This window comes from Campylobacter concisus, assembly GCF_002912425.1.
Lineage (GTDB): Bacteria > Campylobacterota > Campylobacteria > Campylobacterales > Campylobacteraceae > Campylobacter_A > Campylobacter_A concisus_AH.
The window spans coordinates 1-41,564 of the sequence record NZ_POYR01000124.1 but is presented as its reverse complement, the minus strand read 5'-3'; the positions used below and the strand labels follow the sequence as shown (position 1 = coordinate 41,564).

Genomic DNA, 41,564 nt, shown 5'->3' with positions numbered 1-41,564 from the left:
ACGGGTAAGTGGTGTATAAGAGACAGGACTTAAATTACGGTCTGCTTGCAGTTGCGAGCTCGCGAAGCAAAGAAGCTCCCCTCCCCCTTAACAATCCCCTGTCTGCTCGCAGTTACGAGACGAAGCCCGAGTAAAGCCCAGACGACGTTAGAGGTGCATGCTTCAGTGCTAAAGCACTGCATGCGCTTTATCATCAGGCAAGTGTCAGGTAAATTTTAAAATTTCATGAGCGAGTAATTTCGGCTCTAAAATTTGAGCTAAACTATAAGCGAAGCCAAATTTTAGTAGTCAATTCTTGCGAGTGAATGAAAGTTTAAAATTTGCAGAATAGATTTTTTATAAATTTAAAGTTTTGTTTCTTTGTTAAGGGGGAAGAGGCTTGAATTACGAAGTCGCTCCCTTCCCCCTTAACAATCCCCAAACCCCTCGCACGTTAGAGGTGCATGCAATTGTACTTCGCACTACATGCGATTTTGCTATGTTGAATTTAAAATTTATTTGGGCTCATTAAAGTTTAAATTTACACCCCAAAACAAAATTTAATTTCACCTCACCTTATAATGCACGCTACCGCCATATGCGATATCTTCGGCTTTTACGTCATCGCTTATTAAAATTTCACTTATCCTGCCGCTTGCTTCAAGCCTTTCTCTATTCTCTTGAGCGTCTTCTTGGTAGCTATAAACCATCGCAACGCTCACCACGCCGCTAATGCCCTCTATCATCTTAAAAACTCTGATCTCATCTTCGATGCTCTCTGAGCTAACGACCACCACGATCCTATCTTCTGCGTCAGTGATGATCTCGCACTCTTTTAGCTTGCTTATCTCGCCTTTTACGCTCTCATTTTTATTATCCGTATAGACTATCAGGCTTGAAATATTCATCTAACTCTCCAAAATAAAATTTTCTTCTCATAAGCAGAGGTTACTACCTCGTTGTCGCTTATGAAAACTATGCTATTTATCGTGCTTTGACCAGTTTTTAGCATCGCGATCTTATCCAAAGTGACGCTATCAACCAAATTTACATCGCTCATCTCATCGCTCATATAAGCTGCGATCTTGCCGTCACTACTAAGCCCCACGCCATAGACCAAAAAGCCAGTATTTATCTTTTTTAGCGTCCCAGCTGAGAAGATGCCAGCGATCCTGTCGGTGCCTCCGCTGATCATGACGCCATTTTTATAGGCGATGTCGTAGATATTATCAGTGTGGATATCTAAAATTTTGTCCATCTTTTTAGTGCGAACGTTGTAAAAATAGACCTTGCCACTCTCACAAGCGATCGCTAGCGTGCCTCTATCTTCGCTTATCTCCATGTCTGAGAGCATTGCGATAGAGATCTTAAAACTATCATAAATTTCGCCACTTTTTAGGTTTAAAAAGTAAATTTCATTGCTGATCGAGGCAAGAGCGACGTGCTCATCATCTAAAAATAGAGCCTTTTTTATCGCTTGATTAGCCATTTTTATGCTTTTTATCTGCCCATTTTCTCTTAGATAAAGCACCTTTGTAGCATAGTCGCCCTCGCTTAGGATGAGCATCTTGCCATTTAGCTCATCGACATTTAAAATTTTTGGCCTTTCATGGTCGCTAACGTAGGTTTTTATATCATCCATTTTGATGATCTCATTAAATTTAGACTCTTTTGGATCGTAAATTTCAACCGTGCCACCATCAGTTGCGATAAAAAGTTTGCCATTTATCAGCGTGGTATTAAGCACATTTGCACTAGCTTCTATCTCTTTAATAGGCGTCGTGATCTCATTTGCAAAGATAAAATTTAGCAAGCAAAAAAAGAAAAATAAAACTCTCATAAAGCCTCCATCTCAAGCGAATTTTTAAAACAAACATCAAAGCACTCGCCGCAGCTGACGCAATTTTGATTGATTATAGGGCGAAAAACACCAAGATACTCAACTGCTTTAAATTTACAAGCATCAAGGCAGTTATAGCAAATCGTGTCATTCCACGCTAGGCAGCTAGCGACATTGATGCTAACTTTAGCGTTTATGCTCTTTGGTGAGCTTAAATTTAGTGTCACATGAGCGCTATTTTGGCACGCTTTCGCGCACTCTTCGCAAAAGTCGCAGCCTAGCTTTTTAACTTTAAAAACAACTCTTTCATTTTCAAAGCTAAGAAGCTCTTTTTCACAGGCACTTACACAGCTAGCATCGCATCCTGCGCAGTCAAATTCACCACTAAAAAATGGTGGATTTATAAATTTGGGAGCAGGTTTTGCCCCCAAAATTTTACTAATTAGCTCGCGCCTGCTTTGCATTACTTAACGCCGTCATTTAAAACGTCTAGTAAATTTGACTTATGTGAGCCGTTTTTATCTCTAAAGTCAGGCTTAAATTTATTGCCAACAAGCTGAGTTACGCCATTTTGTTGCTCGACGTGGCAAGTTGTGCAGTTATATCTCTCATCATCAAGCTTGCCTGCAAGATCTTTTTTGTTTCTGATGTCATAAAGGTGAGAAGCTGGGATAGGAGTAGCTCCGCTATCTTTTGCAAACTCAGGCATGTGGCAGGTTACGCACATATTTGAATCTTTTGTGATAGGCACCAAACCCTCAGTGTCGTGTGGGATAAATGGAGGTGCATTTTCAAAAGATCTGTCAAATCTCTTTGCCATACCTGCTGGCTCTTTTGTATAGTTGATGTCTTTTAAAACAACGTCTTTATCATCTAACAAATCGACATTTCTAAGGCCGATTTGCGAATCGCTAATGCTTGGATTATTCAATGCACATGCCGCTAAAAAGGCAGCGCATAGTGCTCCAAGCGCCATTATTTTCATTTTCATTTTTCTCTCCTTAAATTTCTAATACTAAAATTTAACGCCCCATCACCGCAAACGTCGATACATCTACCGCAGCTTATGCACTCGCTTGAGCTAACCGCGCGGCTCTCTTTACCTATCATATCTAGCACTTGCACCTCTGGGCAGATGAGTTTGCACTTCATGCATTTTGTGCAGGCATTTGCGTCGTGTTTTACTCTAATGAGAGCAAATTTTGATATCACAGCGTAAAATGCACCAAGTGGGCAGACGTGTGAGCAAATTCCACGCTTTAGCACGAACATATCAAAGGCCACTATGCCAAGGGCGATGCCAATGGCGCTAACTGAGCCGTAGATGATGCCGCGCTGGATGATACCTATAAAGCTAATGCTCTCAAACGCTGGCACTGACAAAGCTAGGCTTAAGATAAGAGTGAGCGCTAGCAAGTAGTAGCGCAAATTTTTACTTACGTTTAAATTTTTTTCACCCTTAAAGCCAAATTTCTCTCTTAGCTTGTAAGCAATGTCGGTTAGTAAATTTACTGGGCAAACCCACGAGCAAAAAGCCCTTGGAGCGATAAGTGCGTAAAATGCAAAGACGATGATCGCACCTATTACCCCATTTATGCCTACGCTAAAGCTTGCTAGTAAAATTTGAAGCACCGCAAATGGATCGCTTAGTGGAATTTGTCCAAAAAGCGAAGATGAGCTTAAATTTCCGCTAAGTATCTTAACTCCATAAACATTTCCTAGGATAAATAGCACTAGGATAGAAATTTGAGTTATTCGTCTTAAGATTAAAAATTTCATAGCTCACCGCCATTTAGATAGTCAGTCGCCTTTTTGATGTCGAGCTTTATCTTGCTGTTGGCATCATCCACGCGCCTTTCATCCTCTTTTATCCAGCCTTTGACGTAGTTATCGCCAACTTTGCCAAGTACAACCTCGCGGTTTAGCACGGTAATGGCTGCTTTTTCGGTGATACAGGCTCGCTCGCACACGCCACAACCCGTGCAGATGTCGCTATCAACTACTGGTAGCAAAAATGCATGCTTTTGCGTCCTTTCGTTGCGGCGATACTCGAGATACAAGGCCTTATCTATGAGCGGACAAGATCTGTAACAAGCGTCGCACTGTATGCCCCAGTATGCCACGCAGTTTTTCATATCGACCACTGCAACGCCCATTTTGGCTTTGTTTATGTCTAGTTTGCCAGCTGTGCTAACTAAATTTGCGTCCAGTGCCCCAGTCGGACAGGCTGGTACGCAAGGGATATGCTCGCACATATGACAAGGAATTTTTCTAGGCTCAAAATAAGGCGTACCGACACTTATACCATCTTCAAGAGTTGCAAGCTTTAGCGTATCAAATGGACAGGCCTCTACACAAAGCCCGCATCTAATACAGCTTTTCAAAAACTGCTTCTCCGCTTTCGCACCAGGCGGTCTAAGAAGTACAAGCGGTGAGGCTTTGGCACTAAGTGACCATATAAAGCCTCCGCCAAGAGCTAAGATCGCTACCTTAGCTCCAAATTTCAAAGCTTCACGCCTACTTGAAAATTCCATATCAGCCACTTTTACGCCTTGTAAATTTTAACCGCGCACTTTTTATAGTCTGTCTCTTTTGAGATAGGGCAAGTAGCGTCAAGGCAGACTTTATTTATAAATACGTTTTCGTCAAAGAAAGGCACATAAACAAGACCTACTGGCGGCTTGTTTCTACCTTTTAGATCTACTCTTGCTTTTACCTTGCCACGGCGTGATTCGACCCAAACGATCTCGTTTTGAAGCACGCCAAGTTTTTTAGCGTCATCTTCGTGCATGTAGCAAAGCGCCTCTGGGACGGCTCTATAAAGCTCAGGAACACGCATAGTCATCGTACCTGTATGCCAGTGTTCTAGAACACGGCCAGTACATAGCCAGAATGGATAATCTTTGCTTGGCATCTCGCATGGATCCATGTAAGGGCGGAAGAAAATTTTTGCTTTGTTTGCAAGAGGAGTTTTCTCTTGATTTTTCACACCTTTTAGATCGCCTGTTGGAAGAGCTGCATTTTTGTTGCCGTAGAATGCAAATTTATCATTTGGAGCGGCTTTTTTAGCGTATGGGTCAAATTTGGTATTAAATCTCCACTGAGTCTCTTTGCCATCAACGACTGGCCATCTTAGACCTCTTACTCTGTGGTAAGTGTCAAAGTCAGCTAGGTCGTGACCGTGACCAACGCCAAATTTTCTATACTCTTCCCAAAGATATTTGTGGATGAAAAATCCATATCCTTTAAATTCTTTACCATCAGAGCCGATCACCTTTCTGCTGTCGCCAAAGACTTCCGTATTGTCATAGTTTTCCATGATCGGATCGTTTGCGCTAAATTTCTTAGCATCTTCATTTGCAAAAAGCACGTCAAATAGCGTATCTTCTTCGCTATATCCCATAGCTTTTGCAGCTTCAAGCACGCTTGGAAGTGTCACTTTGTCATTTAGTTTTTTCTCGCCCCAAACGTCTTTTAGCTTAAAGCGCTTACTAAACTCAAGCATCTGCCAGATATCAGGCATCGCTTCGCCAACAGGGAGTACTTGCTGTCTCCAGTGCTGCGTCCTTCTCTCGGCATTACCGTATGCGCCCCATTTTTCGTAAATCATCGCAGTTGGGAGGATAAGGTCAGCTACTTTTGCAGAAATTCCTGGATAAGGGTCACTTACGACGATGAAGTTGTCCATCTCACGAGCTGCTTTGATCCAGTGGTTTGCATTTGCAGTGTTTTGCCATGGGTTATTTACTTGAACCCAGATAAATTTAACCTTGCCATCTTCAAGATCACGCATCATCTTTACGTAGTGTGAACCAGGTACGGCATTTAGCGTGCCAGCAGGTAGTTTCCAAAGTTTTTCAGTGATCTCTCTGTGTTTTGGATTGGCGACGACCATATCAGCTGGCAAGCGGTGAACGAATGTTCCAACCTCTCTTGCAGTACCACACGCACTTGGCTGGCCAGTTAGAGAAAAGGCGCCTGAACCTGGGAGTGCTTGCTTGCCGAGCAAGAAATGCACCATATAAGCTTGTTCATTTACCCATGTGCCGCGTTGGTGTTGGTTAAAGCCCATAGTCCAGAAGCTAACGACTTTGCGGTTTTTCTCGATGTAAAGATCAGCAAGTGCTTTTAGTTTTTTCTTAAATTCATTGATATCTTCGTTTGGATCGCCTTTTGCTACCTTAGCTGTAAAGTCAAGTGTGTAAGGCGCAAGAGCTTTTTTAAACTCTTCAAATGTTATTTGCCAGTGATCGCCAGCTTTTGTAGCGTTTTTATTTTCAAGTGTATCACCAGCTTTTAGACCAAGATAAGAAAGTGTAACGCCCTCAGCCTCGCTAAGAACCTTTGACTTCTCAGTCGCAGCTGTGTCTAGCTCGCTTGGAGCATATTTTTTGTGATGGATGTCTGGGCGAAGACCATATCCGATATCAACTGGGCCAGCTGTGAAGACGCAGTGTTTTTTAACAAATTCTTCATCGATCATCTCAGGGTGGTTATAGACTATCTCACGAGCGATGTAGTTCCATATAGCAAGGTCAGATGACGGAGCAAAAATGATCTCGATATCGGCTAAATTTGATGTTCTAGTTGAGTAGGTGCTTAAATTTACGACTTTTACTCTATCAGGATCGCTAAGCTTTCTATCACTGACGCGTGCCCAAAGGATCGGGTGCATCTCAGCCATATTTGCGCCCCAAGCTATGACAGTATCTGTTAGCTCGATGTCATCAAAGCAGCCTGATGGCTCATCGATACCAAAAACTTGCATAAAGCCAAGAACCGCACTTGCCATACAGTGTCTTGCATTTGGATCGATGCTGTTGCTTCTAAAGCCACCTTTCATAAGCTTAACTGCTGCATAGCCCTCTGGGATAGTGTATTGACCAGAGCCAAGCACGCCAACGCCGTGAGGTCCAAGCTCGTCATAAGTCTTTCTAAACTGAGCTTCCATCACGTCAAATGCTTGTTTCCAGCTTACTTGCTTAAATTTACCTTTTTTGTCAAATTCACCCTTTTCATTTACACGTAAAAGTGGATGAGTGATCCTATCTTCGCCGTACATGATCTTAGCATTAAAGTAGCCTTTGATACAGTTTAGACCGCGGTTTACTGGTGCTTCTGGATCGCCTTTTACAGCTACTATCTTGCCATCTTTTGTAGCAACCATGATGCCACATCCAGTTCCACAAAATCTACAGGCAGCCTTATCCCAACGCCAGCCTTTTTCAGCTTCGTTTGCCGCACTTAGCGAGCTTGGCACAGCGATACCAGCACTAGCACAAGCAGCACTAGCTGCAGCACTTTTGATGAAATCTCGTCGATTCATTTTTTCTCCTTCAAAGATTTAAACAAATTTAAGAGATATTACTCTCATTAAACTTATTTACCCCTGATTTACATAGATAAAAATTTCAATAAACTTAAGATATAAAATTACATATTAGTTTAAGAAAATTTATATAAATAGCCCTTTATAAAAGAGGAGAGATGATAATTTAAAGCAATTCTTTTACATATCTATAGGTATTTTACAAGTAAATCTTAAAAAAATAAATTATAAATTTATTTAAATAGTTGAGTAGAAAAGTAACACACATAATAGGATAAAAATTATGTTTTATTTGGTAAATAGTGTAAATTTTATTAAATATCTTAATTATTTTTATAAATTAAATTAAAAGCCCTCCTCAAGTATAAACTTGATGGATATAAATGGGGATAAACGGACGGCTTTACTTCGCAAGCTCGCAACTGCAAGCAGACCGTAATTCAAGCCCCCTTGTCCCCCTTTTGATAAAAAAGCTAGAATTTCTTCTTCCTAACCTCTTCAACTATAGCTTTAGCCATCTCATCTACTTCTGATGTTACTTCGTTTGCTTGGTTAGCAATTACTACGTTTTCTTTTGTTAGGTGATCTATTTGAGCAACTGATTGATTTATCATGTTTATGCCTTCACTTTGCTCTTTTATAGATTCACTCATCTCATTTATTGATTGAGCTAATACATTTGTATTTGCTTCTATCTCACCTAGAGATTTTTGAGTTCTTTCAGCTAGCTTTCTAACTTCATCAGCAACAACAGCAAATCCTCTACCATGCTCTCCTGCTCTAGCTGCTTCTATTGCAGCATTAAGTGCTAGAAGGTTTGTTTGATCTGCTATATCTCTAATGATAGTTATGATGTTTTTAATTTCATCTGATTGTCTTATAACATCAGCTGTCTTTTGAGAGATGGCATTCATTGAGCTAGACATTTGCTCAACTGCAGCAGCACTTTCTTGTAAGCTATTTGCTTGAGTATTTGCTGAGCTTGCTACTTTAGATACTGATTCAGCTAGAAGTTTAGCTTTTTCTTCAAGTACTTGTGCTTGGTTTAGATTGTCATTTAGCATTTTAGATATCTCAATGCCAAGTGAGTTTATACCACTTGCTATCTTACCATCATCATCAAGTCTTTTTGTAAAGTCTTGGTTTTTATAAGTGTTTAGTAGATCAAGTACATCTTTGCCATTGCTTGAGATTGCATTTTTAAGAGCAAGTTGTAGATCTTTAAATGTGCTTTTTAGTTGATTTAGAGCTGGGTTATTAGTATCTGCTTCTAAGCTTGCTTCATAGTTGCCATCTTTTATCTCATTTACAAAGGTGTTGGCTTTTTGGATGAAGGTGTTCTCTTTTTCTTTAGATGTTTGGATCTTTTGGATGTTTTCGTTTATGAGAGAAGACATAACGCCAAATTCATCTTTAGAAACGATATTTGACTTAATTGGCTCTTTGATCTCGTAGTTTAGAAATTTAAAGAACGAAATAAGCGAATCAGATATCTTTGAAAGTGGCTTAAGTGATCTGCTAACGATAAATATAAGAAGCGCTACGATGACTACTATAAATATAACTGATGAGATGACTTGTGAGACAAGCGTTTTACTAAGGCTTCCGTCATAATCGCTCCAAGAGTTTGCAGAGCATACAAGCCAGTTTGCTTGATCGTAAAGCTCGCAAGCAAGAAGCCTCTCTGTGCCTCTAAGATTATAAGTAAATGTTTTATCTCCATTTTTCTTATACTCGTTTGAGTAGTCGTCAATTATCTTCATAGCTTCACTAGCATCAGATAAAACAAGATCCTTATGAACAAAATGAATTATCTTTTTATGCTCAAGATCCATCAAAGCTATTGCGCTACTTGGAGTTGGTTTTATCTTATTAAGCTCATTATCAAGCTTATCTATGCCCATATCCACGCCAAAGACACCAACAACCTTGCCATCAACAACTATCTTTTTAGCGATAGTTAAATTTAAGCCACCAGCCGAGCTTGTGTATGGAGCTGAAAAGATGATACCATCTTTTGCAATAGCGTCCTTGTACCAGCCTTTAACCCTCGCATCATAGTTTTTTCTCTGATCAAAAACCATAAATTTACGCTCTTTGCCATCAAGCACAGCGTTATAAACAGCACCATCAGTTGCATAGCCAAAGTAAAACTCAGAAAAATCAGTAACCTGCGCTGCGTTCATCAGCACTTTTTCTAAAGCCTCTTTGTCATCTAAAATTTGCGGATGCGCCTCGATGTAACTAGCAAAATTTTGAACGGCTGCAAGCTTGTCTTCAAAAAATGCATTCATATAAAACTGCAAAACTTTTGAAGCCGAAGTCTTAGACTCCTTTGCTAGATCATAAATCCTCTCCTTGGTATTTGTGTAATTCACCGTTGAAAACACGCCAAGCGAGACAACTAAAAGCACCACGATGATGAGTGCTATCTTGTTTGCTGCTTTTTTCATAAACAAAATCCCTTTGTGTAAATTTTACGTTTATATCGGCAAAAATTTTTTATGATTAATAGCTATTTACAACTATTTAGGTGTGAAATTTCAAGCTCAATTTCATATAAAACTTAGTTTCTAGCGTCTGCCAAAACAAGTGCAAAAAGTACTTTAGTGCCTGCTTTTTGAAGCGTATCTCTAGCTTCTAGTATCGTTGTGCCAGTGGTTACGATGTCATCTATCAAGATAACTGGCGCCGTGATCTTTTTTAAAATTTTAAAATTTCTTGGATTGTTTTGCCTAAATTTAAGATCCTTGCCGCTATAGCTGACACTGCTTGTCGCATGCAGGGCATGAAAGATAGGTTTAAGGTTTTTAGCACGAAGCTCATTTGCCAAAATGGCCGTGTGTGAGTAGCCATGATGCACTCTATCATCTATCGGCAGGGCATAAATTTGCTCTGGGAAGCTAAAGCTTTTAGCAAATTTCTTAAATGCAAATTTGGCTAAATTTTTATAGATAAAAAGTCCGTGCATGTGGTGCTTTGAGTGGATGAGCTCTTTGATCTCAGAGTAGCCGTAAAAGCTATAAATTTTAAAGCCCTCTAGCTCTCTTACCAAAGGGCTTGGCTCGCTTAAAATTTGCGAGCAGGTTTTACAAAATGTCTTTAGCGTAAAGCTCTTGCAAAACGCACAAAACATCAGCTATTTAAGATAGCGATAGCAGAGCGTTTAACAGCGTCATTTATGATGTCTGTTAAGAATGGCTTAAATGCTCCACCAGTGCGAACTAGCTCAAATTTGGTTTGGTTGTTTGAGATATTTTTGATGATGCTTTGATCGCCTTTTTGGATTTTAAGAGTGATCTTTATCTTGCCCTTTGTGTTGTCACTGCCATATCCGCTCATATTTGCTTCAAATTCGTTTATGAAAACTTCAACTACGACGCCACCCATGCCATTTACATTTGCGCCACGTGCCGCAAGCTCTCTTTTAAGGGAGTCGCTAAAGTAAGTCGCAAGATCGTTTTGAAGCACGACATACTCTTTTACAGTGCCTCTACCATCGGTTATAGTTGCGATAGTGCTTTTGTTTTTGCGACTATCATGCACCGCGCTTATATAGACTTCAAGGCCGTTAGCTTGCTGACTTGCAGCAGTTTTGTAAGGATCAAAGGCAACTACTGTCTGAGTAGGCGCGCAACCGCTCAAGAATAGGACAAAAAGTCCAAAGATAGCTAAAAATTTAAATTTACTCATATTTTTCCTTTCAAAGTTTAGTGATCTCATCAGCCACTTTTATGGCAGCTTGCTTGACTAAAAGCGCGATAAAGAAGTCAAACTGACCGCTTCTTGACGCCTCAAGCTCCTCCACATGGTGTCTAGTCGAGATAGGAATTCGTTTTTTGAAATTTATATCTGAAAGCACAAGCTCGCCATATAGATGTCCGTTTAAAATTTCAGAGCTTCTTGAGTAAGTGCCTCTAAGCTCGTCAAATCTAAAATCAAGTCTATATGTATAAGGCGATGTTTGCGTATCCACGACCACGATGCCACGCGAATTTAGCTCACGTTTTAAAAACATATAAAAGAGCACTTCAAGGCGTGGGTTTGAGTTAAAGACTACGCCGCTACCATCTTCTCTTGTGTAATAAATAGACCTTGCGCTGCTTCTAGCATCCACGATCCTATGAAAATAGACCTTCTTTAGCCCGACATTTATGTCGATCATATTTTTTTCTAAGCAGCAATTTATCGCCACGTCACTTCTATACTTGACGCCATTTATAAAGACGCCATCGCCCCTGCCCTTGCAAGCGCTGCAGTCAGCTGGGATCCTCATAACCTCTTCAAAATAGGTATTATCTTGGCTGCTTATGCTCGCACTTTGCACGCCGTCTATGCCCTCGCACGATAGACAAAGGCTAGCTTTTGCCACACAGCCAGTTAGAAAGATGGCTGCAAAAACTGCTAATAATGTCGCTCTTAGCATTTCACTTCCTTTTGCTCCTTTTGTTTTTTGCGGAGATTTTTCACGCTCTCGCCTGCGATGCCGTAGTTGTTCGTATCGATCTCATCGATAATGACAACAGTATTTTGAGCGCTTCTACCTAAAATTTCGCTTATTAGTTTTGTAACTCCGCTTATCATCTTCTCTTTTTGCTCCACACTTGGGCTATCACCCTCTTTTGTCACGCAAATTTTCACAAACGGCATAGCACTCCTTTTTGTAAATTTAGCACTTAAATTTTAATCAAAACCTATCCACCAAACGAGCTCCCAAATGCGGCGATATCGCAAAGTCAGACAAGGCGTAGATAAAATTTACGACGGGAGTTACCATAATAGGTAATGACCGAGTAAATTTTAACCACAACAAAGTATGACAAAGCGAGACTCCAAATGCGGACGTATCGCCACCTCGCAACAAGGCGAAATACTTTGTGATGATTTTGAAAGCTGTGACGTGAAATTTTGGTGCGGATAGAACACGTAGTTCATCAAGCCAAAATTTCACTAACTCTTTCAAAAGGACACAAAAGATAAGCCGCTAGTCTATTTTTAGGACCGATAAAAACGCCTCCTGCGGCAAATTCACCTTTCCTATCGCCTTCATCCGCTTCTTACCCTCTTTTTGCTTTTCAAGCAACTTCCTCTTACGCGTGATGTCGCCACCGTAGCACTTGGCGGTTACGTTTTTGCCCATTGATTTTACGGTTTCGCGGGCGATTATTTTATTACCGATGCTAGCTTGTATCGCCACCTCAAAGAGCTGACGCGGGACGATCTCTTTCATCGCCTTTACGAAGTCCCTACCCTTTGTCTGCGCCTTGCTCTCGGGCACGATGATAGAGAGCGCATCGACCGTCTCGCCAGCCACTTTGACATCAAGCTTCACTAGATCGCCCACGCGGTAGTCGCTCGGCTCGTAGTCAAAGCTCGCGTAGCCTTTGGTGCTTGACTTTAGCTTGTCGTAAAAGTCCATCACGATCTCGTTCATCGGTATGTCATACTCGAGTAAAACGCGGTCAGTCGTGATGTAGTCCATCTTTGTTTGTATGCCGCGGCGGTTGTTTAAAAGCGTGATGATGTTGCCCAAAAACTCGCTTGGAGTGATGATAGTAGCCTTCACGTACGGCTCAAGGATTGAGTCTATTTTATTGACTGGTGGCAGCTGGCTTGGGTTTTGGATCTTTAAATTTAACCCATCAGTTTGGATGACTTCATAAGTCACAGTTGGCGCTGTGGCGATGAGATCAAGGTCAAACTCACGCTCCAGCCTCTCTTTGACGACCTCCATATGAAGAAGACCTAAAAAGCCAACCCTAAAGCCAAATCCAAGTGCGACCGAGGTCTCTGGTTCGTAGCTAATGGAGCTGTCATTTAGCTTTAGCTTATCTAGCGCGTCACGCAGATCTTCAAATTTATCAGTTTCTATTGGATAAAGTCCCGCAAAAACAAACGGCTTAGCCCTCTCAAAGCCGCCAACTGGCTCTTTTAGCGGGTTTCTAGCCTGCGTCATCGTATCGCCCACCTGCACGTCACTAACGTTTTTAAGCCCCAAAACCACGATGCCAACCTCACCAGCGCTAAGCGTTTTGGTTTTGATCGGTGCTATAGGATTTGGATACATGAGGTCTAGCACGATATGTTTTTTGCCCGTGCCCATGACCAAAATTTCATCATTTTTTGAAATTTCACCATCATAAACACGCACAAGAGCAAGCGCACCAAGGTAGTTGTCAAACCAGCTATCGTAGATTAGCGCCTTTGTAGGCTTGCTTGCGTCGCCATTTGGCGCAGGGATCCTCGTGATGATCGCTTCTAGAAGCTCTTTTATGCCAACGCCTGTTTTTGCGCTCACTTCGATCGCTCCTGAGCAGTCAAGTCCGATGATGTGCTCGATCTCGTCTTTTACCCTAGCAGGGTCAGCCGCTGGCAGGTCGATCTTGTTGATGACTGGGATGATCTCTAGGTTGTTTTCAAGCGCGATATAGACGTTTGCGATGGTTTGCGCCTCCACGCCCTGGCTAGCATCCACGACAAGCAGCGCGCCCTCGCAACTAGCTAGGCTACGGCTTACCTCGTAGCTAAAATCAACGTGTCCTGGGGTGTCTATCAAATTTAGAACAAAATTTTGCCCATTTAGTGCGTAATTTAGGCGGACAGACTGGGCTTTGATCGTGATGCCACGCTCTTTTTCGATGTCCATCGTGTCCATGATTTGCGAGCTCATCTCACGGTCACTTACGGCGCCACACTCCTGAATGAGGCGATCAGCAAGCGTGCTTTTGCCGTGGTCGATGTGAGCGATGATGCTAAAGTTTCTAATGTTTTTCATGAAATCCCTAGTTAAATTTTAGGCGATTTTATAAAAAAAATCGTTAAAGTTGAGTAAAAATGAGTTTGCTAGGCTAGCAAGGCCTAAATTTAAAGCTCAAATTTAGCTCTTAAACTTTTACGCAGAGCGCAGAGCACAACGCAAAGTGAATATAAAAAATAAAGATAAGCAAGAAGTGGCAAAAAAGCAAGAAAAGCTGAAGCATAAACTAAAGCGCTAAGCCCGTATGTTGCATTTGCCAGTGCTGGCACGTGATAAGTCCAAAGCTCTTTTTGATCAAACGGAGCATCAATGACATTAAAATATAGAGCAAAATTTAACGCCAGCAACAAAATAAATATATAGCCCTTTTTCATACAAAATAGAGCGCAGATCAAGGCTACTACAAAATTTACTGCGATAAGATGGGTTATATCAATAAAATCACAAAGCAACCCCATAGCCACGACTACTAGATATTCATTTTTTATGCGAAACATTAAATTTAAACCTTTTGTATCAAATTTTAGTGATGATGTCCAAAGTGCTCGTCTTTATGCGCGCTTTTTAGCTCGCAGATGAGATCGTCTTTATGTCCGATGCTTTCACTCTCAAACTGAAGCGTGACGTGACCGATACCTGCGTGAGAAAGCTCGTGTTCGATGTGCTTTATCATCTTTGAAATTTCAGCCACGCTTAGCATATCATCCACCACCACATGGGCTATGAGTGCATTTGTGCCGGCATTTATCGCCCAGATATGCAGGTCATGCACGATTTTAACGCCATCTACGCCCTTTATAACGCCTAAAATTTCATCAGTATCAAGCTTAAGCGGCACAGCTTCGATTAGGATATTAAAGCTATCTTTTAGCAAGCTGGCGCCACTTTTTATGATGAGTAGCGATACAAAGATACTTGCTATGCTATCGGCCTGCGTGAAGTCAAATTTCATCACAAGAAGCGCCGCGACGATCGCTCCAACCGAGCCAAGCGTGTCGCCAAGCACGTGTAGATAAGCCCCTTTCATGTTTAAATTTTCTTTTGTATCAGCACTTTTGTGCATGTAAATAGCCACGACTAAATTTACCACAAGCCCCAAAATGCTAACCATAAGCATCGTATCAGCTTTGATCTCTGGCTCGTTAAAAAGCCTAATGATCGCTTCAACTATAACAAAGATAGCAAGTGCGATAAGAGCGATAGCGTTTATGAAAGCAGCGATGATCTCGACCCTTTTGTAGCCAAAGGTCTTTTGTAAATTTGCCCTTTTTTCTGCGATTTTAAAAGCAACCAGCGACAAAAAGAGAGCCGCGGCGTCAGAGAGCATGTGAAATGCGTCGCTAATAAGCGCTAGCGAGTTTGAAACGAAGCCAAAAACGGCCTCAACTATCATAAACGTGAAAATTAGAAAAAACGAATTTCTAAGAACGCTCTTGTTGTGCATCATTATCCTTCTTTTCGGCGTCGATCCTCTTGCCGATATCTTTTAAATTTGAAAATTCCTCGATGAGCTTTGGCGAGTCGTCAAGGCTGATGACGAAATTCCATATATAGGTCATCACAGAGTAGATGTGGCCGGCATTTGTCTGCTGCGAGCTTAGCACTATTATCGCCACCAAAAAGAGTAGCGAAGCGCTAATGCCGATGATAAAATAGCTCATCGCCTCCCTGTTTGAGATCGCTATACGAAATTTAGAAACGACGTCGTAGTGCCTATTTAGCGTGCTTTTGTTAAAAGCACCTATCACCTTTGCCTCTTTTTCTAAGCGGTCATTTAAGCGAAGATAAAGGTCGTCATTTTTCTTGATATATCTTGGTAAAAATATAAGAAAAAAGGTCATCACGGCAAAGCACGCCACAGCGACCTTTGGCTCAACAAATATAAGCATAAACGCTGAGCCGATGATCGAAATAACCGATGTAAAAAACATAGGAAAATGCGTCTCAAAGAAATTTACAAACTCTCGTGAGAGCGCTACTCTAGCGATGATGGCGGAGTCGTCTTTGGCATTTTGTTTTTCATTCATGATGACATTTACAGCAAGCTTTGCGTAGATATTTGCAAAAACTTGCGTATCCACGCGGCGCCTAATGGCTCCTACAAGCCACGCTATGAGCACAAAAAGTGCGTAAATGAGGGCATTTAACGTATTTCCCTGTATGATTGCGTTTATCGCAAAGCCCGCAAATATCGGGTATGCTAGAAAAAGTCCGTTCTCTGCTAGCACCAAAGCAAAGGTCAAAATGAGCTTTTTGTTATGCTCGTTCGCTATGCTCTTTAGCGTTTTAAAGGCGTTATTTTGCAAATTTACTCCTAAAAATTTTGCGAATTTTAGCTCAAATTTATAAATTTTGAAAAATTTTTATTGTAACTCTTGACATTACAACAAAAAATCACTATACTTCGCTCATCTGTTGTAAGTAAAAAGATTACAACAAAAAAACAAGGAGAATAAAATGAAAAATTATCAGGTTGCAAAGATCGCAAATGCGCCAAGAGTCGAGCTAAAAGAGGCTTTAAATTTAACTGGCTGTGAAGTATCTATAAACGAGCTTCCAGCAAATGTGAGCGTGCCATTTGTCCATGCGCACAAGCAAAACGAGGAGCTTTACATCATCACTGATGGCGATGGCGAGCTTTTCATCGATGGCAAAGTGATAAAAGTAGGCAAAGGCGACGCGGTGCGTATAGATCCAGATGGCAAAAGGTGCTTTAAAGCTGGCAAAAACGGCATCAAAATGATCTGTATCCAGACAAAACGCGGTAGCCTAGAGCAATACACAATGAGTGACGGCGTGATAGTTGATGACGTAAAGCCAAGCTGGCTGTAAATTTAAAAAGCAAAATTTAAATAGCAATCATAGATGCAAACGGCAAAAGCGGCGTAAATTTATCTAAAAATGGCTTCAAAACTCGGCGATCGTTAGAAACAAAGAGTATAAAAACGAAAGCGTAAAGGTCATTTATAAAGATATTTTCGAGCTTACAAAGGCCGATCTAGCTGGCTTTGACGCGGTTATCAGCGCATTTGCAGTATGGAGCGAAGAGACTTTCCCGCTTCACAAAAAAGTGGCCGCTCACCTTTTAAATTTACTAGAAGGCACTAACACAAGGCTCATCGTAGTTGGTGGCGCTGGTACGTTATTTGTTGATAGCAAAGGCACTATGCTCATGGACACCCCAGACTTTCCAGCAGCATATATGGGCGTGGCAAAGGCTACGGCGGAGTCATATTTTGAGCTAAAAGGTAGCACAAATGTGCTTTGGGCATATGTAAGTCCAGCAGGCGACTACGACGCAAATGGCGCTCGCACGGGCAAATACGTGCTTGGCGGGGATGATCTCATACTAAACTCAAAAAATGAGAGCTACATAAGCTACGCAGACCTTGCACTTGCGATCATCGATGAGCTAAAAAACAAGAAATTTATCCAAAAACGCTTCACTGCAGTCGGTGAGAGAGCGTGAGTTTTGTTTTAGCAGGCAAATTTAAACTTATGCCTGCTAAACTTAGAGGTTTAAATATGGAATTTAAGGGAGCTTATGCAAGTTGGCATTAAATTTTCAACCGCGATACACGCGCTTTTGTGTGCTAAATTTTTTGAAAATGAGAAGGTTACAAGCGAATTTATAGCTGGTAGCATAAACACAAACCCAGTTATCGTTAGAAAGCTACTTGGCACACTAAAGGCTGCAGGGCTCGTAAATGTCGCAGCTGGAGTTGGTGGAGTGAGCCTTGCAAAAGAGCCAAAAGATATAAATTTACTTGAAATTTTTAACGCAGTAAATGATAAAGAAAAACTTTTTAAAATTCACTCTGACTCGCCCAAAGCCTGCCCACTTGGTGGCAGGATAGAGGAGCTTTTAAGCGGGCACTTTTTAAGAGCGCAAACTGCCCTAGAAAACGAGCTAAAAAGCGTCACTTTGCAAGACTTGTTAGACGAACTTGCGAAATAAATTTAGGCTAGAAATTTGACCTTTCTAACCCAAAAATAAATTTAAAACTACTCCTGCATCGCGATCCATTTTTGTGCGATCCTTACGGCATTTGTCGCAGCTCCTACGCGAATCTGATCGGCACTACACCAAAGGTGAAGCACATTTGATCTAAAGTTATCAACCCTGATCCTGCCAACATAAGTCTCGTTTGTATCGCTTGAGATAGTAGGCATCGGATACTCTTTTTTAGCTGGATTATCGACTACGACGACGCTTGGAGCTTTGCTTAAAACCTCTCTTGCCGCACCTGCGCTCACGTCTTTGTCAAAGTGGATAGTGATCGCCTCAGAGTGGCTTCTAAGCACTGGCACACGCACGCAAGTAGCGCTCACTTCGATATCTTTGTGAAGAATTTTTTGCGTTTCATTGACCATTTTCATCTCTTCTTTTGTGTAGTCATTATCCAAAAAGACATCGATGTGTGGGATCACGTTTAGCGCTAGGCGGTGTGCAAAGACCTTTGGCTCGCACTCATCAAGCTTAAATTCAAAAAACTTTTGCATCTGCACAACAAGCTCCTCCATGCCCTCTTTGCCAGCGCCACTTGCTGCTTGATAGGTAGAAACATCGACCCTGTTGATGCCAAAAGCGTCATTTAGGGGCTTTAAAATTTGAACCATTTGGATGGTTGAGCAGTTTGGATTAGCGATGATGCCGCGGTTTTTCCACATAGCAATGTCACTTGGGTTACACTCAGGCACGACTAGCGGGATATCTTTATCCATCCTAAAATGGCTGGTGTTATCAATAACTACCGCGCCGCTGTCAGCTGCAAATTTGGCAAATTTCTCTGAAACTGAGCCACCTGCACTAAAAAATGCGATATCGATCTCGTGCTCGCTAAAAACTTTCTCGGTTAGCTCTTTTACTTTGTAGTGTTTGCCCTTAAATTCGATCTCCATGCCAATGCTCTTTGCACTTGCAAGTGGCAAAAGCTCACCAACTGGGAAATCAACCTCCTCCATAACTCTAAAAAGCTCTTCGCCGACCGCTCCAGTAGCACCAACGACCGCTACGTTAAATTTTCTCATCTGCTCTCCTTGGTTTCTTTTAATTTTCTTAATTTGCATAATTTTACTAGTCAAAAACTTAAATTTTTACCTATTTTTTACTTCTTGCTTGCAAAAATAGATCTTTTGGCAAAATTTCATCGCCCTCGCTTAGTATCGCTGCACGCTGCACGACTGAGATGAGCTCTCTTATGTTGCCTGGGTAGTCATAGCCCAAAAGCTCCTCTTTGGCTGCTTTTGAGAAATTTTTAGCCTCAAAGCCATACTCTTTGCAGCATTTATCCAAAGCATCCTGCGCGATAGGCAAAATTTCATCCTTTCGCTCGCGAAGTGGCGGGATGAAAAGTGGGATCGTGTTTAGGCGGTAGAAAAGATCCTCTCTAAACCTGCCCTCTTTCATCGCAAGCTCTAAATTTGCATTTGTAGCGCAGATGATGCGAACGTCTATCTTTTCGCTCTTTGTGGCACCAAGCCTTGTTATCTCGCGCTCCTGCAAGGCACGAAGCAATTTTGGCTGTAAATTTATAGGCATCTCGCCGATCTCATCTAAAAATAGCGTTCCGCCATTTGCCAGCTCAAACTGCCCTTTTTTGGTGGTCGCAGCGTCAGTAAATGCGCCCTTTTCAAAACCAAAAAGCTCACTTTCTATCAAATTTTCAGGGATTGCTGCCATATTTAAAGCGACAAACGCAGCGTCTTTTCTTGGTGAGTTTGCGTGGATAAATTTAGCAAAGACCTCCTTGCCAACGCCGCTTTCTCCACTAAGCATGACTGAGGCGTCTGTTCTTGCAGCTTTTAGCGCGATATTTAGCGTGGCTTCTAGCGCCTTTGAAGTGGCTAAAAAGCCGTTATTTTCGCTTTTAGTTTCAACTTTTTTTATGCTTTTTGGAGTTTTTTGTTTTAGCGTCTCTACCCTTTTTACCGCTTCATATAGCGTTGAGACGTCAAATGGCTTTGTTAAAAAGTCTTTCACACCAAGTCTAACGCTCTCGATCGCCTTATTAAGTGTGGCGTTACCAGTCATTATGATGACGTCAAATTTGCCGTTTAGCTCTTTAATGAACTCAAGTCCGTCCATCTTTGGCATGTTTATGTCGGTGATTATTAGATCAGTGTCGTCGCTTAGCTTTTTTAGAGCTTCAACTGCGCTCTTATAGCTCTTGATGTTTAGCTCTTCATACTCGCCAAGTGCAATTTCAAGCGACTTTCGCATATTGATGTCATCTTCTACTATGACGATATTCATTTGATCTCTTTTTATTGAAGTGTGCCGATGATAGCGGATTTTGGCTTAAATTCCACCATAAATCTAACTGGCAAAATTTTCAAATTTGAAGCATTTGTGACCTGCGCATTTTTGACATTAAGCTCATTTTTTATCATCACTTTTTTTAAGGCAAAGCAGTCAAAAATTTCATCTTTGTGTAAATTTAAAAAGCCAAGAGTTGTGGTGTTTTCATCTTTAAAAGCGTCTATCTGGCAAAGAAATTTTGGCTTTGGATTTGGCGAAAGGGTCATCGCCTTTGAAAATGAAATTTCCTCATGCGCGATGATATGATTTGTCGTATCGACCTTCGCCCAGAAGATAAACTCCTCCAGGCAAAAGGCGAAATTTAAAAGTATCGTTAGTAAGAAAAGACTTCTCGCCACTTATCTTCGTCTATCTTAAGCTCCATATTTACCTTATAAAGCCCGTCTTTGAAATTTTCATTCACGATCCTTGCGTTTTTGACAAGACCTTGAACCTTTGAAGTGATAGATGAGTCGTTTAGCATCGCGTCTCTTACGGTGTCTTCAGCATTGATCTTTACGCCGTAAAGCTTGCCAGCAAGCTGCGAATAAGCATCAGCCATCGCCGCTCTTTTTGCAAGAGTAACCGACTGAGCGTATGAGAGAGAATTTAACGGAGCTATACCCTCACCTGTGGCTCTAAATGTAGTCTCTCTTGGAGCGCTATCATATATCATCTTCTCTTTTTTCATCACCTCTCTAAGATCGTCTTTATCGACCTTTTGGATGACTACGTTGCGGTTTGATGTGCTAGTTGGCTCGCCCATAAAGCCGTTAAATGAGCAACCGCCAAAAATAGCAACCATCAAAGCAAAAGATAAAATTTTAACCTTCATAAACAACCTTTTTTATGCTTTTATTTAAAATTTAACAGCAAATTTTATTCCAAAAGCCCCATATCTTCGCTTGGTGCTTCATCCTCGTCCTCGCCATCATCTGCCTTAGGGCATCTTGCGATACTTACAACATCATCGCCATCAACATTTACGACGATCACGCCGCTTGTGTTACGTCCTGCTTTGCGGATGCTTTGCATATCAACTCTTATCATCTTGCCGCTTGATGTTAGAGCCATAAGGTCTTGCTCTTCATCAACCATCACAACGCCCACTAGATCGCCTGTTCTGTTTGTTAGCTTCATGCAGATGACGCCTTTGCCACCGCGATTTGTTAAGCGGTACTCATCAGCGGTTGTGCGCTTGCCGATACCTTTTTGAGATATGCTTAAAATTTCTTGATCATTGCTTTCGATGACTGCAGCACCCACGACCTCATCGCCTGGCTCTTTAAATTTGATACCAGTTACGCCGCGTGCCGTTCTTCCCATTTGGCGAACCTTGCTGATCTTAAATTTAAGACACATACCCTTTTTAGTAACTACAAATAGCATTGTCTCATCGCCTGAGTTTGCGTCCTCTTCAGCATTTGCACTATCTTCGTCGATCTCATTTTGAAGCTCTTCAACTTCAAGCACCTCTGTCTCAACACTTAGCTCATTTTCAGGGTCAGTTACTGGTATATCATCGTATGTTTGAGCGATGAGCGCAGTTACAAGCTCGTCGTTCTCATCAAGGCTTATAGCTCTTACGCCAACTGAGCGGATGTTTTTAAACTCACTTAAATTTGTGCGTTTTACGATGCCGTTTTTAGTGAAAAACGCTAGCGATTTGCTCTCGTCAAAGTCAGTCGTTGGGATGATCGCTTTGATCTTCTCATCAGGCTGCAACTGGATCAAATTTACAACTGCTTTGCCCTTTGCTGTGCGGCTTCCCTCTGGAATTTTATAGACTTTTAGCCAGTATAGCTGTCCGCGGTCTGTCACAAACATAAGCGTATCGTGAGTATTTGAAGTAAAGAAGCTCTCGATAAAGTCATCATCATATGTCGTGACCGCTACTTTGCCCTTGCCGCCACGTTTTTGCTTCTCATACTGCTTGCTTGGCACACGCTTGATGTAGCCGCGGTGAGTTATGGTTACGACCATATTTTCATTTGGTATGAGATCTTCGATATCGATATCATCGTAGTCATCAACGATCTCAGTTACTCTTGGCACTTTAAATTTATTTTTGATCTCAAGGAGCTCTTCTTTGATCAAATTTTCAAGCAATGTCTCGCTCTTTAAAATTTCATCAAGTCTTGCGATCTCAGCCATAAGCTCGGCTAGCTCGGCCTCTAGTTTTTCTCTCTCTAGGCCTGTAAGCTTGCTTAGACGCATATCAAGGATAGCGTTTGCTTGAAGCTCTGAGAGATTAAATTTACTCATCAAGCCCTCTCTAGCAACCGCTGTATCAGCACTATTTCTAATAAGCTCGATCACCTCGTCGATGTTATCAAGTGCGATCTTTAGACCCTCTAAGATGTGGGCTCTTGCGCGCGCTTTTTCAAGCTCAAATATCGTCCTTCTAATGATAACGGTTTTTCTGTGATTTAAAAATAGCTTAAGTAGCTCGATAAGGTTAAACACCTTTGGCTCTTTGTTATTAATAGCAAGCATAATAACGCCAAAAGTGCTCTCCATCGTGGTTGATTTAAAAAGATTATTTAGCACGATGTCGCTCATAGCGTCGCGTTTTAGCTCAATGACTACGCGGATGCCGTCTTTATCAGACTCATCTCTAACCTCACTGATGCCATCTATCTGCTTATCTTTTACAAGCTCAGCGATCTGCTCGATAAGCCTTGCTTTATTTGTTTGATAAGGCAGCTCGTCGATTACTATGACATCTTTGTTTGGCTTTTTTTCTATGTGAGTTTTGGCTCTTAGCTTGACCCTACCACGACCTGTGCGGTAGGCCTCTATGATGCCTTTTTTGCCAAAGATGATACCGCCAGTTGGGAAGTCTGGACCTTTGATAAATTCCATAACCTCTTCAAGTGTCGCCTCTTTGTTTTCAAGAAGGAGCAAAAGACCATCTATAAGCTCATCAAGGCTGTGTGGTGGGATATTTGTCGCCATACCGACCGCAATACCGCTTGAGCCGTTTAATAATAAATTTGGCACACGGCTAGGCAAAACATCTGGCTCAACCTCTCTATCGTCGTAGTTTGGTACAAAATCAACCGTATCTTTGTCGATATCTTTTAAAAGCTCTTCAGTAAGCATGGTCATTCTAGCTTCGGTATAACGCATCGCAGCTGCGCTGTCGCCGTCAATCGAACCAAAGTTTCCTTGTCCATCAACGACTGGATAACGCATAGAAAATTTCTGAGCCATACGAACAAGTGCATCATAAACCGCTGTGTCACCGTGTGGGTGGTACTTACCGATGACTTCACCGACGATACGAGCTGACTTCATATAGGCACTTCTGCTGCCAACGCCGAGGTTATCCATAGCGTATAAAATTCTTCTATGAACTGGCTTTAGGCCGTCTCTAGCATCAGGCAAGGCACGTCCGACGATGACGCTCATAGAGTAGTCAAGATAGCTATTTTTTATAGAATCTTCGATATCAACTGAAGCGATATCTTGAGTTAATTCAAGTAGATTGTCTTTCATTTTTATCCTTAAATTTAGCTTGTGGGATTTTAGCCAAAAATTGATAAAAACTTTCTAAGGGCAAAGCGGCCTGGGTTAAATTTAACCCCTAAGCGCGCTCGTAATATGTAGCTCCGTTTGAAAAACGCTTTGTGTAAAGTGGTGTGTATGGCACAAGATCAGCGTGTCCTGCGTAGAGCCTGCCCTCTGGCTTAAGCATCCTATGCAGTCTCTCAACGCATTTTAGTCTAAATTCGTCGTCAAAATATATCATCATATTTCTTGAAAGGACGATGTCAAATTTACCAAGATTAAACATCGCATCGTCAAAAACATTTAAAATTTTAAACTCACACCTTGGTAAAATTTCTTTTTTGATGAAAAATTTGTCATCTTTTTTTGTAAAAAATCTCTCCTTTTGAAACTCGCTTAGCCTATGTAAGCTCCTCTCGCCATAGCTTCCTACACTACAAGCTTGTATGGCTTCTGAGTTTATGTCGATGCCAGTTAGCTGGATATCACTTTGTTTAAGACCAAATTCATAAGCAAGCATAGCAAGCGAATAGACCTCATCGCCAGTTGAGCAAGGCGCGCATAAAATTCTAGCCTCCCCAAGCTCTTTTGCGTAGTAGATCACGTCTTTTAGCTGTGCTAGCTCTCTATAAAAATATGTCTCATTTACGGTGACTAAATTTAAAAGATCTTGCCTAAGCAACGTGTCAAATCTTATCATCGAAACTAGATCTTTAAAACTTTTTATCTGGCGATTTTTGGCAAATATACTAACTCTTTGCAGCGTGATATCCCTCTTTGGCTCTAGATCAACCCCGCAAAGCGTCTTTATAGTGCTCATAAATTCGTTAAATCCATCCATATCGCTTGGTGCTTTTGCCTCTAAAACTTCGCTTTGTTTATCCACTTTATTAAAAAGCATTTAAAAACTCCTCAAGCTCTTTTCTTATCATCATTAAATTTAACGATTTTAAATTTTGATTTAGCTCTTTAGCACGCTTTGGCATGCCATAAACTATCGCGCTCTCTTCGTTTTCAGCTATGCATTTTGCACCTGCTTTATAGAGCTTATCAAGCCCAGCTGCACCATCATCGCCGATGCCAGTTAGCAAGATCGCTAGTAAATTTACATTTTTGGCGATCTGCGTACCTGAGTTAAAAAGCACATCAACATTTGGCGTGTATATCGTTTTTATCTCAGGTTGTGGCTTTGCGCTAACTGGCAAAGTCGCTGAAATTTCAAAATTTTGATCACAGATATAGACGATATTTTCTCTTAAATTTGTCTTTTCGCTTAAAATTTCAACATTTATGTTGCACTCCCTGCCCATTTGCGTGACAAATGAGTTTATAAACATCTTGTTCATATGCTGAGCGATGACGACCATCGCACCATTTAAATTTATATCTTTTAATAGTTTTTTTATATGACCTGGGCCTCCTGTAGAAGCCCCTATTAAGACCAGTTTTTGAGCCACTAATTGCCTTTAAATTTAAAATTTACTACACAAATCAAGTTCTAAATTCGCCAAGTTTTGCATTTAGCGTATCTGTCATCTTGTTTAGATGCTCAGCAGCTGAAGCTATCTCTTCTACGCTTCTTGTGCTTTGAGATGAAATTTGACTTATGCCCTCCATGCTTTTTACTATATCGTCAATATCCTTGCCGGTCTTTATATAGTCCTCGATAGTTTTATCAGATAGTCCTATGGCTGATCTCATGATATCGCTCATATCTCTTATGGTGTTTTCCGCGTTGTTTGCTACGCCTGTTAGCTCGCTTATTTGCTTAGAGTTGATGCTCATTTGCTCGCTACTTTCATTTATCGCTTGAACGATGACATTGATAGTTGCGTTTATCTCAGTAAGGCTCTTTTGAGTGCGCTCAGCTAGCTTTCTAACCTCATCTGCAACGACTGCAAAGCCACGTCCATGCTCACCTGCACGTGCTGCTTCGATGGCTGCATTAAGGGCTAGTAAATTTGTCTGATCTGCTATGTCATTGATAACCACAAGCACTGATTTTACCTGCTCGGCATCACGGCTAAGCTGCTCGATCTTGCCAGCCATTTGATTTTCAATATCTGATGTCTGAGCGATCTCTGAAGATAAATTTGAGATAGTATTTAGCGTCTCATCAACGTAGCTTAGCGCCTTTTTAAGATCATCTTTGCCGCCTTTTGCAACTTCGATTGAATCTTTCATATATGATTGTATCTCAGCGCAATCCTTCCCAGCATCCTCAACTATCTTGCTTGAGTTTTCTACCCCGCGACCAGTTTGGACAGAGGTTGAGCTAAGCTCGTTTGCGATGGAGCTGTTTTCATTTGAGATATCTTTTGCCTCCGAGATTAAAACCCTTACTTTTTCTATAAATTTATTTATAGCCTCGCTGGCTTTTGCTATCTCATCCTTGCCAACGACTTCTAGTTTTCTTGTTAGATCGCCATCGCCGCTTGAGAGGTTTGTAGCTCGCAAGATTAGCTCATTTAGCGGTTTTGTGATAGAAAATTTAGAGTAGAGCATGGCAACTATTAGTGAGATGATTAAAACTACGACGGCTATGATGATGAAATTTGTAGTGTTTGCCTTAGCGTCATTTTGCATAGTGGCTGAAATTTTATCTATCTCTTTATACATACCCTCAAGATTAACAACAGACATCAGCACTACATCTTCATGAAAGAGGTTTAGTTTTAGCCCTTTTCCTATCTTTCTAGTCGTTGAGCCATCTTTTGCTTTAGCTACAAAATTTACAAAAGCACCCTCGCTATTTTCTGAGGCTTTTTGCATGAGATCTTTTATGTATTTATAGCCATCTGCGTCAGTTGCTTCAAGTCTATCAAGACCGTTATACTCAGGCACTCCAGGGCTAGAGATAACCACACCTTTTGTAGTGTAGATACTAAAATATCCCTTTTTATCATCGCCAAATCTAGCCTTTGAGAGATAGTCGATGATATCTTCTTTTTGATCTTCAATGGTCTCGTTTGCGTCGTCATAGACCTCTTGAATTTTAAGCAAAATGTTTGAAACGATATCCATCTCTTCACTTAAAGCTGCCCTTTTGTCGGCTAAGATCGTTTCAGTCAGCTGTTTGGTAGAAAATTCTATAGCTTTGTTTTGCTCGTAAATGTTTAGAAAGACTAAGATGGCTCCAAGCACCAGTAGGGACGAGACGATCATCATCGTTACTTTTGATGAAATTTTCATAATACCTCCTTTTTAATGTTTAAATTTCCTTAATTTTGAGATTATAGCACCATTAAAGTGCAATATTTACTTTTTATTTGTGATCTTATATAAAAAGCTAAAAATCTCAGCCACCGCTTTATATAAATTTGGCGGTATCTCTTGATCGACCTCGACTTTGCTTAAAATTTCAATGAGATCAGGATCCTCTTTGATCGGTATATCGTGCTCTTTTGCAAGGCTTATTATCTTGTTTGCTATCTCGCCAGCACCGCTTGCAAGCACCTTTGGAGCGTTATCTTGCGATCTGTTGTAGCCAAGAGCGACGGCTTTTTTCTTATTTACTTGCATCAAATTTTCTTATCAAAGCCCACATCAAGGCCGCCAAAATTTTTAAATCTATCGTTTAGCTTCACCTTTGGCAAAGTCTTAATGTTAAAATTTGAAACGATTAGTCCAAGCTTTGAGATCGCTTGCTTTAGCTCGCTTGAGCTAGATAAAATGAGCTCTTTAAACTCATTTGTCTGCGTTGCCACCGATAGATCGATATAGCGTTTATCCACAAGTCCCACCATCACATTTATCTGGCCAAATTTCTTAAAATTTAGATCGATTTGGGCATAAAATTTATCCTTTTTGCCCTGTTTAAACGCGACATTTCCGCCCTCCACGCCGTCCCAGATATATGGCATATAAGTTTGTATGCCTCCTTGCAGGCTTGAGACCATCTGATGCATTTCTATTTGAGAGATCATCTTGTTTGCAGCATTTACGGTTTGGGGGTTTTGACTCTTTTCGCTTATGTTTAAAAGCGTGCTTTTTACATCTTGATTTAGCACCTTTGAAATTTCACTGCCGCTCTTTGTAGTGATGTTGTTTATATCGCTTGTGGCTAGTTTTAGCTGCTTTAAAAGCGCCTTACTCTCGGCTAGATCGCTTTTTGCCGTGCTTGCTTCTGGGTCTGCTAGGCTAAGGCTATGAGCTAGGCGTCTTGCTGCACTTTGGAGCTTATCTTGCAAGCTGCCCTCTTTCGAGACGTCACTAACCTCGTTAAACGCCTTTACAAGCCCAGCCTCATCGCCTATGTTATTTAGCATTTTTAGATCGTTTTTTAGGTTTTCAAGGATAGCTTTTAGCTCTTTGTGATTTGAGCTAAAAGCCGCACTTTGATTTAGCTTTTCACTCGCTAAATTTGCTACCTTTTCGCTTAAATTTGAGATGAAATTCTCCATCTTGCCGATCTGGCTTTTAACCGCGTCTGCGCTTTGCTCTTTTGAGAAGTTTTTATCAAGGAATTTAGCCACATTATCAAGCTTATCCACATCTTTTAAAAGTGTTTTCATGCTTGAGTTATCAAGGAGATTTTTAGCGTCACTACTCGCTTTTTCAAGCATAGAAGTAAGCTTCATAAATGAGTTTTGATTATCCAAGCTCTCATCATTTAGAGTTAAAATTTGACTAAGTAAATTTTGATTTGAGAGATTTTTTATATCGCTTAGTAGCTTTTGTATCGAGCTTGGCAGCTTCTCTGGGGTAAGCGCATCTTTTAAATTTGCTTCAAGCATGACGCCAGAGTTTTTGATCTGATCATTTAGCGAGCCAGCTTTAAGATCGGCTATTGGTTTTAGAAATTCTTTTAGTTTTAGTGCAAGGCTCTTTATCTCAGGGCTTTCATTTTGCGCAGCTTCTGCCTCTAAGCTTTTTGCAAGGTCTGAGAGCTCGCTAGCTAAATTTGGAGCGATCTTAGTATCTTTTGCTTGAGATAAAATTTGCTCAGCTTTACTAAGGCTTGAAGCGCTTTTTAGATCATCAAGTACCCTTGCAACTAGCTTACCAACGTTATCAAGAGCATTTGAGACGGTCTGCTCACTTGGCGTCCCAGCTGGCTGATTTTTAAAAAGTGAACCCTCGTTTTTACGGACAGGCGCGTTTTGAGCGGCGTTTTGCCCAGTTTGAACCGAGGTGTTTGAGATATTTAGAGAATTTGCTACGTCCATTTTCTACTTTTTATTTTCTCTATCGGCAAAATTGCCATTTTGCTGAATAGTCGCGATGCCAGCCGTCCTTGCAACGAGCCTGTCGTTGTAGTCTTTTCTCATGTGCTGCGGTATGGTCTTTTGCGTTATCGCAAATAAAATGAGCCCAACATAAAGCACCAAATATACATAGATAAAGCCAAATGCGCCAAAAATTTTCATCGCGTAGCTCATAAGAAGCGGCGAGAAAAGAGAGGCAAAAGAGTAGCTAAAAAGCAGCGCGCGTGCCACTTGGACGCTCTTTGTCTTGTCTGTGATCTCGTCATTTGCCCTAGCAAGCGAAAGTCCGTATGTGCAAAAAATGCCGCCACCAAAGAAAAACGAAAGTATGTATTGAACGATCAAATTTGAGCCATTTAGCAAAAATAAAACCGCACTGATTAAAGATACAACGCTACAAAGCAAGAGCGCTGGGCGTCTGCCGTATTTATCTGAAAAGCCTCCGATAAATGTTTGAGCCAAAAAGCCTCCAGCCATCGCTATAGTCATAAAAAATGATGCCTCTTTTGCGCTATATCCTTGAAGCAAGACAAAGAGGCTTGCCATAGAAAAAAAGCCATTTATCGCAAGTCCTGCAATGAGCGCGCCCACAAGAGCTAGCGGGACGATGCCAAAAATTTTAGGGATGTTTATAGGTTGGCGCTGCGGGATTTGAGGCTGGTTTATGCGGATTAAATTTAAAGGTATGCTTGAGAGCATGATAAAGGCTGCACTGATGATGAAAATTTCAAATGCGCTAAGATCAAGCGCTAAGATCAAAATTCCAAGTCCAAAGCTAGTGTAGAAAACGCACTCGTAAAAGGCGATGACACGCGATCTTATCTTGTTTGGGATCTTAGCATTTAGCCAGCTTTCTATAACCATCAAAAGTGCATAGTAGCAATATCCCAAAAAGGCTCGCAAAATCGCCCAAAAGATCAAATTTTCACTTATGGCGTGAAGCATGGCTGAGACTGCAAAGATAGCTGAAAAGATAGCAAAAGCTCTGATGTGGCCAGTGGTTGAGATGACCCTGTGCGCTGTGATCGTGCTAATTAACGCTCCTATAAAAAATCCAGTGTTAATTAGTCCAATCGCAAGCTCGCCTACGCCATTTTGTTTAAGAAGCGCACTACAAGATGCGATGACTAGGCCATTGCCTATAAAAAGCAGGCTCATGCCTAAAAATAGCGGTCCCATCGAGCGAATGATCCTAAAGCTACTTGCCATCTGCGTCCTTTTTTAAATTATTTTGCATTATCCCAAAGATAAAAGCTCCAATAGGCATCGGAGCAAGCCCCACTAAAAAGCCAGGCACGTTTAGTAAATTTTCATTTTTTAAAAATATAAATCCAAAAAAAAGTATCGCATACGCAACCAAGCGATAAGGTATAAAGGCCGCTGCAAAGCTTCTATCTTTAAATGAAAATTTCTGCTTTTTTAGCCTTGCTTTTTCATCTTTGAGGCTAAATTCTTTTGCCTCATTCTGGGGCAAAATTTCATCATCTTCTTCGTCCTCTTCTTCTATCTTGGCTAAAATTTCCTCTCTTGCATTTTCTAGCCTTGAATTTATGCGATTTTTATAGGCAAAAAAGCTAGCCGTTAGGATGATAAGCGAGGCAAAAAATGAAATTTGCGAGCTTATAAAAAATTGATTTGATATAAATTTGCCAACCACGCTAAGGGCTAACCAAAGCGCAAAGTAGCAAATACAAAGCCTGCTAATCGTCCTCGTCATCATCGTCTTTTGTGTAGCCCTTATATCTAGTCTCGTCCTTTAGCTCATCTAGGCTTTTAACCTGTGCTTTATAGGCTTTATAGACATTTAAAATGGCAGCTGCGATGCCAATAGCAAAGCCTATCCAAAGCGCTGGCGTGAAATTTGTAGCCTTTTTTACAAGATATCCTAGCCCAGTGCCAAGCAAGATCGCAACTACGATTGAAACGCCAAGGCTTAGCTGCTCAGCCCCTGCAACGATATCTTTTATCTTAAATTTTGCCATTAAGCTTTTATCTCCAAAAATGCCTCTTTAGCTGCATTTACCGCTAGATCGATATCAGCTTCACTCATCGCATCGCAGATAAATCCGGTCTCAAACTGGCTAGGTGCAAGATAAATTCCGCGTCTAAGCATCGCTTGGTGAAATTTAGCAAAGAGTTTTGTGTCGCTCTTTAGCGCATCGTCGTAGTTTTTTACTGCATGATCTGTAAAAAAGTAGCCGAACATCGAGCCACGAACCTCGGTTTGGATGGTGATGCCAGCGCTTTTTGCAGCCTCTTTGAAGCCGTCCATTAGTTTTAGGGCAAGTTTTTCAAGTCTAGCGTATAAATTTGCGTCGCTATTTATCTTTGAAATAGCCGCCATACCAGCGCTCATCGCCACTGGGTTGCCACTTAGCGTGCCTGCTTGATAGACAGCACCCTCTGGGCTTAGGCAGTCCATAATTTCAGCCTTACCGCCAAATGCAGCGACGTTCATGCCTCCGCCTATAACCTTGCCAAATGTGACAAGATCGGCATCCACCTCGTGAAATGGATATGAGCCAAGGCGAGAAGCTCTAAAGCCGCTCATAACCTCATCAAGAATGAGCACAGCGCCAAATTTATCGCAAAGCTCTCTAAGCTCTCGTAAAAATTTCTTATCAGCTGGCACAAGCCCCATATTTCCAGCGATTGGCTCGATTATGACGACGCCTATTTTGTCTTTATTGTTCTCAAAAATGGCTTTTACGCTCTCTATATCGTTGTAGATAGCTAAAAATGTGTTTTTCACAACATCTTGTGGCACGCCGCCGCTTGAAGCGTTGCCGTATGTAGTTGCGCCACTTCCTGCTTTGATAAGAAGTGCGTCGCTGTGTCCGTGATAGCAGCCTTCAAATTTGATAAGTCCATCTTTTTTAGCATATCCTCTAGCTACTCTGATAGCGCTCATGGTAGCCTCTGTGCCAGAGCTAACGAAGCGAATTTTATCTATTTGTTTAAACTCGTCACATATTAGCTTTGCTAGAGCGGTCTCTTTTGGTGATGGCGCGCCGTAAGAAACGCCTTGTTTTACAGCAGAGATGATCGCTTCTTCGATATCTTTGTCGCAGTGACCAAATATGAGCGGACCCCAGCTTTGGATGAAGTCAAGGTATTTTTTACCCTCGACATCATATAGATAAGCGCCCTTTGCGTGATCTATCATCACAGGCTCGCCACCAACGCTGCCAAATGCACGAACAGGTGAATTTACACCGCCTGGGATATATTTTTTAGCTTCACTAAATGCCTCTTTATTTGTCATTTTTTATCCTTTTGATTTTGTGTTTTTAAATTTGTCTTTTGATTATCTTTTTGATTTGTTACTGGCTTTGCTGGTGACTTTGGTGCCTGCGTGCTAGCTGGCTTTACAGGATCAGCTGGCTTAGCTGGTGCGCTCTTAGCTGGCTCTGCAGTTTGTGCGCTTGGGGCGACTTTAGCAGGTTCTGGCTGTTTTTGCACAGTAGCAGGAACGGCTGGCTTAGCTAAATTTTTGGGTGCTACTTTTGCCGCTTTTGCAGGAGGTTTCATCTGATTTGTGATGTATTCATAAAGGATGGTCGTCTCCTCGTCTGTCAAAAAGTAGCTTGGCATGACGCCTTTTGGCTTTGTAAGAGCTGCTTTAAAGCTTTCAAAGTCTATATCATTTATCTTTGGTGCTCTAAGCTCATCATCGACCGTTTTGTTTGTTTTTTTGTCAAAATGCTTGTATTTAGAGATTAGGCTGCCCTCGCCCTTTGCGCCGTGACATTTATCACAGCCTATGCCACGCGGATTTAGGTAGAGCATCTTGGCGTACTCGGTCTTTGTGATAAAATCAGCTCCAAAAATCGCCACGCAAAAAAGCAAAATCAAAAAAACAGACCTCATAAACCTCTCTTTTAAAAATTTAATTTATTTTTAGGTATGATACCACCCTTGTGATTAAAAAAGCTTTTAAGTAAGGATCGAATATGAAAATTTTAGACGGAAAAGCCGTATCTTTAAAGGTCAAAGAAAGCGTAAAAGTAAGAGCTGATGAGCTAAAGAAATTTGGTATCGAGCCAACCTTAGCCGTCGTCTTGGTCGGCGAAGATAAGGCATCTCAAACATACGTTAGAGCCAAAGAGAAAGCCTGCAACGAATACGGCATAAAAAGTGTAGCTCACCGTCTAAGTGAAAATACAACCCAAAATGAGCTACTTGCGCTTATAAACGTGCTAAATTTAGACGATAGCATCCATGGCATCTTGGTTCAACTGCCACTACCAAAGCATATCGATACAAATGTCGTGCTCGCAGCGATCGATCCACGAAAAGATGTAGATGGCTTTCACGCTGTAAATGTTGGCAAACTTGTTAGCGGGCTTGATGGTTTTGTGCCTTGCACACCGCTTGGCGTGATGGAAATTTTAAAAGAGTATGGCATAAATGTGGCTGGGCTAAATGCAGTGGTGATCGGCAGAAGCAACATCGTTGGCAAACCTATGGCAAATTTACTCATAAACGCCTCTGCAACGGTTACGGTGACACACAGCAAGACCACAAATTTAAAAGAAATTTGCAAAAGTGCTGACCTCATCGTTGCAGCCATTGGCAAGCCATTTTTCTTAAAGGCTGACATGGTAAAAGATGGCGCAGTAGTCGTTGATGTGGGCATAAACAGACTTGATGATGGCAGGCTTGTGGGCGATGTGGATTTTGACGAGGTCGCACCAAAATGCTCATATATCACGCCTGTTCCTGGCGGCGTTGGCCCGATGACCATAGCCATGCTTTTAAACAACACCATCCTTGCTGCACAAGCAAAGATAGCTAAAAATTAAAGAGTGAGATAATGAAGAGAGCTTTTACTAAATTTTATGACTTTTGCTCGAGCTGGACAGGCACGGTTATCATCGTTTTGCTTGTCATTTTCTTTGTGGCTCAAGCCTTTGTGATCCCGTCTGGTTCGATGAAAAACACGCTTTTGGTTGGGGATTTTTTATTTGCTAAAAAGTATGTTTATGGCATACCAACACCAAGAATTCCATGGCTTGAGGTAAAAATTTTACCTGAGCTAAATGACAATGGGCATCTCATCACAGGCGAAGGCCCAGCAAGGGGCGATATAGTCGTATTTCGCTATCCAAACGATGAGAAAACTCACTTTGTAAAGCGCTGCTTTGCAACCAGCGAGGACGAGATCGTTTTTACTGAAAAAGCCCTCTATCTACGCCCAAAAGAGGGAGATAGCTTTATAAAGGCAAACTGCCGTGAAAATTTAAACGGCAAAGAGAGTAAATTTGGCTACTCGTGTAGCGATGTTGTCGAGCTTGATGGCAAACTTTTCATAAAAGAGCCATATAGATTTAGCGGCATCCACTATGACGAAAATGTAAATTTATTTGAGCAGATGGTTTTCATGCTAAATACAAACAAATCAAACGTTTTTATGAAGCCAGCGCTCATTAGCTCACTACCGCAAAATCCAAATTTTAACTTTAACGCTTTTTACGCCAAAGTGCCAAAAGATGAGTACTTTATGATAGGCGACAACCGCGACCACTCAAACGATAGCCGTTTTTGGGGAAGCGTGGCTTACAAAGATATAGTTGGACAGCCTTGGTTTATATATTTTAGCTGGGACAATAACTACAATGTGCGCTGGGAGCGTATCGGACGCTTTGTAGATACGATAGAAAACGATGAGTTTTTCACAAAACAAGCTTTAAAAGAGGGAGAAGTTGATGGACTTCACTAATTTTGACCCCATAAAAGTCGCCACTATCGTCCTCTCTTTAGTGATCGCCATCGTCGGTCACGAGATCGCTCACGGATATGTCGCTTATAAATTTGGCGACAACACCGCAAAAAATCTTGGCAGACTTAGCATAAACCCTATAAAACACATCGATCTTGTTGGCACTATCATCGTGCCACTGGTGCTTTATCTAAGCACTGGTATGATGTTTGGCTGGGCAAAACCAGTGCCTGTAAATACCTACACAGTCGTGCGAAATGGCGGCTACAAGGCAGCTATCTACGTGAGTCTAGCTGGCATTTGCTACAACATCATCCTAGGCATTTTGTCGCTTTTTGTGCTAAAGGCTTTATTAAATATAGAAACCTTTGAAATTTTACTTCAGTTTTTATTTACGCTTGCGCTTTTAAATTTGATGTTAGCTATCTTTAATCTCTATCCGATCCCGCCACTTGATGGCTTTCACGCGCTCGAGTACGCGCTTAGAAATTTTGGCTTTCACGCACTAGCTGAAAAGCTTGAGGGCATCTCGAGATATGGCTTTGTCATCCTTATCATCATCCTCGTCTCGCCTTTAAAAGATACTATCTTTTATCCGGCAAGATACGTTTTAGATATCGCAAGTGCATTTATAAATGGCTAAATTTAGAGCAAATTTGCTCTAAATTTTTGGCTTTGTGATCTTATAAGAGTACTCTTTTTTAAATTCCTCTTTTGGCGCAAGGCTAAATTTAAGCTCCACCTTGCCATCTTTGCTGATATCTTTTTTATCAAAGCCCTTTATCTCGACCTTTACTGCCTCGTCAGCAGATACTGGCACGCGATCAACCAAAGTGACATCGACACTTTTACTTGAGTTATTTTTGACACTTATCTCATAGCCCTCTTCGCTTATTCGCTCTTTGCCAAGAAGCGAGCTCTTTTTAAATTTATTTAAGCGCTCTTTTTTAAGCTCGATTAGCTCGTTTTGTCCTAAAAATAGCTGAGAGAGCTCATCTTTTGCTTTCATCTCAAACTCGCTTGGACTGCCAACACTCACACCATTAACATAAAACTGCGTTTTAGCTGGCGTTAGATCATCATTTAGCTTAAGGCTAGCTACGTTATAAGCCTTTAGCGAGCCGTAAAAATCAGCAAAAACGCTGAAATTTGCATCCATTTTTTGCGTATCATAAGTTATATATTTGCTCTCACCTTTTGCTAAATTTATCCCATCTATCTTCCAAATTTTGGCAAACTCATTCTCATCTCTTTGCACACGCATATCAGCGACCTCAGCGGCGACTTTCGCGGCTCTTAGCATATTTTTTGAAGCGCCATAACCATCAGCCTCTGCCTCGCTCTCCTCATACCAAGGGTAAAACTTGCTTGGAGCAAGCGCCTTTTGGTATCTAGTTGGATAGATGGCGAGCTTTAAATTTTTAACATCGCTGGCAAAAGGATTAGTGAGCAAAATTTCTTGTTTTATCAAGATATTTTTGTTTTTCGTGTCTGCGTAAATTTCATTTAGCGTCTTTGGGGCCTCATCATCCATGTATGAAAGCGTCGCCTCTTTTGGGCTGCAAGCAAATTTCATATCAAGCTGCAAAAATCCAGCCATTTCGCTCTTTGGCTCATTTTCTTTAAGCGCTTCAAGCTCACTTTTAGTAGCTGAAATTTTCTCGATACTTTCTAGGCTAAATTTATAAAACTCATCAGCTCTTTTTGTCACATCGTTACTTTTGTTTTCTCCTATCAAAGCTTGCTCTATAAACCTACCTCTTGCATTTAGTGCCTCAAGTTTATTATTTAAATTTACAACTTCTTGCTTCCATTTTATGTAACTTTGGCTATTTTCTTCGCTGATCTTTTTTAGATTAGCATTCGCGTCACAATCCCCATTTATAGTGATGCTCTCACTCTCCACACCCTCTGGCACAAAGGCGCTAAAGGAGCTATTTGCGTCATTAAATTTTTGAGTGATGATGGTTTGATCTGTGTAGATCTCTATTAGATTTTCATTTGCAAAGGCTAGCGTAGAAGCCACTAAAAAGAGTGCTTTTTTCACATTTTCTCCTTTAAATTTTTGGTAAATTATAGCTTCATTTTGGCTGAGAGTAAAATTTTATTTTAATGCAACTTTGACTATAATCAACAAAAAATTTAACGGACTTTTCATGAAGATAGACAAAGTTTTCTTAGCTAGCGATCACGCTGGTTTTGAGCTAAAAAACGAGCTTAAAGAGGCTATTAAAGGGCTTGGATACGAAGTAGTTGATCTTGGCACAAACGATAAAAATAGCGTTGATTACCCTGATTATGCGCATTTGTTAGCGAGCAAACTTGAGCCTAACTGCTACGGCGTGCTAGTTTGTGGCACAGGCATTGGCATCTCAATAGCTGCAAATAGACATGAAAACCTAAGATGCGCCCTTTGTCACGATGAATTTACCGCAAGGCTTGCCAGAGAGCACAATGACGCAAATGTCATCGCTTTTGGCGCAAGAGTGATCGGCGCAGGCGTGGCTATCTCGGCGGTTGAAGCCTTTTTAAAGACTGAGTTTGCAGGCGGCAGACACGAAAGAAGAGTCAAAAAAATAGAGCTTGAGGCAGGCAAATGATAGGCGAGTGGATCGTTTTTACCGCTCTTGTTTGTGCTGCGATCTACCTAACCGTCATGGTTTTTTACTTCAAAACGCTTCTCAAAAAAGAGCGTGCTACAAAAGATTTTATGAAAAATAACCTCCAAGACACCGAGGTCGTCATAAGAAAATTTCAGATCCAACTCCAACGAAGTCTAGGCAATATCGACATCTTGACAGACGAGCTAAACAAAACCAAAAACGACGTAACCTCACTTCGCACAAGAAATTCCCAGTACCGCCTAGAAAACGACAAGCTAAGACAACGCATACGTGAGCTTGAAGGCAAGATCGAAGCGCTACTATAATCTCAAATTTAAGGAAATTTATGAAAATTTTAGATCAAAAAGGCAAAGAATTTTTACTAAACTCTATTCGCTGCATAAATGATTTTCCAAAGCCTGGCATAGTTTTTCGTGACATCACGACGCTACTAAATAACAAAGAGGCATTTAACTTTTTGATAGATCATTTGGTGGCTAGATATGAGGATGCAAATATCGACTATATCGCTGGTATCGAGTCACGAGGCTTCATCTTTGGTGCGGCGCTTGCAGCAAGGCTAAGGCTGCCTTTTGTACCTATTCGCAAGCCAAAAAAACTGCCATATATCACGCTTTCTCAAAAATATAGCCTAGAATACGGCGTCGATGAAGTGCAAATTCACATCGATGCTTTTGGAGAAAAAGCAGGCGCTAGAGTGCTTTTGACGGACGATCTCATAGCCACTGGAGGCACTGCAAAGGCTTCAGTTGAGCTTATCAATCAAACTAACGCAACCTGCGTAGAAGCTTGCTTTATAATAGATCTAGTCGATCTAAAAGGTAGCGAAAAGCTAAAGTCGCTTACTAAAATTTACAGCGTTTTAGAGGTTTAGAATGGAAGAGTTTTTTATAGAACTGCTTAAAGAGTACGGCTACATCATACTTTTTGTCTGGTGTATCATGGAGGGCGAGATGGCCTTAATAATGGCTGGAATTCTCGCCCACACCACACACATGCACATCGCGCTTGCTATATTTGTGGCTGGACTTGGAGGCTTTGTGGGAGATCAAATTTATTTCTATCTTGGCCGTTACAATAAAAAATACATCGCAAAAAGGCTTCACACGCAGCGGAGAAAATTTGCAGTGGCGCACATAATGCTGAAAAAATACGGCTGGCCGATCATCTTTTTGCAACGCTATATGTATGGCTTTCGTGTCATCATACCGCTTTGTATAGGACTTACGGGCTATGATGCTAAAAAATACGCCTTTATAAATTTGATCAGTGCTTGGTGCTGGGCGGCGATCACCACCATACCTGCTTGGATACTTGGCGAGCATATACTTGTGCTTTTGCAAGAAGCAAAAGAGCACTGGTACGTCGCTATCCCAGTGGTTGCTATATTTATGGGGCTTTTGATCTATGCATTTAAGCGCATCGAAAATAAAATTTTAAACGAAAGGAGAGACAGAAGACATGCAGTTTCAAATAGTTGATAAAAAATTAAAAGACATAAAAGCTGATATTGAACTAATTTTCGTAGTTGATAAGGAGTTAAAACATAAATTTATAAGCGATAAAGAGGCTATTAAATTTAACAATTACAAAGGCGAGAGTGTCCTTGTCCTAAGCGAGGCAAAAAGGGCTTACGTGCCGCTTTCTAAGCTTGATCTTGACGAGCTTAGGGTTGCGGCTGCTAAAGCTTATAATGCGCTAAAATCGCTAAATATTAAGAGCATAAAACTAGCTTCTTATGTAGCAGAGTGCCAAAAACTAAGCTTTGAGGCGCTAGCTGAGGGCTTTTTGCTTGGAAGCTATGAATTTAACAAGTATAAAGAGAAAAAAGAAAAATACACCCTTAAAGAGATCATATTTTCTACTGAAGAATTTGCTAGCAAAAAGGTCGATCTAAAAGCTGCAAATGAGGGCTTTAAAGAAGCAGAGATAATAGCAAGTGCTACAAATTTCACAAAAGATATCGTAAATGAAATCCCAGAAATTTACACACCACAAAAGATGGCGCAGGACGCTTTAAATTTAGCCAAAAGCCACGCAAGTATCAAGTGCGAGGTCTATGACGAGAAATTTCTAGCAAAAGAGAATATGAACGCATTTTTGGCGGTAAATCGCGCAAGCGTGCATAAACCAAGGCTCATCCACCTAACCTACAAGCCTAAAAAGTCTAAAAAACGCATCATCTTTGTCGGCAAAGGGCTAACATACGATAGTGGCGGCCTTAGCTTGAAGCCGGCTGACTATATGCTTACTATGAAATCAGACAAAAGCGGCGCAGCAGCAGCTCTTGGCATCATAAAAGGTGCAGCGGAGCTAAATTTACCATTTGAAATTCACGCCATTTTGGGTGCAACTGAAAACATGATCGGCGGAAATGCCTATAAGCCTGATGACGTGCTTATTTCAAGAAGTGGCGTTAGCATAGAGGTGAGAAACACCGACGCAGAGGGACGTTTGGTGCTGGCTGACTGCCTAAGCTACGCGCAAGACTTTAAGCCAGACATCCTAATCGACATGGCAACCCTAACTGGCGCTTGCGTCGTGGGACTTGGCGAGTACACAACAGGCATCATGGGAGAGAGCGAGAGCCTAAAAAGCGAGTTTAAAAGCAAGATAAAAGATAGCGGCGAGCTAGCGACTACACTTGATTTTAACCCTTATCTTAGCGAGCTTATCAAAAGCCAGATCGCAGACGTTAGCAACTGCGCCTCAAGCAGATATGGCGGCGCGATCACGGCTGGCATGTTTCTAGCCAAATTTATCAAAGATGAGTATAAAGATAAGTGGCTACACCTTGATATCGCAGGCCCAGCATACCGCGAAAAGGCTTGGGGATACAACCAAGCAGGTGCGAGTGGAGCGGGCGTGAGGATGAATTTATACTTTTTACAAGCACTTAGTAAGGAGAATTGATGGGACTTTCAGTTGGAATAGTAGGCCTACCAAATGTGGGCAAATCAACAACATTTAACGCACTTACAAAGGCGCAAAGCGCAGAAAGTGCGAACTATCCGTTTTGCACTATCGAGCCAAACAAAGCCATCGTGCCAGTGCCTGATAAGCGCCTAAATGAGCTTGCAAAGATAGTAAATCCAAATAAAATTCAGTATTCAACCATCGAATTCGTAGATATAGCAGGCCTTGTAAAAGGGGCAAGCTCTGGCGAGGGTCTTGGCAATAAATTTTTATCAAACATCAGAGAGACCGAGCTTATCTTACACATCGTTCGCTGCTTTGAGGATGAAAACATCACTCACGTCGAGGGCAGCGTCGATCCAGTAAGAGACATCGAGATCATCCAAACCGAGCTGATACTAGCTGACATCGAGCAGCTAAACAAAAAGATAGAAAAGCTCACAAGAGAGGCTAAAGCAAATGCAAAAGGCGCTAAAGAGGCGCTTGAGATAGCAAATTTGCTTCTTGCTCACCTAAATGAGGGCAAAAGCGCAAGTAGCTTTGAGCAAAGAGATAGCGAGGCATTTTTAGCGCTCAACAAAGAGCTAAGACTTCTAAGTGCAAAAGAGGTAGTTTATGGCGCAAATGTCGATGAAGAGGGACTTAGCGAAGATAATAAATTTGTAAAAGCGCTAAAAGAGTATGCTAAGGTCTCAGACCACGAGGTGATCAAGCTTTGCGCCAAGGTCGAAGAGGAGCTAATAGGTCTAAGCGACGAAGAGGCGCACGAGTTTTTGGCATCTCTTGGCACAAGTGAGAGCGGCCTTGAAAAGATCATCAAAACGTCTTTTGCTAAGCTAAATTTGATAAGCTATTTCACAGCTGGCGTCGTAGAAGTAAGGGCTTGGACGATCACAAATGGCTGGAAAGCGCCAAAAGCAGCAAGCGTCATCCACAACGACTTTGAGAGGGGCTTTATCAGAGCTGAAGTGATAAGCTATGACGACTACATCGCACATGGCGGCGAAAATGGAGCCAAAGAAGCTGGCAAGATGAGACTTGAGGGCAAAGACTACGTCGTGCAAGATGGCGACGTTATGCACTTTAGGTTTAATGTCTAAATTTAGCCCTTTTTGGGCTAAATAGCTAAAATTTATAGATAAAATATTTAAGCCTTGGGTTGCAAGGCAAATTTAAATTTTTTATAACAAGTTTTAAAAAATACGATAAGTCGTAATCTTATATCTTATTAATATATTTAAATGATGTAAAAGCTATCGACTTAGTAAAACAAATACCAGCTTACAGATGAGCCAATCAAATCTTAATCCTAGAGAAATTTTGGTAGATAAAATAATACGTTCATCATCTTTTACAAGCCTTCATACCTATAATAT

Annotated in this window: 43 protein-coding genes and 2 pseudogenes; 12 read left to right on the top strand and 33 right to left on the bottom strand. The window is 41.3% G+C overall.

All coding sequences use genetic code 11. The annotated features are described in order from the left end of the window. Positions 1-545: 545 nt before the first annotated feature. The 17 genes and pseudogenes from CYP84_RS07235 to CYP84_RS07160 all read right to left on the bottom strand — a co-directional run bounded on the left by CYP84_RS07235 (position 546) and on the right by CYP84_RS07160 (position 16,211). Positions 546-887, bottom strand: a complete 342-nt coding sequence (locus CYP84_RS07235; RefSeq protein ID WP_103637115.1) for a chaperone NapD — start codon at positions 885-887, stop codon at positions 546-548. Then, positions 884-1,819 (bottom strand): WD40 repeat domain-containing protein, encoded by a 936-nt coding sequence (locus tag CYP84_RS07230; RefSeq protein WP_103637114.1) that lies wholly within the window; start codon positions 1,817-1,819, stop codon positions 884-886. The genes CYP84_RS07235 and CYP84_RS07230 overlap by 4 nt, the downstream gene beginning before the upstream one ends. After that, a complete protein-coding gene (locus tag CYP84_RS07225) occupies positions 1,816-2,283 on the bottom strand; it encodes a 4Fe-4S ferredoxin (RefSeq protein WP_103637113.1) in 468 nt (155 codons plus the stop codon). The genes CYP84_RS07230 and CYP84_RS07225 overlap by 4 nt, the downstream gene beginning before the upstream one ends. Then, positions 2,283-2,810 (bottom strand): nitrate reductase cytochrome c-type subunit, encoded by a 528-nt coding sequence (locus CYP84_RS07220; RefSeq protein WP_012001478.1) that lies wholly within the window; start codon positions 2,808-2,810, stop codon positions 2,283-2,285. The genes CYP84_RS07225 and CYP84_RS07220 overlap by 1 nt, the downstream gene beginning before the upstream one ends. After that, positions 2,807-3,598 (bottom strand): quinol dehydrogenase ferredoxin subunit NapH, encoded by a 792-nt coding sequence (napH, locus tag CYP84_RS07215; RefSeq protein WP_103637112.1) that lies wholly within the window; start codon positions 3,596-3,598, stop codon positions 2,807-2,809. Before napH ends, CYP84_RS07220 begins: the two co-directional genes overlap by 4 nt. Then, positions 3,595-4,353 (bottom strand): ferredoxin-type protein NapG, encoded by a 759-nt coding sequence (gene napG, locus CYP84_RS07210; RefSeq protein WP_430393517.1) that lies wholly within the window; start codon positions 4,351-4,353, stop codon positions 3,595-3,597. Before napG ends, napH begins: the two co-directional genes overlap by 4 nt. An 11-nt stretch (positions 4,354-4,364) precedes the next feature. Next, positions 4,365-7,145, bottom strand: a complete 2,781-nt coding sequence (napA, locus tag CYP84_RS07205; RefSeq protein ID WP_103587666.1) for a nitrate reductase catalytic subunit NapA — start codon at positions 7,143-7,145, stop codon at positions 4,365-4,367. Positions 7,146-7,621: 476 nt separating this feature from the next. After that, complete coding sequence (locus CYP84_RS11400; protein ID WP_410369067.1) at positions 7,622-8,212, bottom strand: methyl-accepting chemotaxis protein; 591 nt, start codon at positions 8,210-8,212, stop codon at positions 7,622-7,624. Between the two features lie 585 nt (positions 8,213-8,797). Then, positions 8,798-9,442: pseudogene (locus tag CYP84_RS11395) on the bottom strand (cache domain-containing protein); the annotation flags it as partial. Between the two features lie 272 nt (positions 9,443-9,714). After that, complete coding sequence (locus tag CYP84_RS07195) at positions 9,715-10,284, bottom strand: ComF family protein (RefSeq protein WP_103637109.1); 570 nt, start codon at positions 10,282-10,284, stop codon at positions 9,715-9,717. Then, positions 10,284-10,841, bottom strand: coding sequence for a YajG family lipoprotein (locus tag CYP84_RS07190; RefSeq protein ID WP_012001474.1), 558 nt, complete (start codon positions 10,839-10,841; stop codon positions 10,284-10,286). The genes CYP84_RS07195 and CYP84_RS07190 overlap by 1 nt, the downstream gene beginning before the upstream one ends. Positions 10,842-10,851: 10 nt before the next feature. Further along, a complete protein-coding gene (locus CYP84_RS07185; protein WP_103637108.1) occupies positions 10,852-11,574 on the bottom strand; it encodes a hypothetical protein in 723 nt (240 codons plus the stop codon). Beyond that, a complete protein-coding gene (locus tag CYP84_RS07180; protein ID WP_009294206.1) occupies positions 11,568-11,798 on the bottom strand; it encodes a 2-hydroxymuconate tautomerase family protein in 231 nt (76 codons plus the stop codon). Before CYP84_RS07180 ends, CYP84_RS07185 begins: the two co-directional genes overlap by 7 nt. Positions 11,799-12,132: 334 nt before the next feature. Beyond that, a complete protein-coding gene (gene lepA / locus CYP84_RS07175) occupies positions 12,133-13,923 on the bottom strand; it encodes a translation elongation factor 4 (protein WP_103575241.1) in 1,791 nt (596 codons plus the stop codon). 89 nt (positions 13,924-14,012) lie between these two features. Continuing rightward, positions 14,013-14,402 (bottom strand): transporter, encoded by a 390-nt coding sequence (locus CYP84_RS07170; protein ID WP_103637107.1) that lies wholly within the window; start codon positions 14,400-14,402, stop codon positions 14,013-14,015. A gap of 26 nt (positions 14,403-14,428) precedes the next feature. Next, positions 14,429-15,349 carry a cation diffusion facilitator family transporter gene (locus CYP84_RS07165; protein WP_103637106.1) on the bottom strand — a complete coding sequence of 307 codons (921 nt, stop codon included), beginning with the start codon at positions 15,347-15,349 and terminating at the stop codon, positions 14,429-14,431. Beyond that, positions 15,327-16,211, bottom strand: coding sequence for an ABC transporter six-transmembrane domain-containing protein (locus CYP84_RS07160; RefSeq protein ID WP_103637105.1), 885 nt, complete (start codon positions 16,209-16,211; stop codon positions 15,327-15,329). The genes CYP84_RS07165 and CYP84_RS07160 overlap by 23 nt, the downstream gene beginning before the upstream one ends. Positions 16,212-16,362: 151 nt before the next feature. Here CYP84_RS07160 and CYP84_RS07155 point away from each other — a divergent pair, with 151 nt between their 5' ends. The 3 genes from CYP84_RS07155 to CYP84_RS07145 all read left to right on the top strand — a co-directional run bounded on the left by CYP84_RS07155 (position 16,363) and on the right by CYP84_RS07145 (position 17,863). Continuing rightward, positions 16,363-16,737, top strand: coding sequence for a cupin domain-containing protein (locus CYP84_RS07155; protein ID WP_021090033.1), 375 nt, complete (start codon positions 16,363-16,365; stop codon positions 16,735-16,737). An 88-nt stretch (positions 16,738-16,825) separates the two neighbouring features. After that, positions 16,826-17,374 carry an NAD(P)H-binding protein gene (locus CYP84_RS07150; RefSeq protein ID WP_103637104.1) on the top strand — a complete coding sequence of 183 codons (549 nt, stop codon included), beginning with the start codon at positions 16,826-16,828 and terminating at the stop codon, positions 17,372-17,374. Between the two features lie 75 nt (positions 17,375-17,449). Continuing rightward, positions 17,450-17,863, top strand: coding sequence for an Rrf2 family transcriptional regulator (locus CYP84_RS07145; RefSeq protein WP_103637103.1), 414 nt, complete (start codon positions 17,450-17,452; stop codon positions 17,861-17,863). Between the two features lie 47 nt (positions 17,864-17,910). Here the strand turns inward: CYP84_RS07145 and CYP84_RS07140 are convergent, their stop codons facing one another. The 15 genes and pseudogenes from CYP84_RS07140 to CYP84_RS10790 form a co-directional block, all read right to left on the bottom strand. Beyond that, complete coding sequence (locus tag CYP84_RS07140) at positions 17,911-18,936, bottom strand: aspartate-semialdehyde dehydrogenase (protein WP_103637102.1); 1,026 nt, start codon at positions 18,934-18,936, stop codon at positions 17,911-17,913. A 70-nt stretch (positions 18,937-19,006) separates the two neighbouring features. Beyond that, positions 19,007-20,161, bottom strand: coding sequence for a sigma-54-dependent transcriptional regulator (locus CYP84_RS07135; protein WP_103637101.1), 1,155 nt, complete (start codon positions 20,159-20,161; stop codon positions 19,007-19,009). Between the two features lie 11 nt (positions 20,162-20,172). After that, positions 20,173-20,565, bottom strand: a complete 393-nt coding sequence (locus CYP84_RS07130; RefSeq protein WP_103637100.1) for a hypothetical protein — start codon at positions 20,563-20,565, stop codon at positions 20,173-20,175. Next, complete coding sequence (locus CYP84_RS07125; RefSeq protein ID WP_087582583.1) at positions 20,541-21,041, bottom strand: LPP20 family lipoprotein; 501 nt, start codon at positions 21,039-21,041, stop codon at positions 20,541-20,543. Before CYP84_RS07125 ends, CYP84_RS07130 begins: the two co-directional genes overlap by 25 nt. A gap of 44 nt (positions 21,042-21,085) precedes the next feature. Next, complete coding sequence (gene gyrA / locus CYP84_RS07120; protein ID WP_103637099.1) at positions 21,086-23,707, bottom strand: DNA gyrase subunit A; 2,622 nt, start codon at positions 23,705-23,707, stop codon at positions 21,086-21,088. A gap of 88 nt (positions 23,708-23,795) precedes the next feature. Continuing rightward, a complete protein-coding gene (locus CYP84_RS07115) occupies positions 23,796-24,620 on the bottom strand; it encodes a CheR family methyltransferase (protein ID WP_103614961.1) in 825 nt (274 codons plus the stop codon). Further along, complete coding sequence (locus CYP84_RS07110) at positions 24,610-25,176, bottom strand: CheB methylesterase domain-containing protein (RefSeq protein WP_021092891.1); 567 nt, start codon at positions 25,174-25,176, stop codon at positions 24,610-24,612. Before CYP84_RS07110 ends, CYP84_RS07115 begins: the two co-directional genes overlap by 11 nt. A 34-nt stretch (positions 25,177-25,210) precedes the next feature. Then, positions 25,211-26,911 carry a methyl-accepting chemotaxis protein gene (locus CYP84_RS07105; RefSeq protein WP_103637098.1) on the bottom strand — a complete coding sequence of 567 codons (1,701 nt, stop codon included), beginning with the start codon at positions 26,909-26,911 and terminating at the stop codon, positions 25,211-25,213. A gap of 66 nt (positions 26,912-26,977) precedes the next feature. Beyond that, positions 26,978-27,244, bottom strand: coding sequence for a FlhB-like flagellar biosynthesis protein (locus tag CYP84_RS07100; protein ID WP_223227339.1), 267 nt, complete (start codon positions 27,242-27,244; stop codon positions 26,978-26,980). Then, positions 27,241-28,887, bottom strand: a complete 1,647-nt coding sequence (locus CYP84_RS07095) for a flagellar hook-length control protein FliK (protein ID WP_103637097.1) — start codon at positions 28,885-28,887, stop codon at positions 27,241-27,243. The genes CYP84_RS07100 and CYP84_RS07095 overlap by 4 nt, the downstream gene beginning before the upstream one ends. Positions 28,888-28,890: 3 nt before the next feature. Beyond that, positions 28,891-30,135: an MFS transporter gene (locus CYP84_RS07090; protein WP_103637096.1), complete on the bottom strand. Its 1,245-nt coding sequence runs from the start codon at positions 30,133-30,135 to the stop codon at positions 28,891-28,893. Beyond that, entirely contained in the window at positions 30,125-30,643 is a 519-nt protein-coding gene (locus CYP84_RS07085) for a hypothetical protein (RefSeq protein ID WP_258033909.1), read from the bottom strand. Before CYP84_RS07085 ends, CYP84_RS07090 begins: the two co-directional genes overlap by 11 nt. Further along, positions 30,627-30,908 (bottom strand): AtpZ/AtpI family protein, encoded by a 282-nt coding sequence (locus tag CYP84_RS07080; protein ID WP_012001455.1) that lies wholly within the window; start codon positions 30,906-30,908, stop codon positions 30,627-30,629. The genes CYP84_RS07085 and CYP84_RS07080 overlap by 17 nt, the downstream gene beginning before the upstream one ends. After that, positions 30,908-32,191: a glutamate-1-semialdehyde 2,1-aminomutase gene (gene hemL / locus CYP84_RS07075; protein ID WP_103637094.1), complete on the bottom strand. Its 1,284-nt coding sequence runs from the start codon at positions 32,189-32,191 to the stop codon at positions 30,908-30,910. Before hemL ends, CYP84_RS07080 begins: the two co-directional genes overlap by 1 nt. Before the next feature lie 269 nt (positions 32,192-32,460). After that, a pseudogene (locus tag CYP84_RS10790) lies at positions 32,461-32,796 on the bottom strand (c-type cytochrome); the annotation flags it as partial. An 83-nt stretch (positions 32,797-32,879) separates the two neighbouring features. Here CYP84_RS10790 and folD point away from each other — a divergent pair. The 3 genes from folD to CYP84_RS07055 are packed head-to-tail and all read left to right on the top strand — an operon-like array spanning position 32,880 to position 35,291. Beyond that, on the top strand, positions 32,880-33,731 hold the full coding sequence (folD, locus tag CYP84_RS07065; RefSeq protein ID WP_103637092.1) for a bifunctional methylenetetrahydrofolate dehydrogenase/methenyltetrahydrofolate cyclohydrolase FolD: 852 nt from the start codon (positions 32,880-32,882) through the stop codon (positions 33,729-33,731). Between the two features lie 11 nt (positions 33,732-33,742). After that, entirely contained in the window at positions 33,743-34,648 is a 906-nt protein-coding gene (gene lepB / locus CYP84_RS07060) for a signal peptidase I (protein WP_103637091.1), read from the top strand. Then, positions 34,635-35,291: a site-2 protease family protein gene (locus CYP84_RS07055; RefSeq protein WP_103637090.1), complete on the top strand. Its 657-nt coding sequence runs from the start codon at positions 34,635-34,637 to the stop codon at positions 35,289-35,291. Before lepB ends, CYP84_RS07055 begins: the two co-directional genes overlap by 14 nt. Before the next feature lie 18 nt (positions 35,292-35,309). Here CYP84_RS07055 and CYP84_RS07050 read toward each other — a convergent pair whose 3' ends face one another. Beyond that, positions 35,310-36,695, bottom strand: coding sequence for a DUF4139 domain-containing protein (locus tag CYP84_RS07050; protein WP_103637089.1), 1,386 nt, complete (start codon positions 36,693-36,695; stop codon positions 35,310-35,312). A gap of 109 nt (positions 36,696-36,804) precedes the next feature. Here CYP84_RS07050 and rpiB point away from each other — a divergent pair, with 109 nt between their 5' ends. The 6 genes from rpiB to ychF are packed head-to-tail and all read left to right on the top strand — an operon-like array spanning position 36,805 to position 41,288. Beyond that, positions 36,805-37,248: a ribose 5-phosphate isomerase B gene (gene rpiB / locus CYP84_RS07045; protein WP_103637088.1), complete on the top strand. Its 444-nt coding sequence runs from the start codon at positions 36,805-36,807 to the stop codon at positions 37,246-37,248. Then, on the top strand, positions 37,245-37,577 hold the full coding sequence (locus CYP84_RS07040; RefSeq protein ID WP_002939538.1) for a hypothetical protein: 333 nt from the start codon (positions 37,245-37,247) through the stop codon (positions 37,575-37,577). Before rpiB ends, CYP84_RS07040 begins: the two co-directional genes overlap by 4 nt. A 20-nt stretch (positions 37,578-37,597) precedes the next feature. Beyond that, complete coding sequence (apt, locus tag CYP84_RS07035; RefSeq protein WP_103637087.1) at positions 37,598-38,146, top strand: adenine phosphoribosyltransferase; 549 nt, start codon at positions 37,598-37,600, stop codon at positions 38,144-38,146. Position 38,147: 1 nt separating this feature from the next. Then, positions 38,148-38,753 (top strand): DedA family protein, encoded by a 606-nt coding sequence (locus CYP84_RS07030; RefSeq protein WP_054196332.1) that lies wholly within the window; start codon positions 38,148-38,150, stop codon positions 38,751-38,753. Further along, positions 38,734-40,185 carry a leucyl aminopeptidase gene (locus tag CYP84_RS07025; RefSeq protein WP_103616488.1) on the top strand — a complete coding sequence of 484 codons (1,452 nt, stop codon included), beginning with the start codon at positions 38,734-38,736 and terminating at the stop codon, positions 40,183-40,185. Before CYP84_RS07030 ends, CYP84_RS07025 begins: the two co-directional genes overlap by 20 nt. Beyond that, positions 40,185-41,288, top strand: a complete 1,104-nt coding sequence (gene ychF / locus CYP84_RS07020; protein ID WP_103637086.1) for a redox-regulated ATPase YchF — start codon at positions 40,185-40,187, stop codon at positions 41,286-41,288. Before CYP84_RS07025 ends, ychF begins: the two co-directional genes overlap by 1 nt. Positions 41,289-41,564 lie beyond the last annotated feature (276 nt).

Bases quoted from the DNA above. Each gene is read 5' to 3' on its own strand.
- lepA (WP_103575241.1), bottom strand. From the start codon at position 13,923: ATGAAAAACATTAGAAACTTTAGCATCATCGCTCACATCGACCACGGC.
- CYP84_RS07140 (WP_103637102.1), bottom strand. From the start codon at position 18,936: ATGAGAAAATTTAACGTAGCGGTCGTTGGTGCTACTGGAGCGGTCGGC.
- CYP84_RS07190 (WP_012001474.1), bottom strand. From the start codon at position 10,841: ATGAGTAAATTTAAATTTTTAGCTATCTTTGGACTTTTTGTCCTATTC.
- CYP84_RS07235 (WP_103637115.1), bottom strand. From the start codon at position 887: ATGAATATTTCAAGCCTGATAGTCTATACGGATAATAAAAATGAGAGC.
- CYP84_RS07040 (WP_002939538.1), top strand. From the start codon at position 37,245: ATGATAGGCGAGTGGATCGTTTTTACCGCTCTTGTTTGTGCTGCGATC.
- CYP84_RS07155 (WP_021090033.1), top strand. From the start codon at position 16,363: ATGAAAAATTATCAGGTTGCAAAGATCGCAAATGCGCCAAGAGTCGAG.
- CYP84_RS07055 (WP_103637090.1), top strand. From the start codon at position 34,635: ATGGACTTCACTAATTTTGACCCCATAAAAGTCGCCACTATCGTCCTC.
- hemL (WP_103637094.1), bottom strand. From the start codon at position 32,191: ATGACAAATAAAGAGGCATTTAGTGAAGCTAAAAAATATATCCCAGGC.
- CYP84_RS07225 (WP_103637113.1), bottom strand. From the start codon at position 2,283: ATGCAAAGCAGGCGCGAGCTAATTAGTAAAATTTTGGGGGCAAAACCT.
- ychF (WP_103637086.1), top strand. From the start codon at position 40,185: ATGGGACTTTCAGTTGGAATAGTAGGCCTACCAAATGTGGGCAAATCA.
- CYP84_RS07220 (WP_012001478.1), bottom strand. From the start codon at position 2,810: ATGAAAATGAAAATAATGGCGCTTGGAGCACTATGCGCTGCCTTTTTA.
- CYP84_RS07135 (WP_103637101.1), bottom strand. From the start codon at position 20,161: ATGAATATCGTCATAGTAGAAGATGACATCAATATGCGAAAGTCGCTT.
- CYP84_RS07095 (WP_103637097.1), bottom strand. From the start codon at position 28,887: ATGGACGTAGCAAATTCTCTAAATATCTCAAACACCTCGGTTCAAACT.
- folD (WP_103637092.1), top strand. From the start codon at position 32,880: ATGAAAATTTTAGACGGAAAAGCCGTATCTTTAAAGGTCAAAGAAAGC.
- CYP84_RS07030 (WP_054196332.1), top strand. From the start codon at position 38,148: ATGGAAGAGTTTTTTATAGAACTGCTTAAAGAGTACGGCTACATCATA.
- CYP84_RS07085 (WP_258033909.1), bottom strand. From the start codon at position 30,643: ATGACGAGGACGATTAGCAGGCTTTGTATTTGCTACTTTGCGCTTTGG.
- apt (WP_103637087.1), top strand. From the start codon at position 37,598: ATGAAAATTTTAGATCAAAAAGGCAAAGAATTTTTACTAAACTCTATT.
- rpiB (WP_103637088.1), top strand. From the start codon at position 36,805: ATGAAGATAGACAAAGTTTTCTTAGCTAGCGATCACGCTGGTTTTGAG.
- CYP84_RS07105 (WP_103637098.1), bottom strand. From the start codon at position 26,911: ATGAAAATTTCATCAAAAGTAACGATGATGATCGTCTCGTCCCTACTG.
- CYP84_RS07125 (WP_087582583.1), bottom strand. From the start codon at position 21,041: ATGAAGGTTAAAATTTTATCTTTTGCTTTGATGGTTGCTATTTTTGGC.
- CYP84_RS07185 (WP_103637108.1), bottom strand. From the start codon at position 11,574: ATGCTAAGAGCGACATTATTAGCAGTTTTTGCAGCCATCTTTCTAACT.
- napG (WP_430393517.1), bottom strand. From the start codon at position 4,353: ATGGAATTTTCAAGTAGGCGTGAAGCTTTGAAATTTGGAGCTAAGGTA.
- gyrA (WP_103637099.1), bottom strand. From the start codon at position 23,707: ATGAAAGACAATCTACTTGAATTAACTCAAGATATCGCTTCAGTTGAT.
- CYP84_RS07195 (WP_103637109.1), bottom strand. From the start codon at position 10,284: ATGTTTTGTGCGTTTTGCAAGAGCTTTACGCTAAAGACATTTTGTAAA.
- CYP84_RS11400 (WP_410369067.1), bottom strand. From the start codon at position 8,212: ATGCTAAATGACAATCTAAACCAAGCACAAGTACTTGAAGAAAAAGCT.
- napH (WP_103637112.1), bottom strand. From the start codon at position 3,598: ATGAAATTTTTAATCTTAAGACGAATAACTCAAATTTCTATCCTAGTG.
- CYP84_RS07180 (WP_009294206.1), bottom strand. From the start codon at position 11,798: ATGCCGTTTGTGAAAATTTGCGTGACAAAAGAGGGTGATAGCCCAAGT.
- CYP84_RS07165 (WP_103637106.1), bottom strand. From the start codon at position 15,349: ATGCACAACAAGAGCGTTCTTAGAAATTCGTTTTTTCTAATTTTCACG.
- lepB (WP_103637091.1), top strand. From the start codon at position 33,743: ATGAAGAGAGCTTTTACTAAATTTTATGACTTTTGCTCGAGCTGGACA.
- CYP84_RS07025 (WP_103616488.1), top strand. From the start codon at position 38,734: ATGCAGTTTCAAATAGTTGATAAAAAATTAAAAGACATAAAAGCTGAT.
- napA (WP_103587666.1), bottom strand. From the start codon at position 7,145: ATGAATCGACGAGATTTCATCAAAAGTGCTGCAGCTAGTGCTGCTTGT.
- CYP84_RS07080 (WP_012001455.1), bottom strand. From the start codon at position 30,908: ATGGCAAAATTTAAGATAAAAGATATCGTTGCAGGGGCTGAGCAGCTA.
- CYP84_RS07170 (WP_103637107.1), bottom strand. From the start codon at position 14,402: ATGTTTCGCATAAAAAATGAATATCTAGTAGTCGTGGCTATGGGGTTG.
- CYP84_RS07230 (WP_103637114.1), bottom strand. From the start codon at position 1,819: ATGAGAGTTTTATTTTTCTTTTTTTGCTTGCTAAATTTTATCTTTGCA.
- CYP84_RS07090 (WP_103637096.1), bottom strand. From the start codon at position 30,135: ATGGCAAGTAGCTTTAGGATCATTCGCTCGATGGGACCGCTATTTTTA.
- CYP84_RS07115 (WP_103614961.1), bottom strand. From the start codon at position 24,620: ATGCTTTTTAATAAAGTGGATAAACAAAGCGAAGTTTTAGAGGCAAAA.
- CYP84_RS07145 (WP_103637103.1), top strand. From the start codon at position 17,450: ATGCAAGTTGGCATTAAATTTTCAACCGCGATACACGCGCTTTTGTGT.